The sequence below is a fragment of the Streptomyces sp. DSM 116793 genome, assembly GCF_057320905.1.
This window is the reverse complement of the sequence record NZ_CM170494.1, coordinates 7,763,439-7,820,555: the sequence shown is the minus strand read 5'-3', so window position 1 is coordinate 7,820,555 and position 57,117 is coordinate 7,763,439. Positions and strand designations below refer to the sequence as shown.

The window sequence follows — 57,117 nt, the reverse complement described above, 5'->3', positions numbered from 1 at the left end:
TGCTGGCGGCCGTCGAGTCGGGCCGTCTGAAGGCGGAACTGGTGGCCTCGCACGCGGCGCGCAGGGCCCGTGTCGAGTCCGGCGAGGAGAAGGTCGTCGGCGTCAACTGCTACGAGAGCACCGAGCCCAGCCCGCTGACGGCCGACCCCGGCACGGCCGTGCAGCAGGTGGACCCGGCCGTGGCGGCCCGGGCGGTGGCGGCGCTTCAACAGTGGCGCGCCACCCGCTACCAGCCGCTGTTCAACCACCCGCGGCCCAGCAGGGCGCTGGAGCGACTCAAAGAGGCCGCGGCCGGCACGGAGAACCTGATGGAGGCCACCCTGGAGTGCGCCCGCTCCGGCGTGACGACGGGCGAGTGGGCGGGCGCGCTGCGGGAGGTGTTCGGCGAGTACCGGGCACCCACGGGCGTGACGTCGGCGCCGGCCGCGGTCACCGCCGGGGACGGCGGGCGGCTGGCGGCGGTGCGTGCCGCGGTGGAGCGCACGGCCGCCGATCTCGGCTGCGGCCGGCTGCGGCTGCTGGTCGGCAAGCCCGGCCTCGACGGGCACTCCAACGGCGCCGAGCAGATCGCGGTGCGCGCCAGGGACGCCGGGTTCGAGGTGGTGTACCAGGGCATCCGGCTGACGCCCGAGGAGATCGTGGCGGCCGCGCTCGCCGAGGACGTGCACTGCGTGGGCCTGTCGATCCTGTCCGGCGCGCACACCGAACTGGTGCCCGACGTGCTGCGGCGGCTGCGCGCGGCGGGCGCGGTGGACCTCCCGGTCATCGTCGGCGGGATCATCCCGGACGGCGACGCGCGGGCGCTGCGGCGCGCGGGTGTGGCCGCCGTCTTCACCCCGAAGGACTTCGGTATCACGGAGATCGTCGGCCGTATCGTCGACGAGATCCGGCAAGCCAGCAAGCTCGACCCCATGGAGGTCCCCGCATGACCGGCCCAGTCAACCGTCTGCGCCCGCGCCGCTCCTGCCTGGCGGTGCCGGGCTCCAATCCGCGGTTCCTGGAGAAGGCCCAGTCGCTCCCCGCGGACCAGGTCTTCCTGGACCTGGAGGACGCCTGCGCGCCACTCGCCAAGCCCGAGGCCCGGCACACCATCGTCAAGTTTCTCAACGAGGGCGACTGGACGGGCAAGACACGGGTGGTGCGGGTCAACGACTGGACGACCGAGTGGACGTACCGCGACGTCATCACGGTCGTCGAGGGTGCGGGCGTCAACATTGACTGCATCATGCTGCCGAAGGTCCAGGACGCCCGGCAGGTGGTGGCGCTGGACCTGCTGCTGACGCAGGTCGAGAAGGCGACGGGCCTGGAGGTCGGCAGGATCGGCATCGAGGCGCAGATCGAGAACGCCCGCGGTCTTGTCAATGTTGACGACATTGCGGCCGCGTCGCCCCGTCTTGAGACGATCGTGTTCGGGCCCGCCGACTTCATGGCGTCGATCAACATGAAGTCGCTGGTGGTGGGCGAGCAGCCGCCCGGGTATCCCGCCGACGCGTACCACTACATCCTGATGCGGATCCTGATGGCCGCCCGCGCCCATGACCTCCAGGCCATCGACGGGCCCTACCTCCAGATCAGGAACGTCGACGGCTTCCGTACGGTCGCCGAGCGGGCCGCGGCGCTGGGCTTCGACGGCAAGTGGGTGCTTCACCCGGGCCAGGTGGCGGCCGCCAACGAGGTGTTCTCGCCGTCCCAGGAGGACTACGACCACGCCGAGCTGATCCTGGACGCCTACGAGTACCACACGTCGGAGGCCGGCGGCGCCAAGGGCTCCGCGATGCTCGGCGACGAGATGATCGACGAGGCCAGCCGCAAGATGGCGCTGGTGATCGCCGGCAAGGGGCGGGCCGCGGGGCTGAGCCGTACCAGTTCCTTCGAGCCCCCGAAGGCGTGAGGCGCATGCAGTTCGGACGCACGTTCGAGGAGTTCGAGGTCGGCGCCGTCTACCGGCACTGGCCCGGCAAGACGGTCACCGAGTACGACGACCACCTCTTCTGCCTGCTGACGATGAACCACCACCCGCTGCACCTGGACGCCCACTACGCCGGGCAGGCCACGGACTTCGGCAGGAACGTCGTGGTGGGCAACTACGTCTACTCGCTGCTGCTCGGCATGTCGGTGCCCGATGTGTCGGGCAAGGCCATCGCCAACCTGGAGGTGGAGTCGCTGCGGCACGTGGCGCCCACGTTCCACGGCGACACCATCTACGGCGAGACGACGGTCCTGGACAAGATCCCGTCCAGGTCGCGGCCGGACCGGGGCATCGTGCAGGTGGAGACCCGGGGCCACAAGCAGGACGGCACGCTGGTGTGCGTCTTCCGCCGCAAGGTGATGGTGCCCACCGAGGCGTACGTCCGGGAGCGCGGCGGCGAGCAGCCCGGCCGCCCGCTGCCGGAGCCCCGGGAGCGCCCCGAGGGCTCACCGAGCCGGGAGAACGGGGAGACGCCGGGGAGCCCGGCGCGCCCGCAGAGCCCGCGGAGGCCGCGCAGCCCGCAGGGTCCGCACGGCCAGGAGCGTCCGCACAGCCAGGAGAGCCAGGAGAGCCAGGAGAGGTGACGCCATGAGCCGACTCGCCCGAACCCACGGGCTCACCGACGTCCAGCGGGAGATCCTCTCGACGGTCCGCGACTTCGTCGACAAAGAGATCCTGCCGGTCGCCACCGAACTGGAGCACCGCGACGAGTACCCGCAGGCGATCGTGGACGGCCTCAAGGAGCTGGGACTCTTCGGGCTGATGATCCCGGAGGAGTACGGGGGCCTGGGCGAGTCGCTGCTGACCTACGCCCTGTGCGTGGAGGAGATAGCCCGCGGCTGGATGTCGGTGTCCGGCATCATCAACACCCACTTCATCGTCGCCCACCTCCTCCGGCGGCACGGCACCGAGGAGCAGCGGGCGCACTTCCTGCCGCGGATGGCGACCGGCGAGGTGCGGGGCGCGTTCTCGATGTCGGAGCCCGGGCTCGGCTCGGATGTGGCGGCCATCACCTCGAAGGGGGTGCGGGACGGCGACGACTACCTGCTCACCGGCCAGAAGATGTGGCTGACCAACGGCGCCACGTCCACGCTGGTGGCCGTGCTCTGCCGCACCGACGAGGGCCGCCCGGAGGGCGATGCGCCGCACCGCTCGCTGACCACGTTCCTGGTGGAGAAGGAGTCCGGCTTCGGCGAGGTACGCCCGGGCCTCACCATCCCCGGGAAGATCGAGAAGATGGGCTACAAGGGCGTCGACACCACCGAGCTGGTCATGGACGGGCTGCGCGTCCCGGCCGACCGGGTGCTCGGCGGCGCCACCGGCCGAGGTTTTTACCAGATGATGGACGGCGTGGAGGTCGGCCGCGTCAACGTCGCGGCGCGTGGCTGCGGGGTCGCCCAGCGTGCCTTCGAGCTGGGCATCGGCTATGCCCAGCAGCGGCACGCCTTCGGCCGGCCGATCGCCCGCCACCAGGCCATTCAGTTCAAGCTGGCGGAGATGGCTACCAAGGTCGAGGCCGCGCATGCCATGATGGTGAACGCAGCGCGCAAAAAGGACTCCGGGGAGCGAAACGACCTTGAGGCAGGGATGGCGAAGTACCTCGCCTCCGAATACTGCAAAGAGGTGGTGGAAGACGCCTTCCGGATCCACGGCGGCTACGGCTTCTCGAAGGAGTACGAGATCGAGCGTCTCTACCGGGAGGCCCCGATGCTGCTGATCGGCGAAGGTACCGCTGAAATCCAGAAAATGATCATCGGGCGGCGGCTCCTCGAGGAGTACCGGTACCAGGGATAGATTCCGGGCTCCGGGCGGATTTCCTGGGGGAGAACGTCACTCGCGGTCAGCATGTACCAGCCACCGACTCGGCTTGCTCGCTTGCCGAGTTGCGGCCCGCAACCGATACGATCGCCGGAAAGCCGCCGTCCCCCTTTCCTGCGCGGCATCATCCGCTACGAAGGTCATCCATGCCCCACAGCCAAACCTCTGCACCACGCGACAGCCTCCTCAAAGGACGACTCGCGCGCGGAGCATCGCCGTGGCTTCTGCCGACCGTCGCCACCGCAGCCCTGAGCGTGGCCCGCGCCCTGCGCGCCCCCCGGTCACGGACCGCGACCGCCCTCGCCGTGCCCACCACCGCGCTCGCGGCGGGCATGCTGTGGTTCTTCCGCGACCCCGAGCGCACGATCAGCACGGGCCGGGTGATCTCGCCCGCCGACGGTGTGGTGCAGAGCATCATGCCGTGGCACGACGGACGCACCCGCGTCGCGATCTTCATGAGCCCGCTCAATGTGCATGTCAACCGTGCGCCGCTGGCCGGCACCGTCACCTCCGTGGAGCACGTTCCGGGTGGTTTCATCCCGGCGTTCAACAAGGAGAGCGAGAACAACGAACGCGTCGTCTGGCACTTCGACACCGAGCTGGGTGACATCGAGGTGGTGCAGATCGCCGGCACCGTGGCGCGGCGGATCGTGCCCTATCTCACTCGGGGCAGCAAGGTCGAGCAGGGTGAGCGGATCGGACTCATCCGCTTCGGTTCCCGTGTCGACACCTACCTCCCCCGGGGTGTCGAGGTCGCGGTCGAGGTCGGTCAGAAGACCGTGGCTGGGGTGACGCGCCTTGACCGTGATTGATCCGGAGACGCAGACCGGCTGGGTGCCGGAGCCCGACGCCGAGGACGACGGCGAGGAGATGCCGCTGTCGCTGCGCCTTTCGATAGCGGACACCCTGACGCTGGGCAACGCGACGTGCGGGTTCATGGCGGTGTACTTCACCACCACCGGCATCCTCATCCCGCACCTCACGGGCAGCGCCGAGTCGGGCATGGCCCGGCACTCCGCGGCCACCGCCGTGATCCTGATGCTCTGCGCGGCCGTCTTCGACCTCTGCGACGGGCTGGTGGCGCGCAAGCTGCGCAGTTCGCCGATGGGCGCGGAGCTGGACAACCTCTCCGACCTGATCAGCTTCGGGCTCGCGCCCGCGTACTTCGTCCTCGTCTACGGGATGGTCGCGGACGACGCCCATCAGCGGGTGGCGGCGGTGGGGGCGGTCGTGGTGCTGCTCGCGGTGGTGCTGCGGCTGGCCAGATTCTCGTGCGTGACGCTGAAGGACGGCATGTTCCAGGGCATGCCGAGCCCGTTCGGTGCGCTGACGGTCGTCTCGATCGTGCTGCTTGAACTGCCGTTCGTCGCCACGCTGCTGGCGATCACCGGGACGGCGTGGCTGATGGTGAGCAGGGTGGAGTACCCGAAGCCGCGGGGGCGGCTGGCTGCGGCGATGTTCTCCTGGATCGTGCTGAGCATCGGGCTGCTGGCGGCGTGGGCCTTCGACGCGCCCGGTGGGCAGCTGCTGCTGCAGACCGGGTGCTCGCTTCAGCTGGTGCTGGGCGCGGTGATTCCGCTCTTCGCCACGGCGCGGCGGGTGAACAACTTCCGCGACAACCGTCGCGAGGCCCGGGCGGCACAGCTCCCCTAGCCCCTACGGTCCCCGCACCCCGTGGGCCCGGTGCCTCCCTTCCCGGAGGCCCGGGCCCGCGGTGCGCGGGGCTCTTTTTTGCGCGGTTCCCCGCGCCCCTGTCAGGGGTGGTCTCCCCCGTCTCCCGCCTGCGGCCCGTCCCGGCTTGTTCGCGCAGTTCCCCGCGCCCCTTCCACGGGGTGGTATCCCCGTCTCCCACCCGCAGCCCCTCCCGGGTCGCTCGCGCAGTTCCCCGCGCCCCTTCCGGGGCGCCCGCCGATGAGGGGCGCGGGGAACTGCGCGAACGGGCCCCACCGGACCGACAGCCGGCAACGAGACCGCACGAGGGCCGAAGGGCCGCCGGGAAGGGGCGCGGGGAACTGCGCGAACAGCCCCCACCGGACCGACAGCCGGCAACGAGACCCCAAGGGGCCCGGCGAGTCCCGATCAGGGGCGCGGGGAACCGCGCGAACAGCCCCCACCGGACCGACAGCCGGCAACGAGACCGCACGAGGGCCGAAGGGCCGCCGGGAAGGGGCGCGGGGAGCGCGCAGAAACGGGCGGTCGGACCCGCGGCGCCGGCGCGGTCGTGGGGGCCGGTTACACCAACAGGTCCCGGGCGATCCGCTCGCCGAGGATTTCCAGCAACGGCCCGGCCTCCACCATGCACCGCTGAACATCGGGCTCAACGTCCGTCAGAGCGTACGCACGCCGGATGCCCGCCTCAGCCAGCACCCCCGCCCCGAGCGCCAGCCGCCCGCACACCGCGACGACGTCCTTGCCCGCGGCACGCGCCTCCGCGGCCACCCCCGCCGGCGCCTTCCCGTGCAGCGTCTGCTCGTCGAGCGACCCCTCCCCCGTGATGACGAGGCCGGCCCTCCGCAACGCGGGCGCGAAGCCCAGCACGTCGAGCATCACCTCGATGCCGGGCCGGAAGCGCGCCCCGAGCCCCACCAGTGCCCCGTACCCGATGCCGCCTGCGGCCCCCGCCCCGGGCGCGAGCGCCAGCTCCCCGGCCCGGGGCCCGACGGCCCCGGCCAGTACCCCGGCGAAGTGCGCGAGCGACGCGTCCAGCACCGCCACGTCCTCGGGCGACGCCCCCTTCTGCGGCCCGTAGACCGCCGCGGCGCCCTTCGGCCCGGTCAGCGGGTTGTCCACGTCGCTGGCGAGGACCACGTCGACACCGGCCAGGCGGGGGTCGAGCCCGGACAGGTCCGCGGTGGCCAGGGTGCCCAACGGTCCTCCGCCAGGTGCCACGGGAGCACCGCCCGCGGTGAGGAAGCGCGCGCCGAGCGCCGTGAGCATCCCGGCGCCGCCGTCGGTGGTGGCGCTGCCGCCCACCCCGAAGACGACGGTGCGCGCGCCCGCGTCCAGGGCCGCGCGCAACAGCTCCCCGGCGCCGTACGTGGTGGCGGTGAGCGGTGCGAACTCTCCGCGCGGCAGGTACTGGAGCCCGGCGGCCTCCGCCATCTCGACGACGGCGGTGTCGCCGCGCAGCGCGTACGCCGCGTGCACGGGAGTGCCGAGCGGGCCGGTGACCGGCAGTTCACGCCGCTCGAAGCCCGCAGCGACCGCCGCGGCCACGGTTCCGTCGCCGCCGTCGGCCACCGGCAGCGCCTCCACCGACAGGCCGGGCACCACCCGGCGCAGCCCGGCCGTGAGCCGCTCGGCGACCTGCACGGCGGTGAGCGATCCCTTGAACTTGTCCGCGGCTATCAGAACCCGCCGGGTCCCGGGGCCGTCGCCCGTCCCGCCTCCGGTCTCCGTGCCGGTCTCCGTCCCGGTGTCATCACCCGTGTCCTTCCCCGGCCCGGGTGCCGTCGCGCTCTGCGAGATCCTCGTCACTGCGGCGTCCGCCACGTTGCATTCCCCTTGCTCATCCGGCCCTGCGTGACGGCTCCGCGCACGTCAGGGCAGTCGCGCCGGTGCGACCTTAACCGGCGCGGGTGGCCGCTGCCCATGGCGGCAGCGGCCCCGACGCCCCCGGGCGGTGGGAACGGCCGCCCGGGGAGGCGGGGCTCACGCATGCCCGGGCGCAACCGCCGGCACGCGCGGGAGCGGGCTCCGGGGTGGTGCGCGGAGCGTACGCCCGTGGGCGCCGCCCGCCCGCTCACCAGCCCGCTGTGCCGAACGCGGGCAGTGACTACGCTGTCCGTGTGACTGCTCCGGATGCCGACGCCCAGGCCGACCCGAAAACCCACCCCGTAGCGCCTGCCACGGCCGGCGCGGAGCCCACGGGTTCCGCCGGCGCCGGCCACGGTCCGGGCGCGCCCGCCGTCCCGGACGCCACCGGGGTCGACGTGGACCCCGACTTCGCCGCGTACATCGCGGGCCTGCCCCGTGTCCTCGCAGGGGCCGCCACCCTGTTCCGGGACGCCGAGGGCAGGGTCCTGCTCGTCGAGCCGAACTACCGCGAGGGCTGGGGCCTGCCCGGCGGCACGGTCGAGTCGGACGAGGGTGAGAGCCCCCGCCAGGGCGCCCGGCGCGAGACGGCCGAGGAGATCGGGCTCGACATCGAGCCCGGCCGGCTCCTCGCCGTGGACTGGGTCCGCGGCAACGGCCGCCCGCCCCTCGTCGCCTACCTCTACGACGGCGGGGTGCTGAGCCCCGGACAGCTCGCCGCGATCCGCCTCCAGGAGGACGAACTGCTCTCCTGGCGCCTGGTGGACCCCGACGACCTGCACACCCACCTCTCCCCCACGGCCACCCGCCGCGTCCTGGCCGCCCTGGAGAACCTGGCCGGCGGCACGGGCCCGGTGGAGCTGGAGGACGGCCACCGACCGGTCTGACCACCCCGCCGGGGACGCTCGCTCTCCGGCGGACGCTCGCTCTCCGGCGGGCGGGCGCCCTACCCTCGCCACATGGACAAGCCCCTTGTCGCCATGCTGAGTGGCGCCGGCATCTCCACCGATTCCGGGATCCCGGACTACCGGGGTCCGAACGGGCTGTGGCGGCGCGATCCCGACGCCCAGAAGCTCGTCACGTACGAGTACTACATGAACGACCCGGAGATCCGCCGCAGGTCCTGGCAGATGCGGCGCAAGAACCGCACGCTGCGGGCCGAGCCGAACGCCGCGCACCGGGCAGTCGCCGAGCTGGAGCGGTCGGGTGTGCCGGTGCGGGTGATCACCCAGAACGTGGACGGGCTGCACCAGCGCGCCGGACTGCCCGCCCGGAAGGTGCTCGAACTGCACGGCAGCGCGCGGAGCGTGGTGTGCACGGGGTGCGGGGCGCGTTCGGACATGGCGGACGCGATCGCCCGGGTCGAGGCGGGCGAGGAGGATCCGGCGTGCCGGGACTGCGGCGGGATCCTGAAGTCCGCGACGGTGATGTTCGGCGAGCAGCTCGATCCAGCGGTGCTGGGTGAGGCGGTCGCGATCGCCAAGGCCTGTGAGGTGTTCGTCGCCGTCGGGACCAGTCTGCAGGTGCAGCCCGCGGCCGGGCTCGCGGGGATCGCCGCGGAGTACGGGGCGCGGCTGATCATCGTGAACGCGGAGGCTACTCCGTACGATGAGCTGGCCGATGAGGTGGTTCGGGAGCCGATTGGTACGGCGTTGCCCGAGGTGATGCGGCGGCTCGGGGCGGGGCGCTACGAGTAGCGCGGCGAGCCCCTTTCGGGCCGGTGGCTGTCTGCGGGTCTCGTCGTGGTTCTTTTGCGCAGTTCCCCGCGCCCCTGATCAGGCCGGCAGTCATCTGCGGGCTTCGTCGTGGTTCGTTCGCGCAGTTCCCCGCGCCCCTGATCAGGCCGGCAGTCATCTGCGGGCTTCGTCGTGGTTCGTTCGCGCAGTTCCCCGCGCCCCTGATCAGGCCGGCAGTCATCTGCGGGCTTCGTCGTGGTTCGTTCGCGCAGTTCCCCGCGCCCCTGATCAGGGCGGTGGGTCCTGTGGGCTTGGGCGGTTGCGGTCTTCTCACGCCTGCGTCCACGTCACGTTCTCCTCGCTTGGCTGAATGTGAGCGTTGACGGGCCTGAAGTCACCTGACATGGTCTAGACCTGAAAAACGGAGGGTCCCACGGTCTCTCCGGCTGCCCACGGCAACCCCTGACCTGTTGGTACCCCCACTCGTCCGGCCGGGAAGGCGACGGAGCCGCCCTTGGCCGCTCCACCTCCGGCCCCGCGCTGCTCCAACGGTCCTCGGCGCCCCACGGGCCCGTGGTCCCGGGAGCGGCCCGAGGGCCGCAGCGCCTCCGGTCGTATGGCTCGACAAAGCCCGGCTCTCCCTCATGACACCCAAGGAGTGACGTTCGCGATGTCCACCCCTCCTGTCAGACCGACCTTTCTCAGACGTTTGGCCCTCGGCCGCCTCGCGGTGTGTACGGCCCTCGCGGCGCTGATCGCCGCGTTGTTCGCCGCCGTACCCGCCCAGGCCGCCGACGGCCAGATCACCGGACTCGCCGGCAAGTGCGTCGACGTGGCGGCGGCCAGCAGCGCCAACGGCACCGCCGTGCAGCTCTACGACTGCAACGGGACCAACGCCCAGCGCTGGTCCAACCCGGGTGACGGAACCCTGCGGGCGCTCGGCAAGTGCCTGGACGTCGTCGACCGGAGCACGGCCGACGGGGCCGCGGTCCAGCTGTGGGACTGCTCGGGCAGCGCCAACCAGCAGTGGGTGGTCACCGCCGCCCACGACATCGTCAACCCGGCCGCGAACAAGTGCCTGGACGTGCGGGACAACAACAGCGCCAACGGCACCCGGCTGCAGATCTGGACCTGCACGGGCGGGGCGAACCAGAAGTGGAACGCACCCGCGAGCGGTGGCGGCAGCACCCCGTCCGGATTCGTCGTCTCCGAGGCCCAGTTCAACCAGATGTTCCCGGGCCGGAGCAGCTTCTACACCTACAGCGGCCTCGTCCAGGCGCTGAGCTCCTACCCCGCCTTCGCGAACACCGGCAGTGACACGGTCAGGAAGCAGGAGGCCGCGGCCTTCCTCGCGAACGTCAGTCACGAGACCGGCGGCCTGGTGTACGTGGTCGAGCAGAACACCGCCAACTACCCGCACTACTGCGACCCGGGCCAGCCCTACGGCTGCCCGGCGGGCCAGGCCGCCTACTACGGACGCGGCCCCATCCAGCTCAGCTGGAACTTCAACTACAAGGCCGCCGGTGACGCCCTCAACATCGACCTGCTCAACAACCCCTGGCTGGTGGAGACCAACGCCGCCGTGGCCTGGCGCACGGGCCTGTGGTACTGGAACACGCAGTCGGGCCCCGGCACCATGACCCCGCACAACGCCATGGTCAACCAGGCGGGCTTCGGCGAGACGATCCGCAGCGTCAACGGCTCCCTGGAGTGCGACAACAGGAACCCCGCCCAGGTACAGAGCCGGGTGACCAAGTACCAGCAGTTCACCGCCATCCTCGGCGTCAGCCCCGGGAACAACCTGTACTGCTGAGCGGTACCGCACCGCACCAGCCGTGTGCGCGGACCCGGGCGACCCGGTCCGCGCACACCGCCCTCTCCGGCCCTCCGGTCCTCCGGATCTCCGGTCCTCCGGCTCTCCGGCGAAGAGGGCTCGCACGTCCTCTCTCATGCACCGTTGGTCCTATCCGAAAGGCCTTCCCTCCCATGAGACGACCCCCCACGTCCTCCACCCCATGGCGGGGCACCCTCGCCGTGGCCGTGCTCGTGCTGTCCGCGGGCCTCACCACCGCGCTGCCCGCCGGGGCCGCGACCGGCGGCACCGCGCCCGGTGCCGCGCAGGACGGTGAGCAGTGCTGGGCCACGCACTACGGACCCCAGCCGCCCGGCGCCCTCACGGCCAGCGGCGAGCTGTTCGACAACAACGCGGACACCGCGGCGACCTCCCTGAGCCGTCAGCCGCAGCTGCCGTTCGGAACGCAGGTGCGGGTCACCAACGTCGCCAACGGCGCGTCGCTGGTGGTGCGCATCAACGACAGGGGCACCTTCGTGCAGACCCCGCAGGAGCCCAAGTGCCTCGACCTGACCGACGGGGCCTTCAGCAGGCTCGGCGGGGTCCTCGACCCGGACGCCGGTCACATCGTCGTCACACAGCAGGTGCTGAACTGACCGCAACGGGCGCCGAACCCGCGGTGCCGCCGGACTCGCCGGGCCGGGACAGGCCCCGGTAGGCCGGTCAGCGGCAACTCCGCCGGTCCGTGGCGGCTCCGACGACCGCCGCCACCCCCGTGCCCGTACCCGTTCCCGGGCACCCCGCCACCCCGTGCCCTTCCCCGACCGCGGGGTGGCGGCGGTCGTCGGGGCCGGATCAGAACAGGGCCGCCGCGCGTTCGGCGTCGAGCAGCCGCCGCTTGCGGGCGAGACCGCCGCCGTAGCCGGTGAGGTCGCCGTTCGCGCCGATGACGCGGTGGCAGGGGACGATGATGCCGATCGGGTTCCGGCCGTTGGCCAGGCCGACCGCGCGGGACCCGTGCGGGCTGCCGAGGGCCCGGGCCAGCTCGCCGTAGGAACGCGTCTCCCCATAGGGGATGCGCCTCAGCTGCTCCCAGACGCGCCGCTGGAAGGGCGTACCCGCCAGGTGCAGCGGGAGGTCGAACTCCTTGAGGTCGCCCGCGAAGTAGGCCCCGAGCTGTGCGATCACGGCATGGAACGGGGCGTTTGCTGGGTCCCCGTACGCGCCGAGGGTCTCCTCGGCCGGGCGGTGCCGCTGGCCGGTCATGTAGAGGCCGGACAGGACGCCGTCGGTGGCGACCAGGGTCAGCCGGCCGTAGGGGCTGTCCGTGTGAGTGTGCACGGTCCCGGGGGCGCCGGCGGGCACGGTCGTGCGGGTGGGCGCGGGCGTCTCGGCGGGTGCGGACGCGGGCCCCCCGGTGGGGCCGGGCACAGGCGTGGGGCCGGGCACGGGCCCGATGGTCGTGGTGTGCGGGGTCGTGGTGGTCATGGTCTCACCTGTCCTTGCTGGTCGTGCGAGGTGCGGGAGCCGCGGGCGCGAGCGGCGGGAGGACGTTGACGGGGTGGTCGTCGGTGGCCCACAGGTACTGGACGGCGTAGGCGCGCCAGGGCCGCCAGACCGCGGCGCGCGCCGTGAGCGCGGCCGGGGTGCCGGGCAGGCCGGTCAGCGTGGCCGCGCGGCGGGTACCGAGGTCGGTCGGCAGGAACGCGTCCGGGTCGCCCAGGGCGCGCATCGCGATCAGCTCCACCGTCCAGGGCCCGAACCCGGGCAGCGCGGCGAGCCGGGCGCGGGCCTCGGCCCAGTCGCTGTCGGCGCCGAGCCGCAGCGTGCCGCCGGCGAGAGAGCGGACCAGCGTGGTGAGCGTGGTGCGCCGGCCGCGCGGCATGGCGAGCCGCTCGGGGTCGAGGCCGGCCAGCGCCTCGGGCGAGGGGAAGAGATGGGTGAGGCCGCCTTCCGGGTCGTCCACGGGCTCACCGTGCGCGGCGACCAGGCGGGCGGCGTGGGTGCGGGCGGCGGCCGTGGACACCTGCTGGCCGAGCACCGCGCGGACCGCGAACTCCGCCTCGTCGACGGTGCGCGGCACCCGGCGGCCCGGCGCCTTCGCCACGAGCGGTGCCAGCACCTCGTCGGCGCGCAGCCGGTCGTCCACCGCGACGGGGTCGGCGTCCAGGTCGAGCAGGCGGCGGCAGCGGGTGATGGCGACCGGCAGGTCGCGCAGGTCGGTGAGGGTCAACCGGCAGTCGATGTGCGCGGGGGCCGGCGCGAGGGCGACCACGCCCCGGCCGTGCGGCAGCCGGAGCGTGCGCCGGTACGCCCCGTCGCGCCACTCCTCGACGCCCGGGACGGCGGTGGCGACGAGGTGCCCGAAGAGGTTGTCGGGGGTGAGCGGGGCACGGAACGGCAGCCGCAGCGTGAGCGTGCTCCCGGCGGCGGAACCGGGCCCCTGCGGGGCACTCGGCCCCTGCGGAGGGCCGGACGGCCCCGGAGATCCGGACCCCTTCGTCAGGCGGGCCCGCAGCTCGCCGGGGCTGAGGGCGAAGACCTCCCGCACGGTGTCGTTGAAGGTGCGGATGGAGGCGAAGCCGGCGGCGAAGGCGATCTCTGCCATCGGCAGGGCGGTGGTCTCGATGAGCAGCCGCGCGGTCTGGGCGCGCTGGGCCCGGGCCAGGGCCAGCGGGCCCGCGCCGAGTTCGGCGGTGAGCTGCCGCTCGACCTGCCGGGCGCTGTAGCCGAGCCGGGCGGCCAGGCCAGGCACGCCCTCGCGGTCCACGACGCCGTCGGCGATCAGCCGCATGGCGCGGGCCACCAGGTCGGCCCGCTCGTTCCACTGCGGGGAGCCGGGGGTGGCGTCGGGGCGGCACCGCTTGCAGGCCCGGAAACCGGCGGCCTGGCAGGCCGCGGCGCTCGGGTAGAACCGCATGTTCTCGGCCTTGGGCGGCACGGCGGGGCAGCTCGGCCGGCAGTAGATCCCGGTCGTCAGCACCGCGGTGAAGAATCAGCCGTCGAACCGGGCGTCCTTCGACTGGACGGCGCGCACGCACCGCTCGGTGTCCGTGTACATGCCTCCAGCATGGCCGTCCCCGGCCCCCGGGGCTGGCGGGAATCCGACATCAGCGTCCCGCTGCCAGGGCGTCCGCACAGCGCCATGTTCCGTGCGGCGGAAACCGGTCGCTCAGGCCAGTGCCCCGCCGCGCACCAGGAGGAGTGCCACGGCGGCGGCCGCCATCGCGAGGGTGGCCAGGAAGGGCAGCCGGCTGCGGTGGCCGGGGCCGGTGGGCAGGGCGGTGGCCGCGGCCAGGGCGGCGGTGCCGGCGAGCGCGGCCCAGCCCGCGGGGCCCGGCGGACCGGGCGGCCCGAGCGCCAGGACCGCGCAGGCGGCCAGCAGCGGCAGCGGCCCGAGGAGCCGGGCGCCCCGCCTGCCCAGGCGCTGCGGCAGGCCCCGCACCCCGGCCGCCAGGTCGTCGTCGATGTCCGGCAGCACATTGGTGAGGTGCGCGCCCAGACCCAGCAGCGCGCCCGCGGCGACCGCCCACGCCGGGGGCCAGGGCCGGCCGGGGAGGGAGAGCGTGACGAAGGCGGGCAGCAGGCCGAAGGCGAGGGTGTAGGGCAGCCAGGACGCAAGCGTCCGCTTGACCCCGGCGTTGTAGCTCCAGGCCGCCACGACACCGGCCAGGTGGGCGGCGCCCGCGGCGGTCCCGGTCGCGAGGGAGAGCGGCACGCACAGGGTGAGGGCGCAGCCCGCCGCGAGCGCCACCGTGCGGGGCGCCAGGGCGCCCGTCACCAGCGGCTTGTCGCGGCGGGCAGCCGCGGTGTCGCGCGCGAGGTCCAGGCGGTCGTTGCTCCAGCCCACCGAGAGCTGCCCGGTGAGCACCGCCGAGGCGATGAGCAGACAGCCGGGCGCGCGGTGTCCCGAGACCGCCGCCAGCGCGGTGGTCAGGACGGTCACGGCGAGCGTGGGCTCCGGGTGGCAGGCCCTCACCAGAGCGCGCAGCCCGGCGGCCACGCGCCGCGGCACCGACACCGGCACCGCCACGCCGGACACGTTCGGAGCATCCGGCACGCCCGTGGCACCCACCGCACCCGACGCGTCCGTGGCACCCGGGGCACCCGACGCGTCCGTGGCAGCCGGGGCGCCCGAGCCCGGGGCGCCCGGCACACCGGTGCCCCCGAGGGGGGCGGTACGGCTTCCGGGACGCGGCACGCCACGATGCTAGGTCCGGCTGCCGCCGCCTGACGGAACGCCACGGTTCCCCGGCGCACCTATGACTGACTTATGGTCATTTCATATCTTTGCCGCTTTTGATTTATATAGTGAATGAATGACGCGAATCGTCGCCGTCCATGGCGTCCTCCCGCGGTACCGCTACGAGCAGCACGAGGTCAGGGACGCCCTGCTGGCCATGGGGCTGGTGCGCGAGGAGCGGCGCCAGGTGTTCGACCGGCTGCACGCGGACTCCGCCGTCCGCACGAGGCGGCTGGCCCTGCCGCTGGAGCGGTATGCCGGCCTCCGCGGGTTCGGCCAGGCCAACGACCGCTTCATCGAGGTGGCGCAGGAACTGGGCGAGGAGGCGGTGCGCGCCGCGCTGGAGACCGCCGGGCTGCGCGCGCGGGACGTGGACCTGGTGATCTCCACGTCCGTCACCGGGATCGCCGCCCCGTCGATCGAGGCCAGGCTCGCGGGCCGCCTCGGGCTGCGCCCGGATGTCAAACGGGTGCCGATCTTCGGACTGGGCTGTGTGGGCGGCGCGGCCGGCCTCGCCCGCCTGCACGACTACCTGGACGGCCGGCCGGACGGCGTGGCGGTGCTGCTCTCCGTCGAACTCTGCTCGCTCACCCTGCAGCGCACCGACGACTCGCCGGCCGGCATGGTGGCCGGCGCGCTCTTCGGGGACGGCGCCGCGGCGGTCGTCGCCGTGGGCCGGGACCATCCGGGCGGCCCGCCGGGCGGCCCGGTCGTGGTGGCGAGCCGCAGCCGGCTCTACCCGGACACCGAGCGGCTGCTCGGCTGGGACATCGGGGACGACGGCTTCAGGATCGTGCTGGGCAGCGGGCTGCCCGGCCTGGTGGCGCGCCGGATCGGCCCGGAGGTCCGGGCGTTCCTGGCCGACCACGACCTGAAGACCCAGGACGTGACGGCCTGGGTCTGCCACCCCGGCGGCCCCAAGGTGCTGGATGCGGTGCGGGACGCCCTCGGCCTGCCCGCCAGGGCGCTTGAGCTGTCCTGGCGCTCCCTCGCCGAGGTCGGCAACCTCTCCTCGGCGTCCGTGCTGCACATCCTGCGGGACACCCTGGCGCTGCGCCCCCCGCTGGCCGGCACGCCCGGCCTGGTGGTCGCGATGGGGCCGGGGTTCTGCTCCGAACTCGTCCTCCTGCGCTGGTAGGCCGCCGATGATGACGTCCATGGCCCCGTCGCCGTTCCCCTCGTCGCTCCCGTCGGTCATCCCTGCGATGACCCCGTACACGCTGCTCATCGCGCTGGTCGCCGGCGAGCGCGTCGCCGAGCTGGTGGTCGCCCGCCGCAACGCCTGTGCCGGCCGCAGGCTCGGCGCCGTCGAGCACGGGCGCGGGCACTATCCCGTGATGGTGCTGCTGCACACCGGCCTGCTGGCCGGCTGCCTGGTCGAGGTGGGCGCCGCCGGGCGGCCGTTCCTGCCCGCGCTCGGCTGGCCCATGCTGGGGCTCGCGCTGGCCGCGCAGGCCCTGCGCTGGTGGTGCGTCGCCACCCTCGGACCGCGCTGGAACACCCGGGTCCTGGTGATCCCCGGCCGTCCGCTGGTCACCGGGGGACCCTACCGGCTGATGAGCCACCCGAACTACCTCGCCGTCGTCGTCGAGGGCGCCGCGCTGCCGCTGGTGCACGGCGCCTGGCTCACCGCGGCCTGCTTCACCCTGGCCAACCTGCCGCTGCTGGCGGTCCGGCTGCGCTGCGAGAACGCCGCCCTGGCCGCCGCGGCCCCGGCGCCGTGATCGACCTGCTGGTGGCCGGCGGCGGTCCCGCGGGGCTCGCCACGGCGATCCACGCCGCCCGGGCCGGTCTCGACGTGGTCGTCGCCGAGCCCCGGCCGGTGCCGGTGGACAAGGCGTGCGGGGAGGGCCTGATGCCCCCGGCCGTCCGGGCGCTGGCGGAGCTGGGCGTCGCCGTGCCGGGGCACGCCGTGCGGGGCATCCGCTATGTCGACGCGCACCACCAGGCCGAGGCCCGGTTCCGCGGCGGGCCGGGCCGGGGCGTGCGGCGGACCGACCTGCACGCGGCGCTGGCCCGCCGGGCCGCCGAGCTGGGCGTGCCGGTGCTGCCGCTGCGGGTGACCGGGCTGCGCCAGGACGCGGACGGCGTCACGGCGGCCGGCGTCACCGCCCGCTACCTCGCCGCCGCCGACGGCCTGCACTCCCCCATCCGCCGGAGCCTCGGCCTCGGCGGCCCGCCGGACACCCGGGCGGCCCGGTACGGGCTGCGCCGGCACTTCGCCGTGCCGCCGTGGACGGACTGCGTGGAGGTGCACTGGGCGGAGCGGTCGGAGGCCTATGTCACGCCGGTGGGCCCCGGTCTCGTCGGGGTCGCCGTGCTGACCTGCGACCGCGCCCCGTTCGAACGGCAGCTCGCGCGGTTCCCCGCGCTGGCCGCCCGGCTGCCGGGCCCCGCCGTGACGGCCGCCCGGGGCGCGGGGCCGCTGCGCCAGCGGGTGCGTGCCCGGGTGGCCGGGCGGACCCTGCTGGTCGGCGACGCCGCGGGGTACGTGGACGCGCTCACCGGTGAGGGGATCTCCCTGGCGCTCGAGGCGGCCGGGCACCTGGTGCGGTGCGTACGCGCCGGCCGGCCGGAGGAGTACGAGCGGGCCTGGCGCCGGGTGTCGCGGCAGTACCGTGCGCTGACCTGTGCGCTGCTGTGGCTCCGCGGCCGCCCGGCGCTGGGGCCCCGGATCGTCCCCACCGCGGCGCGCTTCCCCGGCGTCTTCTCCCGCGCGGTCAACCGGCTCGCCTGACGTGCCGCACACTCCCCGCAGGCATGGACATATATGTACCCATATAGTGGAACCGACTGATCACCGCGGGTGAGGGAGTCGCCATGGGCCCGTCCATCCCTGCCGTCCCTGCTCCACCCGTCCGCCCGGAGCGCACGCCCGCCACGGCCCGGCGCGGCCGGTCCTGTGGCGGATGACCGGGCCCGGTATGCGCAAGGGGCCCGGACACCGCGGCAAGGGCGGAACCCGCGCGGCCGGCGGCGGGCGAAGGAGGCTGCCGGCGCTGCTCCGGGAGATCGTGAGGTTCGGCGCGGTGGGCGGCCTGGGGCTTGTGGTGAACTTCGCGGCGTTCAACCTGTGCAGGGCGTTCACCTCCCTGTCCACCGTGCAGTGCGGCGTCGTGGGCACCGGCGTGGCGATCGTCTCCAACTACCTGGGGTACCGGTACTACACCTACCGCGACCGGGACAAACGGGGTGCCGCCCGGGAGTTCACGCTGTTCGTGGCGTTCAGCGTGGCCAGCCTCGTCATCGAGAACGGGGGCCTGTTCGCCGCCATGCACTGGCTCGGCTGGGACAGCGCCCTCCAGGACAACCTCGTCAAGGCGCTCGGCATCGCGGTCGCCACCGCGTTCCGCTTCTGGTCGTACCGGACGTGGGTGTTCCGGCCGGCACCCGCGCAGGACCGGGCCTGAGGGGCCCCGTCCCGCAACGGCCGGGCCCCGCCCCGTGGCGTCAGGGCGCCGTGGGGGCGAGGACGACGAGGTACGCGCCGTAGCACACCGAGATCGCGGCGAGCGTGCCCGCCAGCACCGCCGTGGTCCGCGGCCGGGCCCGGGCCAGCGCGAGCGCCGGCGGAAGCAGCAGCGGAAAGGCGGGCAGCAGGAAACGCGGCCGGGACGCGAAGTAGTTGGAGCCGCCGAGCGCGATCACCAGCAGCACGGCGGCATAGACCAGGAGGACGGCCGGGGGCCGGTGCAGGGCCAGCAGCAGCAGGCCGAGCACCGCCAGCACCAGGAGGGCCGCGGCCACGTACTGGCTGAGCCACCCCGGCCGGGTGACCAGCCGGTGGGCGAACCACAGCGTCCAGCGGCCGAAGTCGAAGCGCGACCCCCACGCCCGCTGGACCTGGAAGTACCCGAGCGGGGTGCCCGACCGCAGCCCCGCGTAGCCGACGTAGCCCAGCCAGCCCAGCGGCGCGAGCACGGGTGCCGCCCACACCCGGGGGTTCCCGCGGCACCCGGGCTCCCGCCACAGCGCCACGGCCGCGGCGCAGCCGACCGCGACGGCGACCGCGATGCCGTTCGGCCTGGTGAGCCCGGCGAGCAGCGCGAGGGACCCGGCCCACAGCCACCGCCGGGTCAGCACCGCGTACAGCGACCAGGCGGCGAAGGCCGTCAGCACCGACTCGCTGTACGCCATGGTCGCCACGACGGCGTGCGGCAGGAACCCCCAGAGCGCCACCAGCATGAGGCCCACCCGCCGGCCGTGCAGGCGGGCGCCGACGGCGTGGATGCCGCAGCACGCCACTCCCGCCGACACCCAGGCGACGAGCAGGCCCACATTGGCCGCGCCGATCGGCAGGACCGTCGAGACGGCCCGTTGCAGGGCCGGATAGAGCGGGAAGAACGCCAGGTCGGTGTAGGTGACGCCGTGCTCGTCGGCCAGCGTCATCACGCCGTATCCGCTGCGCGCGATCCGCTGGTACCACAGCGCGTCCCAGTGGCCGGCCAGCCGGCTGCGCGGATGCCCGTCCACCGCCCAGGCCGCGGCCACCACCGCGAGCAGGCAGGCGAGGCGCACCAGGGCGTAGACGCCCAGTGCCGGTGCCGCCATGCCCAGCACACCGCGGGCCCTGGCCAGTCCGCTGGCCCGCTGCGCGGTGGGCGTGGAGTCCCCGGACACGGCACACACCTCCGACATGGCGCGGGGACGCGCCCCGCGGCCAAGGTGCCGGGCGCATCGGTTCCACCCTGGGCGCCCGTGGCGCGGCCGGCCACCGGGGATCCGCCGGTCGGCGGGGCGGGGCGCCCGCCCCGGCGGGCAGGCGCCGCTTTCCGGGTGACGCTCCGCCTTTCCGGGTGACGCTCCGCCGTCCGGCACCGGGTCGCTGCGAGGATGCGGCGAGGAGCGCCCGTGCGGTGCCGTGCGCCGGCGGGCCGAGCGGTGTGTCCGCCGGCGGCACCGTGCGGCGCCCGGTGGCACAGCCGTGCGGGCGGCTCCGTCACGTACCCGTGAGGCGTCCGAAGTGAAGGGAAGGAGCTCGTGGCATGGCCGCATCCCCGATGACCCAGGCCCTGATCCTCGCGGGTGGCCAGGCCACCCGTCTGCGGCCGTACAGCGACCACGCGCCCAAGGCCATGGTGCCGGTGGCCGGCGCGCCCATCATCTGCCACCAGTTGCTGTGGCTGGCGGCGCACGGGGTGACGTCGGTGACCGTGTCGGGCGGCTACAAGGCCGAGCTGATCACCGAGTACGTGGGCGACGGCGCCCGTTTCGGCCTAGCGGTGCGGTACGCCATCGAGAAGGAGCCGCTGGGCCGGGGCGGCGGCCTCAAGTTCGCGGCCCGGGCCCTGGCCGACCCCGGGGCGCCGTTCTTCGTCCTGAACGGCGATGTGCTCAGCTCCTGCCCGCTCGCCGACCTCGCCGCGTACCACGGCGGGCACGACGGGCACGTCACGGTCGCCCTGTCCCCCTACCGCTCCCGGTGGGGCATCGCGGACCTGGACGAGACGGACCGCATCCGGAGCTTCGTGCAGTCCCCCGAGCTGCCGTACTGGATCAACGCCGGGATCTACGCCTTCGATCCCTGCGTGGTCGCGCTGCTGCCCGACCGGGGCGACCACGAGGACAGCACCTTTCCGCGCCTCGCCCGCGACGGCCGGCTGGTCGGCTACCGGCTGTCCGGCTACTGGCGGGGCATCGACACCGTGAAGGACGTCCTGGAGGCGTCCCGGGAGCTGAGGGAGGCCGGTCGGGTGCCGGCCGCCGAGTTCCTGACCGCGGACCTGGAGGGCTGAGGCGCGTCGCCGGCCGGCGCGTCAGCCGCCGCTCTCGGCGAGCGCCGCCTCGAAGGCCCGGTGGGCCGGCTCGTCGAAGAGGACGAAGCGGACCTCGTCGACGCCTTCCGCGGCCCCTTCGCCGGCCGCCTCGCGGACCGTCCGGACGGCGATGCGGGCGCCGTCGTCCATGGGCCAGCCGTAGACGCCGGTGGAGATGGCGGGGAAGGCGACCGTGCGGGCGCCCACCTCGGCGGCGACGCGCAGGGACCGCCGGTAACAGGACGCGAGCAGCGCCGAGCGGTCCTCGGTGCGGGACCAGACGGGCCCCACGGTGTGGATCACATGCCGGGCGGGCAGCCGGCCCGCCGTGGTCGCGACGGCCTCGCCGGTGGGCAGACCCTTGCCGTACCGGCCGGCGCGCAGGGCGCGGCACTCGGCCAGGATGTCGGGCCCGCCACGCCGGTGGATGGCTCCGTCGACGCCCCCGCCGCCGAGCAGGGAGGAGTTGGCGGCGTTCACGACGGCGTCGACGGACTGCTCGGTGATGTCTCCGCGGACGAGCGTGAGGGTGGTCATGGCGTCATCGTAGGCGGGCGGCGCGGGGCCGGGGCGAGCGCGCGGCGGGGGCTCAGGGCTGCTGCCGGAGCCGGCGCCAGACCGCCTTGGCGGCGTTGTGCCCGGACATGCCGTGCACACCGGGGCCCGGTGGGGTGGCCGAGGAGCAGAGGAAGACGGCGGGGTGCGGGGTGCTGTACGGGAACAGGCTGATCCTGGGCCTGAGGAGCAGTTGCAGGCCGTCCGCGGCGCCGCAGGCGATGTCGCCGCCGATGTAGTTGGGGTTGCGCTCGGCCAGCTCGGGCGGGCCTGCGGTGGCGCGGGCGAGCACCAGGTCGCGGAAGCCGGGCGCGAACCGCTCCAGCTGCCGTTCGATGGCGTCGGTGAGGTCGCCCTGCCAGCCGTTCGGCACATGGCCGTAGGCCCAGAAGGTGTGCTTGCCCTCGGGGGCCCGGGAGGGGTCGGCGAGGGTGGGCTGCACGGTGATCAGGAACGGTGTCCCGGGCGCTCTTCGGGTGCGTGAGGCCGTGTAGAGGGCGGTGCCGATCTCGCGGCTGTCCGCACCGATCTGGACGGTGCCGGCGCGGCGCGGCTCCTCGGCGGTCCAGGGCACCGGCCCGTCCAGGGCGTAGTCGACCTTGAAGACGCCGGCGCCGTGCCGGTAGCGGTCGTAGGTATGGCCGAGGCCCGCGATCCTGGCGAGGGCGGTGGGCGAGGTGTCGAAGACGTAGGCGCGGGCGGGCGGCAGGTCGTCGAGCCGCTTGACCTCGTAGTCGGTGTGCACGGCTCCGCCGAGGTCCTTCAGGTAGCCGGCGAGGGCGTCCGCGACGGACTGGGAGCCGCCGCGGGCCACCGGCCAGCCCGCCGCATGCGCGGCGAGCGCGAAGACCAGGCCGACGGCGCCGGTCGCGAGCCCGTTCAGCGGGGCGATGACGTGCGCGACCAGGCCGGCGAAGAGCGCCTTGGCCCGCTCGTCCCGGAACCGGCGCAGCAGCCAGGTGGACGGCGGCAGCCCGGCGAGGCCGAACCGGGCGAGGGTGACGGGGTCGCGGGGCAGCGCGGTGGACGGCAGGGACATGAAGTCCCGGAAGAGGGCGTCGGTGCGGTCGGTGAAGGGCGCGACGAGCCTGCGGTAGGTTCCCTCGTCACGGGGGCCGAAGGAGGCGGCGGTCTCGTCGACGGAGCGGGACAGCACGGCCGCGGTGCCGTCCGGGAAGGGGTGCGCCATGGGCAGGTCGGCGTGCCGCCACTCGAGCCCGTACCGCTCCAGCGGCATCGTGCGGAAGACGGGGGACGCGGCGCCCAGGGGGTGTGCCGCGGAGCAGGGGTCGTGCCGGAAGCCCGGCAGCGTCAGCTCCTCGGTGCGGGTGCCTCCGCCGATGGTGCCGCGGGCCTCGAAGACGGCCACGGAGAAGCCGCGGCGGGCCAGTTCGACGGCTGCGGTCAGGCCGTTCGGGCCGGCACCCACCACGACGACATCGACAATTGACGGCACCTTCGGACTCCTTCGTCAGCCGACCGCGCACCGGCACAGGATATGCCGGTGCGCCGGGTGAGGGGCGGGGGCGCCCCCGCCCGGTCCGGCCCCGCTGCCGCGGTGGCCCCCTCCGCGCGGGGGCACGGGGCGCGGCGAGCCCGCGGGGACCGGGGCCGGTGGTCCGGTGCGGGTCCGTCGGGGTCGTGCGCGGTTCCCCGCGCCCCTCGTCCGGGGCCTGTCCGTCCGTGGCCCACTGCGGGTCCGTTTCGCTTGCTCGCGCCGTTCCACGCGCCCCTTCAGGACGGGGCTGCGCCCCGACAAGGGGCGCGGGGAACCGCGCGACCAGCCACGACGGGACGCGAGCGTCGCCACCGTCCCGAAGGGGCAGTCCCCGTCGTGCCCCGCTGGGGGTACCTCCCACGCCTTCAAGGCAGTGGGGGACGGCCGGTGGGTGGTTGCTCGCGCAGTTCCCCTCGCCCCTGTGGGGTACCGGGGCGCGGCCCCGCCGGAGGGTGGACGGAAGGGTCAGCGGCCCACGGCGTAGCCCTGCATTCCGCGGGGGTTGGCCGCGGCGGACAGCACGCCCGTGTGCGGGTCACGCGCGACCGCGCACAGACGGCCCTCCGACCATGGCTCGCCGAGCGTGACGTCGTGGCCGCGGCGGCGGAGCTCCTCGACGACGGCGGGGTCGGTGCGGGACTCGACGGTGACGCTGCCGGGGCTCATGCCGCGCGGGTAGAAGGAGCTGGGGAAGCTGTCGTTGTGCCAGTTGGGTGCGTCGATGGCGCCCTGCAGGTCGAGCCCGCCGCGCACCGCGGAGCGCAGCGCCACGGACAGGAAGAAGTGCAGCTGCCACTGGTCCTGCTGGTCCCCGCCCGGGGTGCCGAAGGCGAGCACGGGTATGCCGTCGCGCAGGGCGAGGGACGGCGTGAGGGTGGTGCGGGGGCGCCGGCCGGGGGTGAGGGAGCTGGGCAGGCCCTCGTCGAGCCAGGTCATCTGGAGCCGGGTGCCGAGCGGGAAGCCCAGCTCGGGCACGACCGGGTTGGACTGCAACCAGCCGCCGCTCGGCGTGGCGGCGATCATGTTCCCCCAGCGGTCGACGACGTCCAGGTGGCAGGTGTCGCCGCGGGTGGCGCCGTCCGGCGTCACCACGGCCTCGCCGGACTTGGCCACCGTGGGCTCGCCGGCCCCCGCGGCGAGGCCGGGCGCGGCGGAGCCGGGCCCGCCCGCGGCCACCGAGCGGGCGTGCCCGGACAGCACGGGGGTGCGCCCGCCGGGGCTGCCGGGGCGCAGCTCGCGGGAGGCGGTCTCGCCGATCAGGGCGCGCCGCTCGGCGGCGTAGGAGGGCGACAGCAGCTCGTCGACGGGGACCTCGGCGGCGTCGCCGTACCAGGCCTCGCGGTCGGCCATGGCGAGCTTGCAGCCCTCGATGAGCAGGTGCATGTACTCGGCCGAGCCGTAGGCGGGCAGCTCGGGCGGCAGCAGGGCGAGCTGCTGGAGGAGGACGGGGCCCTGGCACCAGCCGCCCGCCTTGCAGAGGGTCCACCCCCGCCAGTCGTAGGTGACCGGTTCCTCGTAGCCGGCGGACCAGGAGGCCAGGTCCTCGGCGGTGAGGGTACCGGTGTGCCGGGTGCCGGTGGTGTCCATGGTGGGGCGCCGGGCCTGGCGCACCAGCGCCTCGGCGATGAAGCCGGTCCGCCAGATGCCGCGCGCGGCCTCGATCTGCTCCGTGCGGCCGGGGCCCGCCGCCTCCGCCTCGCGCACCAGCCGCCGCCAGGTCGCGGCGAGCGCGGGATTGCGCAGCAGCTCGCCGGGGCGCGGCGGCCGGCCGCCGGGCAGGTAGACCTCGGCCGACGACGTCCACTCGGTCTCGAAGAGCTCCCGGACCGTCTCGACGGTCTGACCGACGCGTTCCACGGGCGGGTGGCCGTCCTCGGCGTATCCGATGGCGTAGGAGAGCACGTCCGCGAGCGGCTTGGTGCCGTGGTCGCGCAGCAGCAGCATCCAGGCGTCGAAGGCGCCCGGCACGGCGGCGGCGAGCGGTCCCGTGCCGGGTACGAGGTCGAGGCCGAGGCCGCGGTAGTGGGCGATGGTGGCCCCGGCGGGTGCGACGCCCTGCCCGCACAGCACGCGGACCCGGTCCCCGGCGGGGGCGAGGATGATCGGCACCTCGCCCGCGGGGCCGTTGAGATGCGGCTCCACGACGTGCAGCACGAAGCCCGCCGCGACGGCGGCGTCGAAGGCGTTGCCGCCGTCCTCCAGCACGGCCATCGCCGTCTGGGAGGCCAGCCAGTGGGTGGAGGACACCATCCCGAAGGTGCCCTGGAGGGTGGGGCGGGTCGTGAACATAGGGACTTTCACCTGCCTGTTCAGCACATCACTCGATCGATCGGCGCTCGGCGTCCTGTCTGGGGGAGTCGGGGGAGTCTGAGCCAGGACTCCCCGTCACCGGGTCGCCCAGCAGGCTATCGATCGCCGCCTCCGCCTCTTCTCCTGCCTCCGGTGCCTCCCGAACGACGCGGGCGTGGCGGTCGGGCGTGCCTCGCGAGCACGGCGGCCGAGGCGGGTCCCGCATCCCTTGGCGGAGGGGTGGAGGGCGACGACCATCCGGTGGTCCCGGCCGGGTCGGGCGTGATGCCGGCGAGGGCGCCCGGCGCGTTCCCCGCCCCGGCCCTGTTACGGGGTGGTGAGGGCCCGCGCGGACATGATCCTGATCAGGGTGCGACCAGCGCATCTGGCGCAGGGTCCGGGGGCGGCACGCGGAGGCCAGGTCGAGGAGCCGGCGGTCCCTGTGCGGAAGTGGTCCAGCGTGCGGCCGGTGATCAGCCGGACGGGGTACTGAGCGATGCCGAACGCACCCACCGCTCCACCTGATCCGGTACCAGGCCCTCACCCAGGTAGGTGTCCACCCGCGCCGGCCACTCCTGCCCCGCACCGTACGGCGTACGACCGCCCCACGGATGCGCGATCCGGGCCACTGACGATGCCATGGCCACCACCCTCCCCGCGGCCGATCGGCGTGTGCGCCGCGGCAGGCGCGACGGACAGCCCCTGTCCCCCGGACGGCAGGGCGACACGGACGGCCGGCGGTACGGACGCGTACCGCCGGCCCGGGGTTCCCGGTCGGACCTGGTCAGCTCCTGCGCGCTCCTCCGGCGCCCATGGCCGCCGTCGCCGTGGAGCAGCACACCATCACCGCTCCGGCCACGACGTTGCTCCAGATCGTCCGGGTCGTGTCGACGTTGCCCGAGACGACCCACGGTGCGACGATCGTCCAGACTCCGACCCCCAGGGCAGCCCAGCTCATGCCGTGCGTGCGCTCGTAGGCGGAGTTCACGAACCCCATCGTCAGCAGCGTGAACGCGATGCCGGCGATCAGGTTGTTCACGGTCAGGGTGGTGAGATCGCTGAAGCCGGAGATCCACGGAGAGGCCGCCAGGTAGAGGCCCGCGAGCAGGCTCAGCCCCTCTACGGCCTGAGCCGCGGGTGTGGAGGTCGCACGCTCGGAGTTGGCGCGCAGCGCCACGATGTCCGGGTGTTGCTCGATGCCGGGTGACGTCGGTGTCGTCATCTCGGTCACCTCCTTACGCAGTGACATGTGACAGGGGGCGGGTCACCGAGTTCCGGACCGTCAATCAACCCGGGGCGCCGAACAACGGCACGTTAACCGTTTTGTGACCTTTCTGCGCGGAGCGCGGCCACCGGCGACCTCCGGCCGGGTGAGGGTGAGGTCACCCCCACCGCGCGGTGTGCCCACGCCGGCCGGCGAGAGCACCGAGCGGGCGCGCTTCGGTGCCGGGGGTCAGCCCCGTGCCGTGCCGCCGAGGGCGTCGCGAGCCCGGTCGAGCAGGGAGGCGAAGGGGCCGGCCATCCACTGCGCGGCGGGGGATCCGGCCGCCGTGGGGTGCGGATGCGTGGGCGCCGCCCTCTCGGCCGTCTCCAGCCGCCGGCCCATCGTCCGAAGCTGGTCCTCGCTGCGTCCCCCGCGGACCGCCGGGAACTCCTCCGCCTCCTCACGCTCGGCGTGCTCGCTCACGGCGCGCTCGAACTCCGCGAACGCGCGCTCGAAGTCCGGGCTCTCCAGGTCCATCCGCTCCAGACGTGACAGGACCTGGTTGGCCTCTTTCTCCTCGTGGTTGCGGGCCCCCGCCTCCGCCTCGCCCGCCGTGTCCTTCGCCACCGGGCGGACTATCATCTCCTCGGCGGTCTCGTGCACCGCGAGCAGCGCCCGCAGTTCGTCGAACCGCGCCTTCCGCTCGTCCCCGTGGGCGGCCTTCACCCGGCCGAACAGATCCCGGATCCGGGCGTGCTGCTCAAGCAGGATCGCCACCACGTCACCGCTGGGCAACCGCGCCGCCTGCGCCCGCTCCTGCTCTGCCTTGTCCATGCCATGACCCCTTCCTCCGTGCGGGTTTCTGCACCCCTGCGAGTGGCCACCACGACCGGACGGAAACCGCACGCCTCGGGCCTGCGCCCTGCTCAGTTCCTGGAGAAACGGAGGTCGGGCACGTCAACGGCAGGCGGCAGATCAGGGATGAGCAGCCGCCGCCCTCGTCCGTCCCGCCCCGCACGGGACGAGGCACGGGTCGGTTCGCCGTAGGAGTGGTTCGGGTGCGGACCACCGGCTGGGCGCCGGTGGCCGTCCTCACGCGGATAACGATCCTGGGCATTCATGGCGAACGGCTACCCTCCAGGACAGATACCTACCCCCCTCACGAAAGGATCAGCGAGGGCCGTATCCAACAGCCCTCGGCCGTACGGACGGTGCGGGAGGCATGGTGCACGGCACATCGGGTAATGGAGCGCACGGCCCGTTCCCATGACGCCGATGAGAAACGGAACTGACGTGGAGACAGCCGAAGGAACCGCCGCGCCCATCTACGACCGCCTCATAGCCGAACGCGGCGACGTCGTCGCCGATGCCCAACGCGCCGCGGAGGAGATCCGGCGCAGGACCGCCGACGCGGTCAGGTTCGGCACCCCGGGCACGGACGGCGAGGACGGCACCTAGGGCCGCCGCGGCGAGCGCGGCGGGGCGTGCCGGGCTCCGCGGCGCGAGGCCTCGGGCCGCCCTCCGGGGCGAGCCCCGCCATCAGGGCGAGGACCCGGTTCAGGCTGCGCTCGCGGCCAGCACGACGCGGAACCGCGCCCGGCCGGACAGCATGTACGCGTAGGCCTCGGGGGCCTCGGCCAGCGGCATGACCTCGGTCATCGGGCGGATGCCGTGCCGGGCGGCGAACTCCAGGTTCTCCTCGTTCTCGATCGGCCTGCCGGTGAGGCTGCCGGTGATGGTGCGGGTGCCGAAGAGAAGGTCGCCGGTGGAGACCTCCATGGGATCGGCCGCGGCACCGAGGACGATCAGGCGGCCCCGGGGCGCGAGTCCCGCGGTCAGGGGCGTCATGGACGCGCCGCTGGCCGCGGTCGCCAGGACGGCGTCCGCGCCCCCCAACTCCCGCAGGGCGGCACCGGGGTCCCCGGCGGCGCTGTCGATGTACTCGTGCGCGCCCAGCTCCCGCGCCAGCACCTCCTTCTCCGGGCCGCGGGCGATGGCGACGACGCGGTAGCCGAGCCGGGCCGCGTACTGCAACCCCAGGTGGCCGAGGCCGCCGATGCCCTGGACGGCGACGAGCGCCCCCGGGTGGGCGTCGACCTGCCGCAGCGCGTTGTAGACCGTGAGGCCCGCACAGAGCAGGGGTGCCGCGTCCGCGGCCGGCATGCCCTCGGGGATCCGCACCAGCCCGTTGCTCCGCGCCATGACGGACTGGGCGTAGCCGCCGTCGGCCGTGGTGCCGGTCTGCTGCTGGTCGCCGCAGTTGACGAAGTCGCCCCGCCGGCAGCTGCGGCACTCACCGCAGTGGCCGGCCAGGAACCCGACGCCGACGCGGTCGCCGACCCGCCAGGCGTTCACCCCGGCTCCGACCGCCTCGACGATCCCCACGATCTCGTGGCCGGGGACGATCGGCCGCGAGGGATCCGCCCGCATCCCTTCCACGGCGAGCACGTCGGTGTGGCACACGCCGCACGCCTCCACACGGACGCGCACCCAGCCCACGGGAGGCGGCGTGCTCTCCCGGGTGACGAGCCGGAAGTCACGGGATCCGGTCACCTCGAACGCACGGTATGTCGACATGTCTCTCCTCTGAGGATGTGTTCGCCCCCACCGAGGGCGGAGGGCGGTCACCTTCGCCGAAGCGGCGCCTTCCGCCACCGCCGCGGCAATGGACGGCGGACGGCGAGTACGGATCCGCCCGCGGTCACCGCGCAATATGACCGGACGTCTTGGATATCTGTCAAGCGCGTTCCTGTTGCCCCGCCGCCCGCCCCCGGGTGACCTCCGCCTCCTGGCCGGTCCACTGGTCGCCGCCTGCGGGGCCCGGGGGCACGGGTGCAGGAAGGGGGCCATGGGCGGCGGACCAAGGCCTGGCCGGCGACCGGAGTCACGCTTGACCCCGGGCAAGCCGATTGGTCATATTGGTGTCATGCCGCGGGTGAGCGTGAAGAGCAAACTGGTCGAGCAGGCGGAGGACGTGTTCCGCCGCCAGGGGTTCAGTGGTGCGAGCGTGGCGGACATCACCGCGGCCGCAGGTGTCCCCAAGGGCTCGTTCTACAACCACTTCGAGAGCAAGGAAGCCCTCGCGGCGGCCATCATGCGGCGCTACGCCGAGGCCACCGACCTGGCCGTGCTGGACACGGAGGGCTCGCCCCTGCAGCGGCTGCGGCGCCACTTCGACGCCCAGGCCATGCGTACGCAGCGGACCGGCGTGGAGTTCGGGTGCCTCCTCGGCACGTTCGCGAGCGAGAGCCCGGTGGCCGGCGAGCAGGTGCGTGCGGCGGTCGCGGAGAGCCTCGACCGCTGGACCGCGGCGATCGAGGTGGTCGTCCGAGCAGGCCAGGAGGCCGGGGAGATCACCCGGGCTCGTTCGGCCCGGGACCTCGCGGCCTTTCTGATCGACACGTTCGAGGGTGCCGCGCTGCGGATCAAGGCCACCGGCGACGCCGCCGTCTCCGCCCGCCACATGGAGACCGCCTTCGACGCCCTGAAGGCGTGACACCTCCCCGGACGGCTCACTGCGTGCGGGGCACCGCCGGCCGTTCGGGCGCCTGGTCCGGCAGGAGCGGGCAGGTGCCGAGCCCCAGGTCGGTCTCCCAGTCGCCGCCGATGACGCGGACGGTCAGCCGAAGCGGAGCACCTCCGTAGGCGGGGAGCCCGGCCTTTTTCTTCACGCGGGGCAGCTCGGCGACTCCCCGAGGGGGCAGCTCGGCGAGGGTGCACACGAGCTGCTGCTCCGCCGCCGGCCTGAGCCGCTCGACCCCCGGGGGCAGCCGGACGACGAGAGTGCCGCCGGCGGCCTCGACCTTCGGGGGCGCGGACAGCCGGGGCAGGGCCGTGGTGAGCCTGGCGGCCTCATACTCGGTGGGCCCGGCGAAGAGCGCCCGGACCGCGACGGCCTCGTCCGGGTCATCGGGCGTCTGGCGGGGCACGCCCACCAGCCGGCCGCCGTCCAGGAAGTAGACCTGGAGCGGTGCGGGCATGCCGGTGGCGGGCTCCCCCGCTTGGACCACGCTGGTCGGCGTGACCCCGCAGGCCGACAGCAGGAAGGCGCCCAGCACCCCGGCCAGCAGGGCCGTCACACGGGTCGCCGAGCCCCCGGTGCGGCCCGCCGGGACCGGCCCGGGGCCCGCCGAGACCGGCCCGCGGCGGCGCCTCACGAGCGCCCCGCCCGTTCTCCGGGGGCTCCCGCCGCGGAGCGCCCCGAAGGGTTTTCCACCGCACCGGCCGGCGAGCGCCCCACAGAATCCCGCGCCCCGCCGGCCGGCGAACGCCCCGCAGCATCCCCCGCCCCGCCGGCCGGCGAACGCCCCGCAGGGTCCTCCCCCGCACCGGCCGCCGAGTGGCGGCGCAGCGGCAGTTCGACGGTGAAGACGGCGCCCTTCGCCGCACTCGCGCCGGCACCGCCCGCGGCAGCCGCCCCGGGTCCACCGACGGCGCCCGTCCCCGGCGCCCCGGCCCCGGTGCCCCGCCCCGCGCCGTTCTCGACACGCAGCCGGCCGCCGTGCAGGCGTACGTTCTCGGCCGTGATGGCGAGGCCGAGGCCGCTGCTCTCACTGCGCGCCCGGGTGGTGTCCGCCTTGTAGAAGCGTTCGAAGATGTGCGGCAGTGCCGCCTGCGGGATGCCGGGGCCGTTGTCGGCCACCTCGATCAGCACCCAGGCTCCTTCCGGTTGTCCGTCCGGCACGGTCAGGCGCACCACCACGGGGGGCTCGCCGTGCCGCAGCGCGTTGCCGACCAGGTTGGCGACGACGACGTCGAGGCGGCGCGGGTCCACCTGGGCGCGCACCGCGCCGGGCTCCGGCAGCCGGGCGTCCACCCGGTGGAGCCAGCCGCGGGCGGCGAGGGTGCGCCGGATGGACTCGGCGAGATCGATCTCGTCGAGGTTGAGGCGGACGGCGCCCGCGTCGAAGCGGGAGATCTCCATGAGGTCGTCCACCAGCCGGATGAGCCGGCCGGTCTCCTCGCTGACGAGCCCCACCGCGTCGGCCGTCTCACGGTCCAGGCCGGCCAGCTCGTCGTCGAGCACGTCGGTGACGGCCGACATCGCGGCGAGCGGGGTGCGCAGTTCGTGGGAGACGTCGGCGACGAAGCGGCGCGCCTGCGCCTCCAGGCGGCGCAGTTCCGTCACGGAGCGCTCCAGTGCCGCGGCGGTGTCGTTGAAGGACCGGGAGAGGTCGGCGAGTTCGTCGGAGCCGTGCACGGCGAGCCGGACGTCGAGGTGGCCCTCGGCCATCTGGCGGGTGGCGCGGCGCAGCGCGCGCACCGGGCGGAGCACGCCGCGGGCCGCGAGCAGCGCCAGGAGCACGGCGGGGGCGAGGGCCCACAGGGCGGCGTGCTCGATGGCGGTGATGATCGCCTTGACGTAGGCCTGCTCGGTGGCCTGCGGCACCACCAGGTACAGCACGACACCGGAGAGCGCGGGCGGCATCCCTTCGCCGGTGCGGTAGGCGACGGGCAGGCCGACGACGAGCATCGGCCTGCCGTGGTCGCTCACCCGCTGGAAGACGGCATTGGGCCGGCTCCGCACGGAGGTGCGCAGGTCGGGGGTGATGAGGTCGAAGAAGGCGAGTCCCGCGGAGCCGGCACGCCGGTCGCGGTAGGTGGCGAGCACCTGCCAGCCCTGCGACTGGTGGGCGCGCGCCACCTGGGACACCAGGCCGCCCAGCGCGTCCTGGTCGGGGTGTGCGGGGATCCCGGGCGCCAGCGCGTCGACGCTGTCCCGGAACTGCCTGATCACCGCGTCCTGGCTCTGCTGGAGCACGCCGGTGCGGGCCTCCCGGAAGGCCAGCGCGCCGGTGCTCAGGGCGCTGACGGCGGCGACCAGCGCGAAGGCGACGACGAGCCGGAAACGCAGCCCGCCGAGGGCCGCGAGGACCCTCGCCACGGCGGCCCTCACCGGGAGCGGAACCGGTAGCCGAAGCCGCGCACGGTCTCGATGTACCGGGGGTCGCCGCTCAACTCGCCGAGCTTGCCCCGCAGCCGCTTGACACACGCGTCCACCAGGCGTATGTCGCCGTGGTAGCCGTGCTCCCAGACGGCCTCAAGGAGCTGCTGGCGGCTGAGGACCTGCCCCGGCGACGCGGACAGCGTCAGCAGCAGGCGCAGTTCGGAGGGGGCGAGGGCGACCGGCTCACCGCGCAGGGTGACCACCAGGCCCGAGCGGTCGATGGTCAGCTCGCCGTGCACCTCGGCGCGGGGGCGCCCGGCGTCCGGGGGCGGGGCGCTGATCCTGCGCAGCACCGCGCGTATCCGGGCCTCCAGCACGCGCGCCTTGACGGGTTTGACCACGTAGTCGTCCGCGCCGGCCTCCAGGCCGACGACGACGTCGATGTCGTCGCCCCTGGCGGTCACCATGATGATGGGGACCTGGTCGCGCTCCCTGATCCGGCGGCAGACGTCGAGGCCTCCGATGCCGGGCAGCATGAGGTCGAGCACGACGACGTCGGGGCGGAAGGACGTCATCAGCGTCAGCCCCTCCTCGCCGGTGGCGGCGGCGCACACGTCGTGCCCCTGGTGCCGCAGGGCCAGCTGGACACCCTTGCGGACGGCGGGATCGTCTTCGACGAGCAGGACGCGCGACATGCGGTCAGTATGCGTGAGCGCGGCGGCCGGGCCGGCCGGCGGGTACGGGTGCGGGCGCATGTCAGCGGTGCACCCGCGCGGTGTAGCGGGCGAGCACGGCGCTCGGGAAGCCGCGGGCCCCCCGCATCCCCGACGTGCCCATCAGGCCCTTGAGGGACTGGAGTTGCTGGGTCTTCGGGTCGATGCGGAAGACGGCGACCGCGGTCACCGCCGACCGGTCGTCGCCGATGGCCCAGCCCGCGCGGCCGTCGGTGCTCGTGCCCGTGCGGCCCGCGGCACCCGCGTCGCGGGCGCGCTCGGCACCGGCGGCCCCGGCATCGGGTGCGCCGTCGCCGGCGTCCCCCGGGTCACCGGCGCCCTCACCGGTGCCGCCGTGCACCGCCGCCGCCACCTCGTGGGCGACCGCCGGGGTGAACGGGTGGGTGACGGCGGGCTTGTGCACCGGGACCGCGGAGCCGTCCTGGGTGACGCGGACCACCGAGTACGGCTCGGTGTGCGTGCCGGAGGACAGGAACGTGCCGTACGCGCTCGCCATGCGGATCGGGCTGGGGGTTGCGGTGCCCAGGGAGAACGCGGGCACCTGCTCGCCGAAGCTGTCCGGCAGCAGCCCGGCGTCCACGGAGGCCCGGCGGACCCGGTTGAGGCCGACGTCCATGCCGAGCTGGACGACGGGGCCGTTGACGGACTCCGCGACGGCCCGGGAGATGCTGATCCGGCCGTAGGAGCGGTTGTCGGTGTTGACGGTCTTGACGATCTGTCCGTTCCGGTTCCAGTAGGGGCCCTCGGGGGTCCGCACCGGCGCCTTGTTGTCGCCGTCGTACAGCGCCCCGGGGGTCAGCGGGGTGCGGGGCGCGTTGCGTTCGAGCAGCCGCCCCTCGCGCAGCCCGGCCGCGTAGACGAAGGGGCCGTAGAGGGTGCCGGCGGGGACGATGGAGATGTTGGCGTCGTCGAAGCCCTGTTCGATGTAGTCGGGGCCGCCGTAGAGGGCGAGGATGCGGCCGTCGGTGGCGACGGACGCGGCGCCGGTGCGCACGTTCCCGTCCCCCTTGCGGCTGCCCGGGTGGAGCGCCGCCCGCTGTTCCCGCACCGCGGCGGCGAGGGCGTCCACCCGTGGCTTCTCGAACGTCGTGTAGATCTGGTAGCCGCCCAGGTCGAACTGCGCGTCGGAGATGCCGCTGTGCGCGGACACATACGCACGCGCGGTGTCCACCAGGTAGCCGGTCTGGCCGCTGAGGCCCTTGGGGCGCGGTGGCGGCAGCGGCTCGGGGAAGTGGGTGTAGGTGGCGCGCTCCGCGGCGGAGAGCCGGCCGACGGCGACCATCCGGTCCAGGACCCAGTTCCAGCGGTCCACGGCCCGCCGGTGGTTGGCGGCGCCGAGGGCGGGGTCGTAGAGTCCGGCGCCCTTGAGCACGGTGGCGAGGAACGCACCCTCGCTCGCGTCCAGCTGGGAGACGTCCTTGCCGTAGTACGCCTTGGCGGCGCGCTGCACCCCGTAGGCGCCGCGGCCGAACCAGCTGGTGTTGAGGTACCCCGCCAGGATCTGCCGTTTGCTCATCCGGCCGTCCAGCTTGATCGAGATGAACATCTCGGTGATCTTCCGCGAGACGGTCTGCCGCTGGTTGAGGTAGACGTTCTTGGCGTACTGCTGGGTGATGGTGGAGCCGCCCTGGGTGTCCCCGCCGGTGCCCATGGCCCACACGGCCCGCATGATGCCCCGCGGCGAGACGCCGTGGTCGCTGTAGAAGGACGCGTTCTCCGCGGACAGCACGGCCCACTGGACGTCGGTGGGGATCCGGTCCAGCGGCATCTCCTGGCGGTCGACCGGTCCGACGCGGGCCATCTCGGAGCCGTCGGCCCAGTAGTAGACGTTGTCCTGCTGGGTGGCGAAGGCGTTCAGGTCGGGCGGTATGTCGGTACGTGCGTAGGCGGTCCCGGTGACGGCGGCCAGGCCGAGCACCACCCACAGGAACCCCAGGAGGCTCTGACGAAGCGACGGCACCCACCGGCGCCAGCCGCTGCGGCCGGGCCGCGGGTAGCGCGGGCGCAGCGCCCGCACCGCGCGGCGCCGGGAGGGCCGGGTGGGCGCCCCGTCCGTCCGGCGGGCGGCGGGCGCACCGCGTCGCCCGGACGACGCGGGTGCCCGCCGCCCGGACCTGCGCGGTGCCCGCAGCCACCGGGACGGTCGCCGTGCGCGCAGCCGTGCACGCCCGCCCCGTACAAGCCGCCGTATGTCCATCCGCTCCCCTGGTGGATCGCCCGAGGGAGCGCTCGCCGCCCCCGTACCGACGCGGGAGCCTACGGAGCGCGTTGGAAACCCGTGCGATGGGTTCTCGACGGGTCCGTAACAGTCGCGCCCCGCGCCTTGACGCGCCGGTCCCCGTCCGCGCCCTGTCCCGGAGCCGTCCGGGGCGGGTCGGGCCGCGCGGCGTCCGGCACGGAAGGGGCACGAGTGGCGCACGGGACGGGCGCATTCGTGACGAACTCGTGACCGTTTGATCCAGGCGCCATCATCGCGGAGCCGGAGGGTGAGCCAGGCCGGGGCCGGTGCCGTCCGGGCCGGCCGCCGGCACCGGCCCGTGATGCCCCGGCCTCACCGATCAAGAGAGTCTCGATGACCAGTTCAAGGAAGCGCACGTCCCCCTCGGATGCGGACGCCGAAGGCGGCGGCGCCCGGCGCTGTGCTGCCGAACGCGATGACGCCGAGCGCGGCGGCGGCGAGGGCGGCGTCCCCGGGGCCGCGGACGCCGCGTCCACGGGCCGCCCCTCGGAGGGGCGCGGGGAACCGCGCGAGCACGCCGCACCGGCCGGTGACCCGACGACGGCGGAGGCGGCCCCCTCGGGACGGTGGCGGCGTGCCGGTCTCGTCGTGGCCGGTCGCGGAGTTCCCCGCTCCCCTTCGGCGGGCCGGCCCACCGCCGGCCCGGCGGCGCCCTCCCGCCGCCGGGTGCGTACCGTGGCCGTCTGCGGCCTCGCCACCGCCGGGCTGCTCGGGACGCTGATCACCGGCGGGTGCCAGGGCCGGTCCGCGGCCGGGGACGGCACGAAGGAGGCGGCGGGGCCGGCGCCGAAGCCGGTGCGGCACGCTCCCGCGGCCCGTCCGACGCCGCCGTGGGACGGCAAGGTGAAGGTGATCGGGGACGGCTCCACCTCGTACACCGGGCCCCAGCCGCACCAGCTGAAGCCCGAGAAGCTGAAACCGGGCGAGAAGCCACCGCAGTTCGTGGTGTTCTCCTGGGACGGCGCGCTGGAGGACGACAACCACTTCTTCTCCCGGTTCCGGAAGCTGGCCGAGGAGAACGACGCGCACATGACGTTCTTCCTCAGCGGCATCTACCTGCTGCCGAAGGCGCGCCGCGCCCTCTACCACCCGCCCAAGCACGCCCCCGGGTCGGCCGCCATCGACTTCCCCACCGACCAGCACATCAGGTGGACGCTGAAGGAGCTGGGGAAGGCCTGGCAGGACGGGGACGAGATCGGCACGCACTTCAACGGCCACTTCTGCGCCCCCGACCCGGGCGGCGGCGGGACGTGGACCACCGGGCAGTGGAAGAAGGAGATCTCCCAGGCGTACTCGTTCGTGCAGAACTGGAAGACGAACACCGGCTTCAAGGACATCCCGCCGCTGCCCTTCGACTACGCCGAGGAGCTGGTCGGCGGCCGGGCGCCGTGCCTGGAGGGGCAGAAGAATCTGCTGCCCGCGGCCAAGTCGCTCGGCTGGCGCTACGACGCCAGCTCGCCGGGCGACTTCCAGATCTGGCCGGCCAGGAAGAACGGCCTCTGGGACTTCCCCCTGCAACTCGTGCCCTACCCGGGCAAGGACTTCCAGGTCCTGTCGATGGACTTCAACTTCCTCTACAACCAGTCGGGCGGCGACGTGACCGAGGGCGACCCGGCCAGGTACCCCGACTGGGAGCGGCAGACCCGCGAGGGGTACCTGAACGGGTTCGAGCGCGTCTACAACGGCAGCCGTGCCCCGCTCTTCATCGGCAACCACTTCGAGACCTGGAACGGCACGATCTACATGCAGGCCATCGAGGACGTCGTGAAGTCCGTCTGCACGAGGAAGGACGTGCGCTGCGTGTCCTTCAAGGAGCTGTGCGACTGGCTGGACGCCCAGGACCCGGCGGTGCTGGAGAAGCTGCGCAACCTCGATCCGGGCGAGTCACCCGACTGGTCGACGTTCCTGAAGAAGTGACGGCCGGGCGGGGCGCCGTCCGGACCGGCTCTCAGGACGCGGCTCTCAGGAGGCGGCCCCGAGCGACGCCGCGTAGTGGGCGGCGATCTCGTCGCTGGTCGTCAGCCACACCCCGGGGTGGTTGGCGATGTACTCCAGGGCCTGGTCCAGGTACCGGTGCCGGAAGGGCTGGCTGATGACGAAGGGGTGCAGCGGCAGCGACATCACCCGGCCGCTGTCCGCCGCGTCGGCGTAGAGCTGGTCGAACTGGTCCTTGACGATCCGCAGGAACTCGGGACCGCTGAGGCTCTTGCCGACGAAGAGGCTGATGTCGTTCACCTCGATCTCGTACGGCACGCTCAGCATGCCGGGGACGTTCAGGGGGTACGGCTGGTCGTCGTTGGCCCAGTCCAGCACATAGCTCAGGCCCAGCTCGGCCAGCAGCCCGGGGGTGTGGAAGGTCTCGGTGAGCCCCGGGCCGAGCCAGCCGCGCGGCCGGCGGCCGGTGGCCTCCTCGATGGTGCCGACCACCTCGGCGAGACGGGCGCGTTCCTCCTCCGCGGTCATGCCGGTGTGCAGCTCGGAGTTGGTCCTGCCGTGCGCGATCCAGGCCCAGTCGCGCTCCAGGCCCGCCCGGATGATCTGGGGGTAGCGCTCGGCGGCGTCCGAGTTGAGCATCACGCTCGCCCTGATGCCGTGCCGGTCGAGGCTCTCGATCAGCCGCCAGATGCCCACTCTCGGCCCGTAGTCGCGCCAGCCGTAGTTCATCGGGTCGGGGGTGAGGCCCGCGGTGATCTGGACGATGCTCGTCGCCGGGCGGTCGATCTTGAAGTGTTCCACGTTGACGGCGACATAGAACGCGATCCGGGCGCCGCCGGGCCAGTGCAGTGGCGGGCGGTCGACGATCGGGCTGTAGTCGAAGAGCTGGTTGTCCAACGGGATCACCTCGGTGGCCGTGCGGTGGTTTCGCTTCGTGCCCAGCGTCGGTCCTGTGCGGCGGTGCGAGGCGCGAATCGCCGATCTGTGACACCAGTCACACCCTCCGTCGGCTCATCCCGAGGCTGCGCGGAGGCCCCCGCCCGAGCTCCGGCCGCCGGGCGGCGGACGGAGGCGGGGCGGGGGCCTCGTGGTGGTGCGGGTGGGGCGGGTCAGCCCGTGTACTGGGCGAAGACCTTCGTGTAGTCCCAGTTGCTCTGGCCGACGCCGGAGCAGCTGTCCGCGGGGCCGCCCGTGCAGGGCCGGTCCCGGTTGACGGACCAGAAGGTCAGCCGTGCCAAATGGTGCTGCTGGGCGTAGCCGAGGATGGTGCGGAAGTCGGCCACGGTGACGGTCTCGTTCTGGTCGGTGACGCCGTTCATGGACGAGATGCCGCTGTGTCGCCACGCCTCGTCGTCGCTGTAGCCGTAGGCGGCCTTGAGGGCGTTCTTGAGGCCGTCGGCGGCCTGGGTGGTGAGGGTGCCCATGTTCTGGCCCGGAGGGTCGAAGTCGAACGGCATGATGGTCCAGCTGTCGACCGTGAGGCCCGACTGGGCGCCACGGTTGATGAGGCTGGTGTCCGGACCGTTCTGGCCGGTGCCGAAGGTGAAGTACACCTTGATGCCCGGGTTGTTGGCCTTGATCGTCTTCAGGGCGTCCACGGTGCGCTGCTGGACGGTGCCGTTGCTGTAGGCGTCGGCCTCGATGTCGATGTCGATGGCCTTGAGCCCGTAGGCGTTGATCACCTTCTGGTAGGCGGCGGCCAGCTCACCCGCGCTGGAGCAGGAGCTCTCCAGCTTGTTGCCGCTCCAGCCGCCGAACGACGGGATGACGTCGCCGCCCGCCGCGCGCACGGTGTTGATGGTCTGCTGGTCCACTCCCCCGGTCAGCGGCCGGTTGCCGTCCCACTGCGGGTTGCAGTAGCCGTTGCTGAGGATGAAGGCGAGCGTGAACCACTTGACGCCGGTGGCGTTCATGACGGTGGTGGGGTTGGGCGGGCTGCCCCAGCCGTTGTAGAGGTAGGGCGCGACGGCCATCACCCCGGGGCCCGGGGTGCTGCCCCCGCCGCCGACGGCGGGCGCGTTCCACTTCTGGTTGGCCGCTCCGGTGCACGTCCAGATCTGCAGCCGGGTGCCGTTGGCGGAGGTGTTGCCGGTGGCGTCCAGGCACTTGTCGGCGGCGGTGTTGACGATGTCGTGGGCGGAGTTCACCGACCACTTCTGGTTGCCGCCGCCGGTGCAGTCCCACAGCTGGACCTTGGCGCCGTCGGCGGTGCTCCGGTCGACGACGTCGAGGCACTTGCCGAGCGCGCGGATGGTGCCGTCGCTGTTCACGGACCACTGCTGGGCGGCGGTGCCGTTGCAGTCGTACAGCTGCACCGGGGTGCCGTTCGCGGAGCTGGCGCCCGCCACGTCCACGCACTTGCCGCCGAGGCCGGTGATGGCGCCGGTGTCCGCGGTGGCGGTGGGCGCCTGGACCAGGCCGAGGGCGAGCACGGGGGCGACGAGCAGCGGGAGCAGCCGGGCGGGGCGGGTGAGCCCGGCCCGCGGGGTGAACCGGGTACGCCCGGTGGGCTCGGTGGGTCCCGCGGGTCTCTTGAGGAGCCGTCGGACGAACCCGGGGTGCGGTGCTCTCATCCCATGGTCCACTTCTGGTTGGCGCCACCGGTGCAGGTCCAGATCTGCAGCCGCGTGCCGTTGGCGGAGTTGTTGTCGGTCACGTCGAGGCACTTGTTGGCCTGGAGGTTGACGATGTCGTGGGTGGCCGCGTTCACCGTCCATCTCTGGTTGCCGCCACCCGTGCAGTCCCAGAGCTGCACCTTGGCGCCGTCGGCGGTGCTGTTGTCGACCACGTCGAGGCACTTGCCGAGGGCGCGCAGGCTGTCGCCGTTCACGGACCACTGCTGGGCGGCGGTGCCGTTGCAGTCGTACAGCTGCACCGGGGTGCCGTTCGCGGAGCTGGCGCCGGCCACGTCCACGCACTTGCCGGCGAGGCCCCGGATGGCCTGGCCGCCGGTGCTCCCGCCGTCACTCGTGGAGACGTGCACGTAGTCGACGACGAGCTGCTGCGGGAAGGAGGTGCTGCCGTCCGGGTTGCCCGGCCAGTCACCGCCCACCGCGAGGTTGAGGATGATGAAGAACGACTTGTTGAAGACCCACTGGTTGCCGCCGACGTCCGCCGGGGTGCGGGTCTCGTAGACGTTGCCGTCGACGGACCACTTGATGGAGTTGGGCGCCCAGTCGATGGCGAAGGTGTGGAAGGCGTCGGCGAACGCCTGCCCGCCGGGGAGCGTGTAGCCCGCGCCGATGCCCGCGGAGCCGGCGTACCCGGGACCGTGGATGGTGCCGTGCACGGTGCCCGGCTCCTTGCCGATGTTCTCCATGATGTCGATCTCGCCCTGCGCGGGCCAGCCGCCCCCGCCGTTGCCGAGCATCCAGAAGGCCGGCCACATGCCCTGGCCCCGCGGGATCTTCATCCGGGTCTCGATGTGCCCGTACTGCGCACTGAACTTGCCGGCGGTGTTCATCCGCGCCGAGGTGTACTCGCACCGGCCGTACCAGCAGGTGTAGTTGCCGGGGTTCTCGCGGCGCGCGGTGATCACCAGGTGACCCTGGCCGTCCAGCGCGGCGTTGGCGTTGCCGGGCGTGTAGTACTGCCGCTCGTGGTTGTTGCCGCTGTTGTCGCCGGTCTCCATGGTCCACCGGTTGCCGTCGACGGCGCTGCCGGCGGGGCCGTCGAAGTCCTCGGTGAGCGCGGCCTGCAGGGCCGGGGCCGCCGGCGCCGCGGCCGCGGCGGGTGCCGAGGGGGCGGTGTCCGCCGCGGCGGCGGCCGGGACCAGGGCGCCGGAGCAGCACAGGACGGCGGCGGACCAGGCGACCAGCCGGCGTCTCCAGGGATCACGCATGGGGCATCACATCACTTTCCGTGAGGGGGTCATGCCCATGACAGGACACGACAAAAAAGTGAAAGCCGTGAGGAGGCCATGTGCCGTACTTTCTTCAAGAGTTGATTTAATGAGCCGCCGCGGAAGCCGTCAAGATATTCGTCTGGACCAATTCACGGCCGGGCCCGCCGCACACCGCCCCCGCCGCCGCACCCGCGCACACATGACGAGCGGCCGTCAAGGGGTTGAAAAGAAGCCGGGGCCCTCCTACCCTCCTCGCACCTTTCCAGGTACATCGATTAACCACTCGTTAACCGCCATGGTTGGAGGCACCCGCTGTGCGCTCACCGCTGACCCGGCGCGGTCTCCTCGCCGCCGGCTCCGGCCTGGCCGCCGCCACCGCCCTGCCGGCGCTGGCCGGCTGCTCCTCGCTGGCCGCGGCGGACTCCGATCCCGACACCGTCGTCGTGCACACCCAGCTCGGCACCACCGCCCCTGGCTCGCCCACCTACCTCGCGGTCCTCGACCGGTTCCGCAAGGAGAACCCGGGGATCAGGGTCAAGAACCTCATCAACGGCGACGACCTCGCGCAGGTCTACGAGACCTCGCGGCTGGCCCGTAAGGAGGCCGACGTCGTGATGGTCAACCTCTACGACAAGACGCTGGCGTGGACGGACGTCGGGGCCACCGTCGACGTCAGGGGCTACCTGGACGACTGGGGACTGCGCGAGCGGGTGCTGCCGGCGGCCCTCGCCGCGTGGACCGACGCGAAGGGCCGGCTCCGCGGCTTCCCCTACTTCGCCACCAACTGGCCCGTCGCCTACAACAGGACCCTGCTGGAGCGGGCGGGCGTCGACGCGGTGCCCGCCACCGGCGACGAGCTGATCGCCGCCGCCCGGCGGCTGCGCACCAGGGGGATCGCGCCCGTGACCGTGGGCGGCGACGACTGGACCGGGCAGAAGCTGCTCGCCCAGGTCATCCAGACGTTCCTGACCGAGGACGAGGCCCGGCACGTGTACTCCACGGGGGACTTCTCCGGCCGGGGCGCCCGGGAGGGCATCGACTACTTCGTGGAGCTGCGGGACGCCGGGGTCTTCGCCGACAAGGTGCAGGGGCTCACCTCGGACTCGATGACCACGCAGTTCAACACCCAGGCCGCGGCCGTGGAGTCGGCGATGTCGTCGGCACTCGCGGGCGTGCCGGACGGTGTGGCACGGCACACCACGGTGAGCGGCTGGCCGCTGGCCGACGGCGCCGTGCACGCCAGGCCCACCATCATGCGGACGTACACCCTGATCGGCTTCTGGATCAGCCCGAACGGCACCCGGAAGCTCGACCACGTCGAGAAGTTCGTGCGCTTCATGTACCGGCCGGACACCGTGGCCCGGTTCATCGAGGAGGGCGGCCGTGACATGGCGCTGCGCTCCGCCGCCGTCAGCACCCGCTTCCCGCTCGTCGCCGCGGCCCAGCGGCTGGGCTCGGACGTGAGCCAGGTGCTGCTGCCGGACGTGTACGTGCCGCCCACCGCCACCCAGCCGCTGATCACCGCGACCAGCACGTCGTTCACGCGCGGCACCAGTGCCGTGAAGGTGCGCGCCGCGCTGGAGGCCGCGTACCGCTCCGCGTGACCCGCCCGCCGCCCCGCGCACCGCTCCGCATGACCGACCGCCGCCCCGCATGACCGCCGACCCACGTGCCCACGTGCCCTCCGCACCATCCGACCGCCGTGCCACGTGCCACGTGCCATGACCAGCCCACGGGAGCCACCCATGACGACGTTGACGCCGATGCCCGGCGGGGCCGTGGTCCGCCCGGCCGCCCCGCCCCTGACCGCCGGCCGCGGGACGCCCCGGCAGGGCGGCACGATCCTCGCCGTGCCCGCGCTGCTCTGGTACCTGGTCTTCATGGTGGGCCCGATGGCCGCCATCTTCGTGATCGCGGCGCTGCGCTGGCCGGGCATGCTCCAGCCGGTGTCGTTCGCCGGGCTCGGCAACCTCCGCACGGTCCTCGGCGACCCGGTCTTCTGGGACGCGGTGCGCAACACCGCCGTCCAGCTGGCCGTGGCGCTGCCCGTGATGATCGTGTGCTCCTACATGCTGGGCTACTACGTCGCCCAGCGGCCGCCGGGACACCGGATCATCCGCTACCTGCTGTTCGTGCCGGGGCTGATCTCGACGCCCGCCAAGGCGATGGTGTGCTACGCCGCACTCTCCCCCAACGGGCTCCTCAACGGCGCCCTGAAGGGCGTGGGCCTCGGCTCGCTCACCGACGCCTGGCTTGCCTCGCCGTCGACGGCGCTGGCGTGCCTGATCGCGCTCGACCTGTGGGCCGGGATCGGGTTCACCGCGGTGCTGTTCGCCGCCAGGCTCGGAAGCGTCCCCGGCGAACTGGGCGAGGCCGCTCAGCTGGACGGCGCCGGGCACTGGCGGACCATGTGGCGCATCCACTTCCCGGTGATCCGCGACTACGTGGGCGTGGTCACGATGCTGCAGTTCCTGTGGACGCTGTTCGGCTCCGCCCAGCACGTGCTGCTGCTCACCCAGGGCGGCCCCGGCACCTCGTCGACCACGCTGTCCTTCCTGGTGTACCAGAAGGCCTTCATCGCCGCCGACCTCGGCTACAGCCAGACCGTCGGCGTCATCCTCTTCCTCGCCGGACTCGCCGGGCTGCTCGTCATCCGGCGGGTGTTCCGCCAGAGCCACTGATCGGAGCGGCCCCATGAAGCTCGGCAAACGCTGGCTGCCCGCACACCTGCTGGTGTGGGCCTACGCGGCGCTGCTGCTCGTGCCGCTCTACTACCTGCTCGCGTCCGCGTTCAAGTCCAACGTCCAGATATTCGGGCGCCCCTTCGCCCTGCCGACGTCCCTCGGGCTCGGCAACTTCCGCACCGCGTTCACCCGTGCCGACCTGGGGCCGGCCATCGTCAACTCGGCGCTGGTGACGGTCCTCGCGCTGGCGCTGACGCTGCTCCTCGCGCTGCCCGCGGCGTTCGCGCTGGCCCGGTCGGCGGGGCGGACCGCCGTGGTGATCGAGCGGGTCTTCTCGCTCGGCTTCCTGATCCCCACCTTCGCGGCGCTCTTCCCGACCTTCCTGCTCGCCGCGGCGACCGGGCTCTTCCACACCCGGACGTTCATGGTGCTCTTCCTGCCGGCGACCGCGCTGCCGCTGTCGGTGGTGGTCCTGGTGCAGTTCATGCGGACGGTGCCGCGGGAGATGGAGGAGGCCGCCCGGCTGGACGGCGCGTCCACCTACGCCGTCCTGCGGCACGTGTACGCGCCGATGTGCCTGCCCGGCATCGCGACCGTCCTGCTGCTGAACTTCCTGACGTTCTGGAACGAGTACCTGTACTCGCTGGTCATCATCGGCCCCGACCCCGCCCAACGCACCGTCCAGGTGGCCCTGCCCACCCTGACCGCCGTCACCGGCACCGACTACGGTGTGCTGACCGCGGGCACCGTGCTCACGCTGGTGCCGGTATGGGTCGTGTACACGGTGCTGCAGAAGCGGATGCAGCAGTCGCTCGTCACCGGGGCGGTGAAGATGTGAGCGGCGGTGCCCAGGTGAGCGCGCCGCCCGCGCGGCCGGGCCGGCGGCCCACCATCAAGGAGGTGGCAGCGGCGGCGGGCGTGTCGACGGCGGCCGTCTCCCAGGCGTTCAACCACAAGGGCAGGCTGTCCGAGGGGACCAGGCGCCGGATCCTGGACACCGCGGTGCGCCTCGGCTGGTCGCCGAACGCGCCCGCCGCCGCCCTGCGCAGCTCCCGCACCCGCACCCTCGCCCTCGTGGTGCGCCGCCCCACCGATGTGCTCGGCGCCGACCCGCACTTCAGCGAGCTGATCACCGGCATGGAGGGCGAGCTCGCACCCCGCGGCTACGGCCTGCTGCTGCACCTGGTCGCCGGGGCGCAGGAGGAGAACCTCGTCTATGAGCGGTTCGCCGCCGAGGGGCGGGTGGACGGCGCCGTGCTGACCGACGCGCGCACCGACGACACCCGGCCCGCCCTGCTGGCCCGCCTCGGCCTGCCCGCCGTGATGCTCGGTGCCGCGGACCGCACGGCGCCGGTGCCGGGCGTCGGCCTCGGGCAGCAGGGCGCCGGGGTCACGGAGGTCGTCGAGCACCTCCTCGGCCTCGGGCACCGGCGCATCGCGTATGTGGCGGGACCCGCCGAGCTCCAGCACACCCGGATGCGGCACGGGGTCTTCGTGTCGGCACTGGCCACCGCCGGCCTGCGGCCGTTCGCCGTGCTGCACACCGACTTCACCGAACGCACCGCCGTGGCCGCGACCGAAGCGCTGATCGACGCGCCGAACCGGCCCACCGCCATCGTCTACGCCAACGACTCCATGGCGGTCTGCGGCATCGGCACCGCCCAGCGCGGCGGGCTGCGCGTCCCGGAGGACCTGTCGGTGGTCGGCTACGACAACCTGCCCCTCGGGCGCTGGCTGCACCCCCGGCTGACCACCGTCGACCAGCAGGTGCAGCGGGTCGGCGCGGCAGCCGCCCGGCTGTTGCTCGCCCGCTGCGGCGAGGACGTCGAGGAGGTGGTGCTGGACGACCGGCCCCGGCTGGTGGCCCGCGCGTCCACCGGGCCGGCCCCCGCCTGACGGCACACCACACCTCATGGCGCGGAGCCGGCACCGCATGCCGCATACCCCGCATGCCCACCGGAGACGGCACAGCCCACACCTCACACCTCACACCGCACCCAGCACCCAGCACCCGCACCCGCACCCGCACCAATGACACCGAGAAGGACCATGCGACGCCACAGCGCCCACCTCACCCATGACCCCGCCGTGCTGCCCTGGCTCGGTGCCAACTTCTGGTCCCGCACGGGCGGGCCCCTGATGTGGCGCGACTACGACCCGGGGACGGTGCGCGAAGAGCTGGCGGTGTTGCGGGCACACGGCCTGACGATGACCCGGTCGTTCTTCTACTGGCCCGACTTCCACCCCGAGCCGCACCGCATCGACGAGACGCTGTGCGAACGGTTCCGCGACTTCCTCGACGCGCACACCGAGGCGGGCATGGCGACGGTGCCCACCTTCCTCGTCGGGCACATGTCCGGGGAGAACTGGGACCCGGCCTGGCGCGGCGGCCGGGACCTGTACGAGGACGTGTGGATGGTGGGCCGCCAGGCGTGGTTCGTGTCCGGGATGACCCGCCGCTTCAAGGACCACCCGGCGGTCACGGGCTGGCTGATCTCCAACGAGATGCCCGGCTACGGGCGCGTCTACCAGGTCGATCCGCCCTCCTGCGACGCCGTGACGGCCTGGGCGCAGATCATGTGCAACGCCGTACGGGCCGCGGGCGGCACCCAGCCGGTGTCCCTCGGCGACGGCGCGTGGGGCATCGAGGTGACCGGCCGCGACAACGGCTTCTCGCTGCGGGAGACCGCCGAGTACGTCGACTTCGTCGGTCCGCACGTCTACCGCTCGGACACCGACCGGGTCCGCCAGCACCACCGTGCCGCCTTCGAGTGCGAGCTGGCGGCGGTCACCGGGGCGCCCGTGGTCCTGGAGGAGTTCGGGCTCTCCACGGACACGGTCTCGGCACAGAACGCGGCCGTGTACTACCGGCAGACCCTGCACAACTCCCTGCTGGGCGGGGCGACGGGCTGGATCGCGTGGAACAACACCGACTACGACGACCTGTGGGACCGCTCGCCCTACGACCACCACCCCTTCGAGATGCACTTCGGCATCACCGACCACACCGGCGCCGCGAAGCCGCCACTGCGCGAACTCGCCGCGTTCGCCGAGGTGCTGAGGGCCGTCGACTTCCCCCGCTGCCGCCGCGCCGACGCGGACGCGGCCCTGGTCGTGCCGGCGTTCCTGGAGCGCGGCTACCCCTACAGCAGGCCCGCCGACCGGCCGCTCATCTTCACCTCCCTGCACCAGGGCTATGTGGCGGCCCGGGCCGCCGACCTGCCGGTGGGCCTCACCCGGGAGGCCGACGGCCTGCCCGGCCGGGCGGCGCTGTACCTGCTGCCCTCCACCCGCCAGCTGACCTCGCGCACCCGGCGCGAGCTGCGGCGCAGGGCCGAGGCGGGGGCCACGGTCTACCTCTCGTTCTGCTCCGGGGAGCACCCGGTCACCCGCGGGCCCTGGTTCGACGGCCTTGACGGGCTGTTCGGAGTGGAGCTCCAGCTCTCGTACGGTGTCGCCGAGCCCATCGAGGACGACGTCCTGGAGATGACGTTCACCGCGGACTTCGGCCCGCTGTCCGCCGGCGACGTGCTGCGCTTCCCGGTCGCGGGGAACGAGGACAGCAGGGCGTACCTGCCGGTCGTCCCGCGCGCCGCCCGGGTGGTCGCCGTGGACGCGCACGGGCGGCCCGCGCTCCTGGTCCACGACACCGGGGCGGGCCGCACCGTGCTCGCCACCTATCCGCTGGAGCACATGGCGGCGCGCACCGCCCGCGTCAACCCCGAGCAGACGCACCTGCTGTACGCGGCGCTGGCGGACGTCGCCGGGGTGCGCAGGCCGGTGACCGTGGACAGCCCCCACGTCGGTGCGGACGTCCTGGTCCACGAGGACGGGCGGCGCTTCGCCTGGCTGGTCAGCCAGTCGGCGGGGGAACTCACCGTCCGGCCCGCGGCCGACGGCACCCTGCACGACCTCGCCTCGGGCGAGGCGGCCGAGGAGGTGACGCTCGGCCCGTACGGGGTGCGGGTGCTCCGGCTGCGGTGAGCCCGGGACCGGACGTGTACCGGGGCGGCGCGAGGAGGCCACCCGGGCACCCCGGCACCCCGGCGCCCCACCACCCCACCACCCCACCGGCCTCCGAGCCAGGGGCCCGGAGGCCGGTGGGGTGGTGGGCGGGGCCGCCGCCGGTGCCGTGCGTCAGTGCGCCGGGGTGCCGCCGGCGACGCGGTACATGACGGTGCCGTGCGCGGGGACCGAGGCGCTGATGGTGTTGGCGGTGGACGAGGTGGCGCCGGTCCACAGGTCCGTCAGGGTGTAGCGGGAGGCCCCGCTCTTGCCGACGGCGCCGGCGGTGGTGCTGATGGTGGCGGTGGCGCCGGTCTCGTTGAACAGGGCGACCGAGACGTCCCCGTTGGCCAGCGGCTTGGCCAGGACGTGCAGGCCGCCGGAGGACGCCACCTCGGTGCCCTGCCTGCCCAACGGGTCCTGGTCGACGGCGATCACGTTCTTGTTGGTCAGGATGCCGAGCGTGGTGGCCGAGGCGTTCGGGATGTTCGTGCCGGCGATCAGGGGTGCGGCCATCTCCGCCCAGAGGCTGAACTCGGAGCGCTGCTCGGTGACGGTCATGCTGCCGTTGCCGATCTCCAGCATGTCCGGGTCGTTCCACTGGCCGGGTCCCGCGTAGCGGGCGAGGCCCACGTTGGCGTGGAAGATGGACAGCATGCTGGCGTAGGTGGGCTGGATGTCGCCGGTGGTGCGCCAGCTGTTGCCGACGTCCGCACCCCAGGTCCACACGGACTCCTGGCCCCAGCTGCACAGGCTGAACAGGATGGGCCGGCCGGTGGCGGCGAGGGCGTCGCGCATGGTGGCGTACCGGGTGCGCGCGGAGGAGCCGTCGTTGTTGCAGTTGTCGTACTTGAGATAGTCGACGCCCCAGGAGGCGAAGGTCTCGGCGTCGGTCTTCTCGTGGCCGAGGCTGCCGGGGTATCCGGCGCAGGTGGCGGTGCCGGCGTCCTCGTAGATGCCGAGCTTCAGGCCGAGCGAGTGGACGTAGTCGGCGGTGCCGGAGATGCCGTCGGGGAACTTGGCGGGATCGGGGACGAGGCGGCCGTTCGCGTCGCGGGAGTGGGTCATCCAGCAGTCGTCGATGTTGACGTAGGTGTACCCCGCGGCCTGCATGCCGTTGGTGTGCATGGCCTGCGCCGTGGACTTGATCAGCGACTCGGAGACGTTGCAGCCGTAGGCGTTCCAGTCGTTGAAGCCCATCTGCGGGGTGCGCGCGAGACCGTTGCCGAGGGCGGACGCGGGCGGTGCCGAGGTGACCGTGACGGCCGACGCCGTCACGGCGGTGAGCGCGGCGGCCAGCGCGAGCGTGCCGGTCCGCAGCCACCTCTTCGCCGGTCTTACCAGGGAACAGGGGGTCCTCACGGTGTGCCTCCCATCGGTCGGATGTGTCACCAGGTGGAGTCGGCCTGGGTGAGCAGGCCGAGCCGCCGGGGCAGGCTGTCGCAGTCGCCGCCGGCGCTGGGATCCAGTCCCCGGTGGCGGGACTGCATCCGGCACGAGCTGATGGTGAGGGTCCGGTCGTGGCCGGCGCGGATCGTCTCGCCGGCCGCCTCACCCATGACGCCCATGCCCTGGTTCTCCAGCACGGCGGCACGCGTGGGGGGAGCCTCACCGGTACGGATGGTGCGGGTGCTGTGCGGGTGCGGTCGTGCGGGGTTCGGGTACGGTCTCAAACCAGTGCCATGTCATCCGACATACCGAACACTGACCGGTTGTTCGGACAGCATGCGATGATATGCCGCCCACGGAGAACGTCAATACGTCCGGCAGACCTCGGTGGCGACCGGCCGCCACCCGGCGCGGCCCGCATCCGGCACCCGGCACCCGCCCTTGCCGGCGGCCGTGCGGCGTCAGTCGCCCGGGTCCGTGCCGTCCGCGGGTGCGAGCACGATGTCGAAGCGGACCCGTGACCACTCGGACGAGCCGAGGGCCCGGCCGTCGGGCGTCCCGGTGCCGGGCGGGCAGACCTCGAAGTCCTTGACGAGGGACGGCCGCACCCCGAACACGGCGTCGCTGTCGAGGAGTTCGTCGCCGCGCACGAAGATGTGCGTGACGAGCGTGCGCAGGCCCGCCGCGGTGACCATGAAGTGCAGGTGCGCCGCGCGCATCGGGGACCGCCCGGTCGCGGCGAGCAGGGCGCCGACCGGACCGTCGTGCGGTATCGGGTACGGCGTCGGGGTCAGCGCCCAGAACGCGTACCGGCCCTGTTCGTCGGTGAGCAGGTGCGCGCGTCCCGCGGTGCGGTCGTCCCCGTACTGGACGTCGTACATGCCGTCCTCGTCCGCCTCCCACACCTCGATCCGGGCGCCGGCGACCGGGGCGCCCGCGCTGTCCCTGACGGTCCCCTCGACCCAGCAGGGCCGCCCTGTCGCCCCGCCCGCGATGTCGCCGCCGAGACCCACCCTCGGGGTGTCCGGCACGAAGAACGGCCCGAACACCGTGGCCTCCGTGGCGTCCCCGCAGGCCTCGTTGTTGATCGCGACGGTCTGCATCGACGCCCCGAGCACGTCCGACAGCAGGATGAACTCCTGCCTGCGCTCGTCGGTGATGTGGCCCACCGCGGTCAGGAACTCCACAGCCCGCCGCCACTCCCCCTCGGTGAGCCGCACCTCGCGCAGGAACGCGTGCAGGTGGCGGGTGAGGCTCTGCATCAGCTCCCGCAGCCGGTCGTCGGGCGCCCCGGCGAACGAGGCCACCACCCGGTCGGTCAGCTCCTGCTCGCGGGCCGCCTGCTCGGCGGGCACCGGGGACGGTACGGAAACCGTGTCGGTCATGCGAGGTCATCTCCGTTCCACGCCGCCATGAGGAGGCGTTCGAGCACGGTACGGGTCACCCGGGCCGGGTTGTCCGGGGGCACGACGGGGAGGATCAGGCCGGCCGCGGCGGGGATGTCCGCCCGGTCGAAGCCGATGTCGCACAGCGCCCTCGGGGCGTCCACCGCGCGCCGCAGCGCCTCCAGGCCGACGAGGGCGCTGCCGGAGCCGAAGGCGCGCGCCAAACGGCTCTCCGCCTCCGGCGCGCACGGCGCGTTGAGGGCGAGGACGTGCGGCAGCACGATGGCGTGGGTCTGCGCGTGCGGCAGGCCGTAGGCACCGCCCAGTACGTGGCAGATCTTGTGGTGCAGTCCCGAGCCCGCGGAGGAGAAGGCCACGGCGGACACATAGGCGCCGTAGAGGGCCAGCTCACGCCCCCTGAGGCCGGTGGGGCGGGCGGAGACCAGCGGCAGTGCCTCGGCGAGCGCCCGCGCCCCCTCCTCCGCGAGTGCGCGGTCGACCGGGTCCGAGTCGGTGCTCCACATCGAGTCGACGCAGTGGGCGACCGCGTTCAGCCCCGAGGCCACGCTCGTCGCCACCGGCAGCGAGAGGGTGAGCTCGGCATCGTAGACGACCGCCCTGGGCAGCACCCGGGGATGGCTGCCGGTGGTCTTGCGGGAGCCGTCGGTGGTGCCCCACACCGCGGTCGCCTCGGAGCCCGCGTAGGTGGTGGGGACGGCCACCACCGGGAGGCCCGAGGCGAGTGCGACGGCCTTGGCGAGTCCCGTGGCTGAGCCGCCGCCGACGCTCACCACGGCGTCCGCGTCCGCCTCGACCGCGGCCTCGTGGGCCCGCGCGGCCACCTCCACGGGTACGTGCATGACCACCTCGTCGTGGCGCAGCGCCACGGGCAGCCCCTCCGTGATCCGCTCGGCGACGGCCCGCGCCGTGGGCGACGCGATCACCATGAGGCGGTGGGCGTCAAGCCGTTCGACCTCCTCGGCGAGCGCGGCCGGCGCCGCCCCCGACCCGAAGCGCACCCGCTGCGACCGGCTCTCGTGGGCGAAGGAGTCGAGCCTCACGCTCGGCCGCCTCGTCCGAGGATCCGGGACATGGCCGCGAGCAGCGCCTCGGTCGGATGCTCCGGCAGGGACGCGGCACGCCATGCGATGTGCTTGTCGGGACGGACGAGCAGGGCCCCGTCCTCCTCGATCTCCCTGAGCCGGGCCCAGTCGTAGTACAGGTCGGTGACCTCGCGGCCCGGACCGATCACGACCGCCGCCAGCTCGACGTCCAACTCGGCGGCGACCTTGGCCGCGGCCGCCGTCCAGGCCTCGCCCGAGATGCCGGTCAGGAGGGTGAACCGGCCGTAGGGGGCGAGGTCGTGCGTGGAGAGCTTGCGGGAACCGTCGCCGACCCAGGCGTGCGGCAGGCGCGCACCCGGCACCGTGGTGGGCTCGTAGTACAGCTCGGGGTCCCGGGTGGGCGCGGGGCGCCGGGAACCGTCGGAGACCACCGCGTCGGAGGTGTAGAACTGGCCGAGTTCGACGCCGTGCGCGTTGAACTCGTAGTTCTTCAGCTCCATGGCCTCCACGAGCGCCGCCCGTTTCCGCGCCCCGGCGGGCGTGTTCGCCTTGCGTTCCTCCAGTTGCCCGACCATCTCGGCCTCGGTCATCCCGCCGTGCACGCCGAGGGCGTCGAAGAGCTGCGCGAACTCGCGGCTCGACCGGTTGGCCCGCAGCACGATCTGGCGTGCGACGGGGGCGCGCTCCGCGGAGTACGTCTCCAGCAGCGAGGGGGCGGCCCGGCCGCGCAGCACGGCCGCGAGCTTCCAGGCGAGGTTGTACGAGTCCTGCACGGAGGTGTTGGAGCCCAGGCCGTTGGACGGCGGGTGGCGGTGGACGGCGTCCCCGGCGCAGAAGACCCGGCCGGAGTGCAGCCGTGTCGCGTACATCTCGTTGTTGCCCCACAGGGACGTGCCGGTGATCTCGACGTCCAGGTCCGGAAGGCCGAGCAGGTTGCGCACGATCCCGGTGGCCGCCGCCTCGTCGACGACCGGTGGCTCCTCGTCGATGTCGTAGCCCCACACCACCAGCCACTCGTCCCAGGGGCGCACCATGCGCACGAGGCCGGCGCCGATGCCGCCGACGTCGGAGCCGGGCTGGATCACCCAGTACAGGACGGAGGGCCGGTGGCCGACGTACGCGCCGATGTCGGCCTTGAAGGTGATGTTCATCGAGCCCGCGATGTCCATCCTGCCCTCCATGGGCAGCGCGATGTCCGCGGCCACCTTCGACCGCGCCCCGTCGGCGCCGATCAGGTACTTCGCGCGGATCGTGTACCGCAGGCCGGTGAGGCGGTCGAGGACGTCGACGTCCACACCGCCGGCGTCCTGGGTGTGCCCGAGGTACTCGGTGGAGAACCGCGTCTGCGTGCCGCGCTCGGTCGCGTTCCTGACCAGGATCGGCTCCAGGTAGGTCTGCGGTATGTCACAGGTGAGCGAGGGCGACGCGAGCCGCTGGTCGGCCTCGCGGGCCGGGTGGGTGCCCCAGGTGAGGATCCGGCCGATCTCCTCCCCCGCGATCGAGGTGCAGAACACGGTGTCGCCGATCAGCGCGTGCTCGGTCGCGTCGGCCAGCACCTGCTCCTCGATGCCGAGGTCGCGGAAGATCTCCATGGTGCGCTGGTTCGTGATGTGCGCGCGGGGGGTGTTCGCCGTCCACCGATACTTGGTGATGAGGATGTTGGGGACGCCGAGGGTGGACAGGAAGAGCGCCGCGGATGCGCCGGCCGGGCCGGACCCGACGATCAGGACGTCGGTCTCGACGACGGCACCGGCGGGGGCGGCTCCGGTGAGTGCGGCCTCGGTGGCCGCCGTCTCCGTGGCCGCCGTCTCCGTGGCCGGCGTCGTGTGTGCGGCCTCGTCAGCCTCGGGCATGGGGTGCCCCCTCCCTCCGGCCGGTCCGCCCGCCGGACCGGTGTGAGACGGCAGTCTGGCGCATGGTCACCCGGGAGGCCGGTGCTGCGGGCCACGCGTGGCGGAAACCGTCATGTGGTGACGGTTTCGGTGCGGAGCGCCCCTGTCGGGGCGCGGGGGACCGCGCGACCAGGCCCCACCGACCGGTGGCCAAACAGACGACCGCAACGGGCTCAGCCCGGTGGCCCGCCGCAGGCCCATCGTTGTTACTCGCGCAGTTCCCCGCGCCCCTCATCGGCGGCGCGAAGCGCCATCCAAGAGGCGCCAGGAACGGCGCGACCAGCCCCCACCGGCCGGTGGGCGGACAGACGACCGCAACGGGCCCGGCCCGGTGGCCCGCCCCAGGCGCACCGTTCTCGCCCGCGCGGTTCCCCGCGCCCCTATCGGGGCACCGCGCGTCGGCGTGCCGCGCTCGGTGGCATTCCCGTGTGCCTGCGGTAGACCCGGGAAAAGTGGCCCACGGAGAGAAAGCCGCACCGCAGTGCGATCTGCTCCAGCGACTCGGCGGACAGCGACGGCGCCCGCAGCATCCGCTCGGCCAACTCGATACGGCGCTGCTGGATGTAACGGGGCACGCTCGTGCCCATCTCCGCGAAGATCCGGGAGAGGTGCCGCTCGCTCACCCCGATACCCCGCGCGATACGCGCCGCGGACAGCTCGGGCGACCGCAGCCGCTCCTGGATGTAGGCCTCGGCGGCCGCGTAGTGCGAGGCGGCCGGGCCGTCTGTGCCGCGGTGCAGGAGGGTGGAGACCAGGTCGAGCAGCGCGTCCTCGTCGGGGCGGCGACCGGTGCCGCGCGGCCCGACGCACCGGGCGACCGAGCGGGCGAGGGCCTGGGCGTACACGTTGGCGTCCGGAGATCCGGCGAAGTCGACCACCACGGGCCCGGCCGGCACGGACCGGTCGCTGATCTCACCGAACACCGTCTTGGGGATCTTGACCGCCAGCTCCTCCAGACCGTGCGAGAAGCCCCGCATGAAGGGCCGGTCGACGTCGCACAGCAGCAACTGCCCCGGGCGTACGGTGCGCACCCCCTCGTCGTGGTAGAAGAACGCCTCGCCGGCGAGGGTGAAGTACAGGGCGACGGAGTCCGTGGGGGACGCGCGGACGACGTCGGCGGTGCGCTCCACCACATGCGGGTTGCCCTCCACATGGGCCAGGTGCAGCCGGTCCAGCTGGAGGTTGGTCTCCGTCGCCTCCAGCGCGGTGCCGGCGAGGGTACGGCAGCGCAGCCCGACCAGGGAGGCGGCGTTGTGTGCCTCCCACAGCTCGATACGGCGGCTTTCGGACAGGCCCCGGGTGGTGAACCGGACGGCGGTGGGCGGACCGCCGTCGCCATCGCCGGGTGGGGTGGCCGGCGGTGGCGGGGTGAAACCTGTCATGGAGTGCACTGTAGTGGGAGGCGGTGGGGCCCGTCCCGGGCATGGCGCCCCGCTCCGGGCCCCTGCACGGGCTCCGGCCCCGGGCCCCGCACGGGCTCCTGCCCCGGGCCCCTCAGGGCGCCTGCGCGGGCGGGCGGCGCGGCTCCGGGGGCGCCGGTCCGTGCTCCCCGCGCGGGTGCGCGGGGTGGGTGTGCGGCAGCGTGGATCGCGGGTGCGGGTGCGTGGTCGCGCCAGGAGGGTGCGCGGTCGCCGGGTGCGGGAGCCTGAGCAGGAGCCACACCGCCAGCCACACATAGGCGTTGGAGCCGAGGAAGCCCACGGGACCCGAGGCGTCGAAGCGCCAGAGCCACACCACGCTGCTGCACAGCAGCACATGGGCGGCCGCGGCCGCCGCGTACCGGCCGGAGCGGATGAGAAGGGCCAGCGCGGGCAGCAGCCAGACCAGGTGGTGGACCCAGGTGACCGGGCTGACCAGGCAGGCCGCGACGCCGGTCAGGGCGATGCCGGTGCGGTGGTCGGCGCGTCGCACCCGCACCGCCCAGACGGCGAGCACCGCGACGGCTGCCAGCGCCCACAGGGCGGTGCCACCGGGGTCGCCCAGCCGGGCGAGCACACCGCGCAGGGACTGGTTCGAGACATATCCGGGCACGCCGACGCGGTCGGTGTTCCACAGCTCGTGGCCCCAGTAGCGCCGGGACGGCCCCGGCGCGAGGAGCCAGCCGAGGGCGGTGGCGGCCACGGCGGTGCCCGCGGCCGTCGCCGCCTGACGGCGCCGCCCGGTCAGCAGCAGGTGGACGATGAACAGGGCGGGGGTGAGCTTGAACGCGGCGGCGACCCCGGTGGCCACGCCCGACCAGCGGCCCAGGCGGGCGTCGCACAGCACCAGGGCGAGCAGGACCAGGTTGACCTGGCCGAAGCTGAACGTGTCGCGCACCGGCTCCAGCAGGACGAACAGGCAGGCGACGACGGCGTACCCGGTCCAGCGGGCCCGCCGGCCGAGGAGCGTCCGTACGACGAGGGCGGAGGCGGCCACGTTCAGCACGAGGGCCGCGCACACCGCGACCGGGCGGCTCATCAGCGCCAGCGGCAGCATGCTGACGGCCGCGAAGGGCGGATAGGTGAAGCCGTACCGCGTGCCCGGCATCACGAAGTCGTAGATCCGCCCGCCGTGCCAGACCCAGGAGTGCACCGTGCCGTAGTACACGTACAGGTCGAACCAGTCGCGGAAGAGCGGGACGGTGGCCGTGAACACGGCGGTCGCGCAGACCAGCGCGAGCACCGCCGGCACCGGCCGCCGCCGGACGGCCCTGACCGTCAGAACCCCGATGCCCCTCACGACGCGGTGTGCACCCCGCGCGCCCGCAGGTCCACGCCGAGGAGGCACAGGGCGGCCAGCGCGGCCAGCGCACCGCCGGCCACCGCGAACTTCAGCTCGGCGGCGTCCGCGGCGGACCCGCTGGGCAGGACGACGAGGGCGAGGAGCCCGCTGGCGGCCGCGGTCCAGCGCCGGGTCCGGCCGGGCGGCGCCGCGGCGGCGATCAGGAACAGCCCCCACAGCAGGTACCAGGGCCGGATCGCCGGGGCCAGCACGGCGACGGCGGCGAGGCTGACCCCGAGCGCGTACACCGACCCGAGCCGCGCCCGGTGCCGCCAGGCGACGGCGGCGACGGCGGCGGTGGCGGCCAGTCCCACCCCCTGCCACACCAGGCCCATCAGCGGGGCGAGACCGCTTCCCGCGGCCACCAGCAGCCGTCCGGTGAGCCGGCCGAGGGCGGCGATCGGGGCCCAGTTGTGCGGGGTCACCGGGGTGCCGAGGGCCGATATCCAGCCGTAGCCGGTACCGGCGAGCGCGGTCACCGCCGCGGTCACGGCCGCCGCGACGGCGGCGGTCGCCACGGCCGCCCGCAGCGACCTCCGGCGGCCGGTCAGCCGCGCCGCCCAGAGCGAGCCGACGGCCACCAGGCCCAGTGCGGCGGGCGCCTTGACGAGGGCGGCGAGCGTCACCAGGGCGGCGCCGGCGACGGGCCATCCCACCGTGTACCACTTCGCCCGGTACGCCCCCTGCCCGCCGCGGCGGCTGCCGCTCAGCGCGGCCAGCAGCCCGGCCCCGAGCAGCCCGAGCATCACCGCGTCGTTGTGCGCACCGCCCACCAGGTGCTGGAGCACCAGCGGGTTGAGGCCGCCGAGCCAGAGCGCCGCGGCCGGATCGCAGCCGCACCGCCTGGCCAGCACGGGCAGGAAGGCGACCATCAGCGCGACCCCCGCCAGCGCCAGCAGCCGCATCCCCAGCAGCCCGCCCGGCTCCACCATGCGGGCGAGCCCCAGGAACACCGGCCCGTAGGG

The 57,117-nt window shown here is 73.7% G+C and carries 47 protein-coding genes and 3 pseudogenes (2 of these 50 running past the window's edge); 23 read left to right on the top strand and 27 right to left on the bottom strand.

The features are described from left to right. The 6 genes and pseudogenes from ACSMXW_RS30740 to pssA all read left to right on the top strand — a co-directional run. Nucleotides 1-929, top strand: the 3' portion of a protein-coding gene (locus tag ACSMXW_RS30740) for a protein meaA (protein WP_485801108.1). It extends 1,120 nt beyond the left edge of the window; the window shows 929 of its 2,049 coding nt (coding positions 1,121-2,049); the start codon falls outside the window, past its left edge; its stop codon occupies nucleotides 927-929. Further along, entirely contained in the window at nucleotides 926-1,891 is a 966-nt protein-coding gene (locus tag ACSMXW_RS30735) for an HpcH/HpaI aldolase/citrate lyase family protein (RefSeq protein WP_485801107.1), read from the top strand. Before ACSMXW_RS30740 ends, ACSMXW_RS30735 begins: the two co-directional genes overlap by 4 nt. 5 nt (nucleotides 1,892-1,896) lie before the next feature. Then, nucleotides 1,897-2,406, top strand: a pseudogene (locus ACSMXW_RS30730) (MaoC family dehydratase); the annotation flags it as partial. A 151-nt stretch (nucleotides 2,407-2,557) separates the two neighbouring features. Continuing rightward, complete coding sequence (locus ACSMXW_RS30725; protein ID WP_485801105.1) at nucleotides 2,558-3,763, top strand: acyl-CoA dehydrogenase family protein; 1,206 nt, start codon at nucleotides 2,558-2,560, stop codon at nucleotides 3,761-3,763. Between the two features lie 170 nt (nucleotides 3,764-3,933). Beyond that, nucleotides 3,934-4,599 (top strand): phosphatidylserine decarboxylase, encoded by a 666-nt coding sequence (locus tag ACSMXW_RS30720; protein WP_485801103.1) that lies wholly within the window; start codon nucleotides 3,934-3,936, stop codon nucleotides 4,597-4,599. Beyond that, complete coding sequence (gene pssA, locus ACSMXW_RS30715; RefSeq protein WP_485801101.1) at nucleotides 4,586-5,440, top strand: CDP-diacylglycerol--serine O-phosphatidyltransferase; 855 nt, start codon at nucleotides 4,586-4,588, stop codon at nucleotides 5,438-5,440. Before ACSMXW_RS30720 ends, pssA begins: the two co-directional genes overlap by 14 nt. Before the next feature lie 579 nt (nucleotides 5,441-6,019). Here the strand turns inward: pssA and ACSMXW_RS30710 are convergent. Further along, entirely contained in the window at nucleotides 6,020-7,138 is a 1,119-nt protein-coding gene (locus tag ACSMXW_RS30710) for a glycerate kinase family protein (RefSeq protein ID WP_485808429.1), read from the bottom strand. A gap of 581 nt (nucleotides 7,139-7,719) precedes the next feature. Here ACSMXW_RS30710 and ACSMXW_RS30705 point away from each other — a divergent pair. The 4 genes from ACSMXW_RS30705 (at nucleotide 7,720) to ACSMXW_RS30690 (ending at nucleotide 11,445) form a co-directional block, all read left to right on the top strand. Next, nucleotides 7,720-8,208 (top strand): NUDIX domain-containing protein, encoded by a 489-nt coding sequence (locus ACSMXW_RS30705; RefSeq protein ID WP_485808428.1) that lies wholly within the window; start codon nucleotides 7,720-7,722, stop codon nucleotides 8,206-8,208. A gap of 72 nt (nucleotides 8,209-8,280) precedes the next feature. Continuing rightward, complete coding sequence (locus tag ACSMXW_RS30700; RefSeq protein ID WP_485801100.1) at nucleotides 8,281-9,018, top strand: SIR2 family NAD-dependent protein deacylase; 738 nt, start codon at nucleotides 8,281-8,283, stop codon at nucleotides 9,016-9,018. A gap of 649 nt (nucleotides 9,019-9,667) precedes the next feature. Further along, nucleotides 9,668-10,810, top strand: coding sequence for a glycoside hydrolase family 19 protein (locus ACSMXW_RS30695; RefSeq protein ID WP_485801098.1), 1,143 nt, complete (start codon nucleotides 9,668-9,670; stop codon nucleotides 10,808-10,810). Between the two features lie 173 nt (nucleotides 10,811-10,983). Further along, nucleotides 10,984-11,445 (top strand): septal ring lytic transglycosylase RlpA family protein, encoded by a 462-nt coding sequence (locus ACSMXW_RS30690; protein ID WP_485801096.1) that lies wholly within the window; start codon nucleotides 10,984-10,986, stop codon nucleotides 11,443-11,445. A 199-nt stretch (nucleotides 11,446-11,644) separates the two neighbouring features. Here the strand turns inward: ACSMXW_RS30690 and ACSMXW_RS30685 are convergent, their stop codons facing one another. From ACSMXW_RS30685 to ACSMXW_RS30675, 3 genes and pseudogenes are all read right to left on the bottom strand, one after another. Beyond that, nucleotides 11,645-12,220, bottom strand: coding sequence for a methylated-DNA--[protein]-cysteine S-methyltransferase (locus tag ACSMXW_RS30685; protein WP_485808427.1), 576 nt, complete (start codon nucleotides 12,218-12,220; stop codon nucleotides 11,645-11,647). A 61-nt stretch (nucleotides 12,221-12,281) separates the two neighbouring features. After that, a pseudogene (locus ACSMXW_RS30680) lies at nucleotides 12,282-13,850 on the bottom strand (AlkA N-terminal domain-containing protein). 111 nt (nucleotides 13,851-13,961) lie between these two features. Further along, the gene (locus ACSMXW_RS30675) at nucleotides 13,962-14,990 is read right to left on the bottom strand and encodes a UbiA family prenyltransferase (RefSeq protein WP_485801095.1); all 1,029 of its coding nucleotides are present in this window, start codon (nucleotides 14,988-14,990) and stop codon (nucleotides 13,962-13,964) included. 118 nt (nucleotides 14,991-15,108) lie between these two features. Between ACSMXW_RS30675 and ACSMXW_RS30670 the strand changes: the two genes are divergently transcribed. The 4 genes from ACSMXW_RS30670 to ACSMXW_RS30655 all read left to right on the top strand — a co-directional run bounded on the left by ACSMXW_RS30670 (nucleotide 15,109) and on the right by ACSMXW_RS30655 (nucleotide 18,442). Further along, the gene (locus tag ACSMXW_RS30670) at nucleotides 15,109-16,170 is read left to right on the top strand and encodes a type III polyketide synthase (RefSeq protein ID WP_485801094.1); all 1,062 of its coding nucleotides are present in this window, start codon (nucleotides 15,109-15,111) and stop codon (nucleotides 16,168-16,170) included. A 67-nt stretch (nucleotides 16,171-16,237) separates the two neighbouring features. Then, a complete protein-coding gene (locus ACSMXW_RS30665) occupies nucleotides 16,238-16,756 on the top strand; it encodes an isoprenylcysteine carboxyl methyltransferase family protein (protein WP_485808425.1) in 519 nt (172 codons plus the stop codon). Beyond that, entirely contained in the window at nucleotides 16,753-17,769 is a 1,017-nt protein-coding gene (locus ACSMXW_RS30660) for an NAD(P)/FAD-dependent oxidoreductase (protein WP_485801093.1), read from the top strand. The genes ACSMXW_RS30665 and ACSMXW_RS30660 overlap by 4 nt, the downstream gene beginning before the upstream one ends. A 172-nt stretch (nucleotides 17,770-17,941) precedes the next feature. Further along, nucleotides 17,942-18,442, top strand: a complete 501-nt coding sequence (locus tag ACSMXW_RS30655) for a GtrA family protein (protein WP_485801092.1) — start codon at nucleotides 17,942-17,944, stop codon at nucleotides 18,440-18,442. Between the two features lie 40 nt (nucleotides 18,443-18,482). On the opposite strand, the gene ACSMXW_RS30650 is transcribed toward ACSMXW_RS30655, so the two are convergent. Further along, nucleotides 18,483-19,652, bottom strand: a complete 1,170-nt coding sequence (locus tag ACSMXW_RS30650) for a hypothetical protein (RefSeq protein WP_485801091.1) — start codon at nucleotides 19,650-19,652, stop codon at nucleotides 18,483-18,485. Between the two features lie 365 nt (nucleotides 19,653-20,017). Here ACSMXW_RS30650 and ACSMXW_RS30645 point away from each other — a divergent pair, with 365 nt between their 5' ends. After that, complete coding sequence (locus tag ACSMXW_RS30645; protein ID WP_485801090.1) at nucleotides 20,018-20,767, top strand: nucleotidyltransferase family protein; 750 nt, start codon at nucleotides 20,018-20,020, stop codon at nucleotides 20,765-20,767. Nucleotides 20,768-20,788: 21 nt separating this feature from the next. On the opposite strand, the gene ACSMXW_RS30640 is transcribed toward ACSMXW_RS30645, so the two are convergent. The 6 genes from ACSMXW_RS30640 to ACSMXW_RS30615 form a co-directional block, all read right to left on the bottom strand. Beyond that, nucleotides 20,789-21,325 (bottom strand): O-acetyl-ADP-ribose deacetylase, encoded by a 537-nt coding sequence (locus ACSMXW_RS30640; protein WP_485801089.1) that lies wholly within the window; start codon nucleotides 21,323-21,325, stop codon nucleotides 20,789-20,791. A gap of 52 nt (nucleotides 21,326-21,377) precedes the next feature. Further along, on the bottom strand, nucleotides 21,378-22,799 hold the full coding sequence (locus ACSMXW_RS30635) for a phytoene desaturase family protein (protein ID WP_485801088.1): 1,422 nt from the start codon (nucleotides 22,797-22,799) through the stop codon (nucleotides 21,378-21,380). Between the two features lie 507 nt (nucleotides 22,800-23,306). Continuing rightward, nucleotides 23,307-25,130 carry a gamma-glutamyltransferase family protein gene (locus ACSMXW_RS30630; protein ID WP_485801087.1) on the bottom strand — a complete coding sequence of 608 codons (1,824 nt, stop codon included), beginning with the start codon at nucleotides 25,128-25,130 and terminating at the stop codon, nucleotides 23,307-23,309. A gap of 473 nt (nucleotides 25,131-25,603) precedes the next feature. Next, the gene (locus ACSMXW_RS30625; RefSeq protein ID WP_485801086.1) at nucleotides 25,604-25,771 is read right to left on the bottom strand and encodes a hypothetical protein; all 168 of its coding nucleotides are present in this window, start codon (nucleotides 25,769-25,771) and stop codon (nucleotides 25,604-25,606) included. 143 nt (nucleotides 25,772-25,914) lie between these two features. Then, entirely contained in the window at nucleotides 25,915-26,352 is a 438-nt protein-coding gene (locus ACSMXW_RS30620; RefSeq protein ID WP_485801085.1) for an SPW repeat protein, read from the bottom strand. Between the two features lie 231 nt (nucleotides 26,353-26,583). Beyond that, complete coding sequence (locus ACSMXW_RS30615) at nucleotides 26,584-27,168, bottom strand: hemerythrin domain-containing protein (protein WP_485801084.1); 585 nt, start codon at nucleotides 27,166-27,168, stop codon at nucleotides 26,584-26,586. Between the two features lie 441 nt (nucleotides 27,169-27,609). Between ACSMXW_RS30615 and ACSMXW_RS30610 the strand changes: the two genes are divergently transcribed. Then, nucleotides 27,610-27,792 (top strand): hypothetical protein, encoded by a 183-nt coding sequence (locus ACSMXW_RS30610; RefSeq protein WP_485801083.1) that lies wholly within the window; start codon nucleotides 27,610-27,612, stop codon nucleotides 27,790-27,792. A gap of 99 nt (nucleotides 27,793-27,891) precedes the next feature. Here ACSMXW_RS30610 and ACSMXW_RS30605 read toward each other — a convergent pair whose 3' ends face one another. Continuing rightward, the gene (locus ACSMXW_RS30605) at nucleotides 27,892-28,911 is read right to left on the bottom strand and encodes an alcohol dehydrogenase catalytic domain-containing protein (protein ID WP_485801082.1); all 1,020 of its coding nucleotides are present in this window, start codon (nucleotides 28,909-28,911) and stop codon (nucleotides 27,892-27,894) included. 349 nt (nucleotides 28,912-29,260) lie between these two features. Here ACSMXW_RS30605 and ACSMXW_RS30600 point away from each other — a divergent pair, with 349 nt between their 5' ends. Beyond that, complete coding sequence (locus ACSMXW_RS30600) at nucleotides 29,261-29,830, top strand: TetR/AcrR family transcriptional regulator (protein WP_485801081.1); 570 nt, start codon at nucleotides 29,261-29,263, stop codon at nucleotides 29,828-29,830. 16 nt (nucleotides 29,831-29,846) lie between these two features. Here ACSMXW_RS30600 and ACSMXW_RS30595 read toward each other — a convergent pair whose 3' ends face one another. The 4 genes from ACSMXW_RS30595 to ACSMXW_RS30580 form a co-directional block, all read right to left on the bottom strand. Then, the gene (locus ACSMXW_RS30595) at nucleotides 29,847-30,413 is read right to left on the bottom strand and encodes a GerMN domain-containing protein (protein WP_485801080.1); all 567 of its coding nucleotides are present in this window, start codon (nucleotides 30,411-30,413) and stop codon (nucleotides 29,847-29,849) included. Between the two features lie 74 nt (nucleotides 30,414-30,487). After that, nucleotides 30,488-32,218, bottom strand: coding sequence for a sensor histidine kinase (locus ACSMXW_RS30590; protein WP_485801079.1), 1,731 nt, complete (start codon nucleotides 32,216-32,218; stop codon nucleotides 30,488-30,490). A gap of 8 nt (nucleotides 32,219-32,226) precedes the next feature. Continuing rightward, complete coding sequence (locus ACSMXW_RS30585) at nucleotides 32,227-32,916, bottom strand: response regulator (RefSeq protein ID WP_485801078.1); 690 nt, start codon at nucleotides 32,914-32,916, stop codon at nucleotides 32,227-32,229. 61 nt (nucleotides 32,917-32,977) lie between these two features. Further along, on the bottom strand, nucleotides 32,978-34,915 hold the full coding sequence (locus ACSMXW_RS30580) for a transglycosylase domain-containing protein (protein WP_485801077.1): 1,938 nt from the start codon (nucleotides 34,913-34,915) through the stop codon (nucleotides 32,978-32,980). A 945-nt stretch (nucleotides 34,916-35,860) separates the two neighbouring features. On the opposite strand from ACSMXW_RS30580, the gene ACSMXW_RS30575 reads away from it, so the two are divergent. Beyond that, nucleotides 35,861-37,111, top strand: a complete 1,251-nt coding sequence (locus tag ACSMXW_RS30575; RefSeq protein ID WP_485808424.1) for a polysaccharide deacetylase family protein — start codon at nucleotides 35,861-35,863, stop codon at nucleotides 37,109-37,111. Between the two features lie 45 nt (nucleotides 37,112-37,156). Here the strand turns inward: ACSMXW_RS30575 and ACSMXW_RS30570 are convergent, their stop codons facing one another. From ACSMXW_RS30570 to ACSMXW_RS30560, 3 genes are all read right to left on the bottom strand, one after another. Beyond that, the gene (locus tag ACSMXW_RS30570) at nucleotides 37,157-38,026 is read right to left on the bottom strand and encodes a polysaccharide deacetylase family protein (RefSeq protein WP_485801076.1); all 870 of its coding nucleotides are present in this window, start codon (nucleotides 38,024-38,026) and stop codon (nucleotides 37,157-37,159) included. A 212-nt stretch (nucleotides 38,027-38,238) separates the two neighbouring features. Further along, nucleotides 38,239-39,702, bottom strand: a complete 1,464-nt coding sequence (locus ACSMXW_RS30565; protein ID WP_485801075.1) for a ricin-type beta-trefoil lectin domain protein — start codon at nucleotides 39,700-39,702, stop codon at nucleotides 38,239-38,241. Further along, a complete protein-coding gene (locus ACSMXW_RS30560; protein WP_485801074.1) occupies nucleotides 39,699-40,970 on the bottom strand; it encodes a lectin in 1,272 nt (423 codons plus the stop codon). The genes ACSMXW_RS30565 and ACSMXW_RS30560 overlap by 4 nt, the downstream gene beginning before the upstream one ends. A 317-nt stretch (nucleotides 40,971-41,287) precedes the next feature. Here ACSMXW_RS30560 and ACSMXW_RS30555 point away from each other — a divergent pair, with 317 nt between their 5' ends. From ACSMXW_RS30555 to ACSMXW_RS30535, 5 genes are all read left to right on the top strand, one after another. Then, nucleotides 41,288-42,577: an ABC transporter substrate-binding protein gene (locus tag ACSMXW_RS30555; protein WP_485801073.1), complete on the top strand. Its 1,290-nt coding sequence runs from the start codon at nucleotides 41,288-41,290 to the stop codon at nucleotides 42,575-42,577. A gap of 141 nt (nucleotides 42,578-42,718) precedes the next feature. Then, nucleotides 42,719-43,654 carry a carbohydrate ABC transporter permease gene (locus tag ACSMXW_RS30550; RefSeq protein ID WP_485801072.1) on the top strand — a complete coding sequence of 312 codons (936 nt, stop codon included), beginning with the start codon at nucleotides 42,719-42,721 and terminating at the stop codon, nucleotides 43,652-43,654. Nucleotides 43,655-43,667: 13 nt separating this feature from the next. Continuing rightward, on the top strand, nucleotides 43,668-44,495 hold the full coding sequence (locus ACSMXW_RS30545; RefSeq protein ID WP_485801070.1) for a carbohydrate ABC transporter permease: 828 nt from the start codon (nucleotides 43,668-43,670) through the stop codon (nucleotides 44,493-44,495). 14 nt (nucleotides 44,496-44,509) lie between these two features. Further along, nucleotides 44,510-45,553, top strand: coding sequence for a LacI family DNA-binding transcriptional regulator (locus tag ACSMXW_RS30540; RefSeq protein ID WP_485801068.1), 1,044 nt, complete (start codon nucleotides 44,510-44,512; stop codon nucleotides 45,551-45,553). 153 nt (nucleotides 45,554-45,706) lie between these two features. After that, complete coding sequence (locus ACSMXW_RS30535; protein WP_485801066.1) at nucleotides 45,707-47,641, top strand: cellulase family glycosylhydrolase; 1,935 nt, start codon at nucleotides 45,707-45,709, stop codon at nucleotides 47,639-47,641. Between the two features lie 165 nt (nucleotides 47,642-47,806). Here ACSMXW_RS30535 and ACSMXW_RS30530 read toward each other — a convergent pair. The 8 genes and pseudogenes from ACSMXW_RS30530 to mptB all read right to left on the bottom strand — a co-directional run. Next, nucleotides 47,807-48,961 (bottom strand): annotated as a pseudogene (locus ACSMXW_RS30530) (glycoside hydrolase family 27 protein); the annotation flags it as partial. An 89-nt stretch (nucleotides 48,962-49,050) separates the two neighbouring features. After that, nucleotides 49,051-49,248 carry a hypothetical protein gene (locus ACSMXW_RS30525; RefSeq protein ID WP_485801065.1) on the bottom strand — a complete coding sequence of 66 codons (198 nt, stop codon included), beginning with the start codon at nucleotides 49,246-49,248 and terminating at the stop codon, nucleotides 49,051-49,053. A gap of 264 nt (nucleotides 49,249-49,512) precedes the next feature. Next, nucleotides 49,513-50,436, bottom strand: coding sequence for a dioxygenase family protein (locus tag ACSMXW_RS30520; protein WP_485801063.1), 924 nt, complete (start codon nucleotides 50,434-50,436; stop codon nucleotides 49,513-49,515). Then, the gene (locus ACSMXW_RS30515) at nucleotides 50,433-51,497 is read right to left on the bottom strand and encodes a maleylacetate reductase (protein ID WP_485801061.1); all 1,065 of its coding nucleotides are present in this window, start codon (nucleotides 51,495-51,497) and stop codon (nucleotides 50,433-50,435) included. Before ACSMXW_RS30515 ends, ACSMXW_RS30520 begins: the two co-directional genes overlap by 4 nt. Beyond that, a complete protein-coding gene (locus tag ACSMXW_RS30510; protein ID WP_485801059.1) occupies nucleotides 51,494-53,353 on the bottom strand; it encodes an FAD-dependent oxidoreductase in 1,860 nt (619 codons plus the stop codon). Before ACSMXW_RS30510 ends, ACSMXW_RS30515 begins: the two co-directional genes overlap by 4 nt. Before the next feature lie 419 nt (nucleotides 53,354-53,772). Further along, complete coding sequence (locus ACSMXW_RS30505; RefSeq protein WP_485801058.1) at nucleotides 53,773-54,774, bottom strand: helix-turn-helix domain-containing protein; 1,002 nt, start codon at nucleotides 54,772-54,774, stop codon at nucleotides 53,773-53,775. A gap of 112 nt (nucleotides 54,775-54,886) precedes the next feature. After that, entirely contained in the window at nucleotides 54,887-56,110 is a 1,224-nt protein-coding gene (locus ACSMXW_RS30500; RefSeq protein WP_485801057.1) for a glycosyltransferase 87 family protein, read from the bottom strand. Next, a protein-coding gene (gene mptB, locus ACSMXW_RS30495) for a polyprenol phosphomannose-dependent alpha 1,6 mannosyltransferase MptB (protein WP_485801055.1) crosses the window boundary here: on the bottom strand, nucleotides 56,107-57,117 show its 3' portion. It continues 447 nt past the right edge of the window; the window shows 1,011 of its 1,458 coding nt (coding positions 448-1,458); its start codon lies off the right edge, out of view — the gene reads right to left on this strand; its stop codon occupies nucleotides 56,107-56,109. Before mptB ends, ACSMXW_RS30500 begins: the two co-directional genes overlap by 4 nt.

Bases quoted from the DNA above. Each gene is read 5' to 3' on its own strand.
- ACSMXW_RS30690 (WP_485801096.1), top strand. From the start codon at position 10,984: ATGAGACGACCCCCCACGTCCTCCACCCCATGGCGGGGCACCCTCGCC.
- ACSMXW_RS30670 (WP_485801094.1), top strand. From the start codon at position 15,109: ATGACGCGAATCGTCGCCGTCCATGGCGTCCTCCCGCGGTACCGCTAC.
- ACSMXW_RS30625 (WP_485801086.1), bottom strand. From the start codon at position 25,771: ATGGCATCGTCAGTGGCCCGGATCGCGCATCCGTGGGGCGGTCGTACG.
- ACSMXW_RS30725 (WP_485801105.1), top strand. From the start codon at position 2,558: ATGAGCCGACTCGCCCGAACCCACGGGCTCACCGACGTCCAGCGGGAG.
- ACSMXW_RS30510 (WP_485801059.1), bottom strand. From the start codon at position 53,353: ATGCCCGAGGCTGACGAGGCCGCACACACGACGCCGGCCACGGAGACG.
- ACSMXW_RS30560 (WP_485801074.1), bottom strand. From the start codon at position 40,970: ATGCGTGATCCCTGGAGACGCCGGCTGGTCGCCTGGTCCGCCGCCGTC.
- ACSMXW_RS30695 (WP_485801098.1), top strand. From the start codon at position 9,668: ATGTCCACCCCTCCTGTCAGACCGACCTTTCTCAGACGTTTGGCCCTC.
- ACSMXW_RS30520 (WP_485801063.1), bottom strand. From the start codon at position 50,436: ATGACCGACACGGTTTCCGTACCGTCCCCGGTGCCCGCCGAGCAGGCG.
- ACSMXW_RS30535 (WP_485801066.1), top strand. From the start codon at position 45,707: ATGCGACGCCACAGCGCCCACCTCACCCATGACCCCGCCGTGCTGCCC.
- ACSMXW_RS30565 (WP_485801075.1), bottom strand. From the start codon at position 39,702: ATGAGAGCACCGCACCCCGGGTTCGTCCGACGGCTCCTCAAGAGACCC.
- ACSMXW_RS30545 (WP_485801070.1), top strand. From the start codon at position 43,668: ATGAAGCTCGGCAAACGCTGGCTGCCCGCACACCTGCTGGTGTGGGCC.
- ACSMXW_RS30605 (WP_485801082.1), bottom strand. From the start codon at position 28,911: ATGTCGACATACCGTGCGTTCGAGGTGACCGGATCCCGTGACTTCCGG.
- ACSMXW_RS30585 (WP_485801078.1), bottom strand. From the start codon at position 32,916: ATGTCGCGCGTCCTGCTCGTCGAAGACGATCCCGCCGTCCGCAAGGGT.
- ACSMXW_RS30720 (WP_485801103.1), top strand. From the start codon at position 3,934: ATGCCCCACAGCCAAACCTCTGCACCACGCGACAGCCTCCTCAAAGGA.
- ACSMXW_RS30615 (WP_485801084.1), bottom strand. From the start codon at position 27,168: ATGGACAAGGCAGAGCAGGAGCGGGCGCAGGCGGCGCGGTTGCCCAGC.
- ACSMXW_RS30640 (WP_485801089.1), bottom strand. From the start codon at position 21,325: ATGACCACCCTCACGCTCGTCCGCGGAGACATCACCGAGCAGTCCGTC.
- ACSMXW_RS30600 (WP_485801081.1), top strand. From the start codon at position 29,261: ATGCCGCGGGTGAGCGTGAAGAGCAAACTGGTCGAGCAGGCGGAGGAC.
- ACSMXW_RS30700 (WP_485801100.1), top strand. From the start codon at position 8,281: ATGGACAAGCCCCTTGTCGCCATGCTGAGTGGCGCCGGCATCTCCACC.
- ACSMXW_RS30505 (WP_485801058.1), bottom strand. From the start codon at position 54,774: ATGACAGGTTTCACCCCGCCACCGCCGGCCACCCCACCCGGCGATGGC.
- ACSMXW_RS30630 (WP_485801087.1), bottom strand. From the start codon at position 25,130: ATGTTCACGACCCGCCCCACCCTCCAGGGCACCTTCGGGATGGTGTCC.
- ACSMXW_RS30735 (WP_485801107.1), top strand. From the start codon at position 926: ATGACCGGCCCAGTCAACCGTCTGCGCCCGCGCCGCTCCTGCCTGGCG.
- ACSMXW_RS30655 (WP_485801092.1), top strand. From the start codon at position 17,942: ATGACCGGGCCCGGTATGCGCAAGGGGCCCGGACACCGCGGCAAGGGC.
- ACSMXW_RS30610 (WP_485801083.1), top strand. From the start codon at position 27,610: ATGAGAAACGGAACTGACGTGGAGACAGCCGAAGGAACCGCCGCGCCC.
- ACSMXW_RS30645 (WP_485801090.1), top strand. From the start codon at position 20,018: ATGGCCGCATCCCCGATGACCCAGGCCCTGATCCTCGCGGGTGGCCAG.
- ACSMXW_RS30620 (WP_485801085.1), bottom strand. From the start codon at position 26,352: ATGACGACACCGACGTCACCCGGCATCGAGCAACACCCGGACATCGTG.
- ACSMXW_RS30665 (WP_485808425.1), top strand. From the start codon at position 16,238: ATGACCCCGTACACGCTGCTCATCGCGCTGGTCGCCGGCGAGCGCGTC.
- ACSMXW_RS30550 (WP_485801072.1), top strand. From the start codon at position 42,719: ATGACGACGTTGACGCCGATGCCCGGCGGGGCCGTGGTCCGCCCGGCC.